The 57,671-nt window shown below is 68.1% G+C and carries 15 protein-coding genes and 2 pseudogenes (1 of these 17 running past the window's edge); 7 read left to right on the forward strand and 10 right to left on the reverse strand.

The window, feature by feature from the left end; genetic code table 11:
• The 5 genes and pseudogenes from OZ403_RS18835 to OZ403_RS18855 all read left to right on the forward strand — a co-directional run.
• A protein-coding gene (locus tag OZ403_RS18835; protein WP_268784761.1) for a non-ribosomal peptide synthetase/type I polyketide synthase crosses the window boundary here: on the forward strand, positions 1–2,417 show its 3' portion. It extends 10,729 nt beyond the left edge of the window; 2,417 of the gene's 13,146 nt are visible here — the last part of the coding sequence; its start codon lies beyond the left edge, outside the window; it ends in the stop codon at positions 2,415–2,417.
• A 71-nt stretch (positions 2,418–2,488) separates the two neighbouring features.
• Positions 2,489–2,899 (forward strand): annotated as a pseudogene (locus OZ403_RS18840) (condensation domain-containing protein); the annotation flags it as partial.
• 107 nt (positions 2,900–3,006) lie between these two features.
• Positions 3,007–34,653, forward strand: a complete 31,647-nt coding sequence (locus OZ403_RS18845) for a non-ribosomal peptide synthase/polyketide synthase (RefSeq protein ID WP_268784762.1) — start codon at positions 3,007–3,009, stop codon at positions 34,651–34,653.
• Positions 34,556–37,090 (forward strand): annotated as a pseudogene (locus OZ403_RS18850) (non-ribosomal peptide synthetase); the annotation flags it as partial. The gene OZ403_RS18845 and the pseudogene OZ403_RS18850, both read left to right, overlap by 98 nt.
• A 21-nt stretch (positions 37,091–37,111) precedes the next feature.
• Positions 37,112–38,251, forward strand: coding sequence for a thioesterase domain-containing protein (locus OZ403_RS18855; protein WP_268784886.1), 1,140 nt, complete (start codon positions 37,112–37,114; stop codon positions 38,249–38,251).
• Between the two features lie 54 nt (positions 38,252–38,305).
• Here the strand turns inward: OZ403_RS18855 and OZ403_RS18860 are convergent, their stop codons facing one another.
• On the reverse strand, positions 38,306–39,643 hold the full coding sequence (locus OZ403_RS18860; RefSeq protein WP_268784763.1) for an ELWxxDGT repeat protein: 1,338 nt from the start codon (positions 39,641–39,643) through the stop codon (positions 38,306–38,308).
• 328 nt (positions 39,644–39,971) lie between these two features.
• Positions 39,972–41,264 (reverse strand): ELWxxDGT repeat protein, encoded by a 1,293-nt coding sequence (locus OZ403_RS18865; RefSeq protein ID WP_268784764.1) that lies wholly within the window; start codon positions 41,262–41,264, stop codon positions 39,972–39,974.
• Between the two features lie 375 nt (positions 41,265–41,639).
• Here OZ403_RS18865 and OZ403_RS18870 point away from each other — a divergent pair, with 375 nt between their 5' ends.
• Entirely contained in the window at positions 41,640–43,562 is a 1,923-nt protein-coding gene (locus OZ403_RS18870; RefSeq protein WP_268784765.1) for a membrane dipeptidase, read from the forward strand.
• Positions 43,563–43,727: 165 nt separating this feature from the next.
• A complete protein-coding gene (locus OZ403_RS18875; protein ID WP_268784766.1) occupies positions 43,728–44,543 on the forward strand; it encodes a siderophore-interacting protein in 816 nt (271 codons plus the stop codon).
• On the opposite strand, the gene mxcL is transcribed toward OZ403_RS18875, so the two are convergent.
• From mxcL to OZ403_RS18915, 8 genes are all read right to left on the reverse strand, one after another.
• Positions 44,540–45,814: a myxochelin B biosynthesis transaminase MxcL gene (mxcL, locus tag OZ403_RS18880; RefSeq protein ID WP_268784767.1), complete on the reverse strand. Its 1,275-nt coding sequence runs from the start codon at positions 45,812–45,814 to the stop codon at positions 44,540–44,542. The two genes, OZ403_RS18875 and mxcL, sit on opposite strands and share 4 nt — an antisense overlap.
• A gap of 38 nt (positions 45,815–45,852) precedes the next feature.
• A complete protein-coding gene (mxcK, locus tag OZ403_RS18885; RefSeq protein ID WP_161604893.1) occupies positions 45,853–47,079 on the reverse strand; it encodes a myxochelin export MFS transporter MxcK in 1,227 nt (408 codons plus the stop codon).
• A 16-nt stretch (positions 47,080–47,095) separates the two neighbouring features.
• Positions 47,096–48,448: a class II 3-deoxy-7-phosphoheptulonate synthase gene (locus OZ403_RS18890; RefSeq protein ID WP_268784768.1), complete on the reverse strand. Its 1,353-nt coding sequence runs from the start codon at positions 48,446–48,448 to the stop codon at positions 47,096–47,098.
• Positions 48,445–52,785 (reverse strand): myxochelin non-ribosomal peptide synthetase MxcG, encoded by a 4,341-nt coding sequence (gene mxcG, locus OZ403_RS18895; protein WP_268784769.1) that lies wholly within the window; start codon positions 52,783–52,785, stop codon positions 48,445–48,447. The genes OZ403_RS18890 and mxcG overlap by 4 nt, the downstream gene beginning before the upstream one ends.
• Before the next feature lie 60 nt (positions 52,786–52,845).
• The gene (locus tag OZ403_RS18900; RefSeq protein ID WP_140798454.1) at positions 52,846–53,745 is read right to left on the reverse strand and encodes an isochorismatase family protein; all 900 of its coding nucleotides are present in this window, start codon (positions 53,743–53,745) and stop codon (positions 52,846–52,848) included.
• A 13-nt stretch (positions 53,746–53,758) separates the two neighbouring features.
• Positions 53,759–55,405, reverse strand: a complete 1,647-nt coding sequence (locus OZ403_RS18905; protein WP_268784770.1) for a (2,3-dihydroxybenzoyl)adenylate synthase — start codon at positions 55,403–55,405, stop codon at positions 53,759–53,761.
• On the reverse strand, positions 55,402–56,610 hold the full coding sequence (gene dhbC, locus OZ403_RS18910; RefSeq protein ID WP_268784771.1) for an isochorismate synthase DhbC: 1,209 nt from the start codon (positions 56,608–56,610) through the stop codon (positions 55,402–55,404). The genes OZ403_RS18905 and dhbC overlap by 4 nt, the downstream gene beginning before the upstream one ends.
• 138 nt (positions 56,611–56,748) lie before the next feature.
• Positions 56,749–57,522, reverse strand: a complete 774-nt coding sequence (locus tag OZ403_RS18915) for a 2,3-dihydro-2,3-dihydroxybenzoate dehydrogenase (RefSeq protein WP_140854908.1) — start codon at positions 57,520–57,522, stop codon at positions 56,749–56,751.
• Positions 57,523–57,671: the final 149 nt, after the last annotated feature.

Here is a 57,671-nt window from a genome sequence, read left to right on the forward strand (position 1 = left end):
ACCGGGCGCGCGTCGACGAGGTGCTGCTCACGGCGGTGGCACGCGCGGTGTCCCGCTGGACGGGCAGCCGCAATGTGCGGCTGGAGCTGGAGGGCCATGGGCGCGAGGCCCTCTTCGGTGACGTGGACCTGTCTCGCACCGTGGGGTGGTTCACCAGCACCTTCCCGCTGGAAGTGGAGTTGCCGGAGGCGGGCAGTCCAGGAGACGCGCTCAGGACGCTGCGGGATGCACGGCGGCGGTTGCCGGTGAATGGCATGGGCTATGGATTGCTGCGCTACCTGCGCGAAGACACGGCCCAGACGCTGCGCGCCTCGTCGCGCGCGGAGGTGGGGTTCAACTACCTGGGGCAGCTCGACGCGGCGGCTCGGGGGGCGGAGCGCTTCGCCCTCACGGAGGAGCCGAGCGGCGCGTGGCATGGCGCGGGAGGCCGCCGGCCGCACCGTCTCGAGGTGAATGCCGTGGTGAGCGAGGGCCGGCTGAAGGTGGCCTGGGCCTACAGCACGCGCGTCCACCAGCGGGCGACCATCGAAGTCTTGGCTGACGGCTTCCTGTCATCGCTGCGTGAGCTGATGGATGGCCGGAGTACGCCGGACGCGGCGCGCCGTTCGCCTGGGGACTTCCCGCTCGCGCGCCTCTCGTCCTCGTCCCTGGACCGCTTACTGCGGCAATTCCCGAACCTGGAGGACCTGTACCCGCTCACGTCGCTTCAGCAGGGCATGCTGTTCCATGTCGCGCTCGCGCCCCAAGGCTCGGGGGTCTTCCACGAGCAGTTGGCGTGGACGTCACGTGGGAAGGTGGATGTCGCCGCGCTGCGACGGGCGTGGGCGGTGGTCATCGCTCGCAACGCCGTTCTGCGAACGTCCTTCATCCACGAGGGACTGCCGGAGCCGCTCCAGGTGGTCCATGCCAAGGCGGACCTGCCCTGGACGGAGCACGACCTGCGTGGTGTTCCCGCCGAGGAGCAGCGCGCCCGGCTTGAGGCGCTGGTCCGTGAGGACCGTGCCCGTGGCTTCAACCTGGCGCCCGCGCCTCTGGCCCGGATGGAGGTGGTCCGCCTGGCCGAGCAGGAGTACCGCTTCCTCTGGAGCCACCACCATCTGGTGATGGACGGGTGGGGCGTGGGCGTGATGTTGAAGGAGGTCTTTGCCTGCTACGCGGCGCTGACGCAGGGGCGCGACGTTGCCTTGCCTCGTCCCGCGGCCTGGCGCGACTACATGGCCTGGTTGCAGCGGCAGGACCTGTCCCGTGCCGAGGCGTTCTGGCGCGAGGAGCTCGCGGGCTTCACCACGCCAACGCCGCTGCCTGGCGCTCGGGCCGCCGCGCCCGGGATGGAAGCCGCCGTCACGGGTGAGGAGATTCTGTGGCTCTCGGAAGAAGCCACGGCCGCGCTTCAGGCCTTCGCACGGCGCAACGCGGTGACGCTCAACACGCTGACGCAGGGCGCGTGGGCGCTGCTCCTCGGGCGCTATGCGGGCCAAGAGGACGTCGTCTTCGGAGCCACCGTCTCCGGGCGTCCCGTGGACCTGCCGGACGCCGAGTCCATGGTGGGCCTGTTCATCAACTCGCTGCCCATCCGGGTGGGCCTGTCTTCCAACGCACTGGTGGTGCCCTGGCTGCAGAAGCTCCAGGCACGGCAGCTGGAGATGCGGAAGTACGAGCACAGTCCGCTGGTCCAGGTGAAGGGCTGGAGCGACATGCCTCGGGGCCTGCCGCTTTTCGAGAGCCTGCTCATCTTCGAGAACTATCCGCTCGACACCTCGCTGGGACAGGGCGTGCCGGGGCTGGAGGTGGTGGACGTGGAGAGCCATGAGCAGGGCAACCACCCGCTCATTGCCTATGTGGTTCCCGGTGACAGGCTGCGCTTGAGCCTGGCCTACGCTCCTGAGCTGCATGGCTCGGACGTGGTTGCCGAGTTGCTGGAGCACTGGCGCATCCTGCTGGAGGCCCTGGCCTCTGGCGTGGAGCGGCTCGCCGGCGTGACGGTGCCGGGGGACGCCGAGCGGCTTCAGGCCATGGCCATGGCGCGGGTGGCCCCCGCTGGCCACGCCGCGGAGTACGTCGCCCCTGCGACGCCGGAGGAACTGGCGCTGGCGGGGATCTGGACGGAGCTGCTCGGCCGGCCGCGCATTGGCGCCCGGGACGACTTCTTCGCTCTGGGCGGACACGCCGGGATGGCCGCGCGGATTGTGGCGCGCGTGCGTGAAGCGTTGGGCGTGGAGCTGCCGCTGACGGCGGTCTTCGAATCGCCCACGCTCGCGGGCATGGCGGAAGTGGTGTCCCGGATGGCGGGCTCGATGAAGCGGCTCGCGGATGACGCCATCGCACCGGCGTCGAAGTCGCTGGACCCGGCCGCATTGGATCAACTGTCGGACGAGGAACTGGACGCGCTGTTGGACGCGACCGAGGCGGAGAGCTGAGCCATGGGAAATGAGACGGACAAGAAGCCCACGCTCACGCGCGAGGAAAGCTCGCGCTGCTCGCGAAGCGGTTGGAGAAGAAGCCCCGGCCCGCGCTGCCGCTGACGTTTTCTCAGCAGCGGATATGGTCCCTGGAACAGCGCTCACCCGGACTGCCTGCCCACCACCTGCCGCTGGTCCTGGAGCTGTCTGGCCGGCTGGACGTAGCCGTGCTGGAACGGAGCTTCCAGGAAGTGGCGCGGCGCCACGAGTCACTGCGCACGCACTTCGGCGAGGTCTCCGGCACACCGGTGCAGTTCGTCGAACCCCAGGCACGCCCGCCGTTCACGGTGGAAGGACTGGAAGACGTCCCAGATGCGGCGCGTGAAGCCGCCGTGCGCCAGCGCATCCAGCAGGAGCTGGAGACACCATTCGACCTGTCCCGCGGCCCGCTGGCTCGCGGGGTGTTGCTGCGCGTGGATCCGGAACGCCATGTGCTCCTGGTGGTGGTGCACCACCTCATCTCCGACCCTGTGTCCATGGGCGTGCTCACCCAAGAGGTCGTGGCGCCTATGACGCCTTCGCCCAGGGCCTGCCGTCGCCGCTCCCTGTGTTGTCGCGCCAATATGGGGACTACGCATCCTGGCAGCGAGGGAAGCTTCGCGGTGACGCGCTCGACGCGCACGTGGAGTTCTGGCGCAAGCGTTTGGAGGGCGCGCCGCATGAATTGGAGTTGCCCACGGACCGCCCGCGGCGCTCCGCGACCGGACGGGCAGCTCAGCGGAGGGCCTTGTTGCCCGTGTCATGGGTGGAACGCCTCGAGTCGCTGGCGCAGGCCGAAGGCGCCACGTTGTTCATGGCCGTGCTGGCGGGGCTCCAGGTCCTGCTTTCACGCTACGCCGGGCAGAAGGACCTGCTCATTGGCGCTTCGTACACGAACCGGGGCCGGCAGGAGACGAAAGGGCTCGTGGGCCTCTTCGTCGAGCCGCTGGTCCTGCGAGCGGACCTCTCCGGTCGGCCGGGCTACCGTGAGCTGCTGAGCCGCGCGAAGGCGGATACGGTGGAGGCCTTCGCGAACGCGCATGTTCCTTTCGAACCGCTGCTGAGTGCACTGGGCGTGGAGCAGGACCCGACGCGCGCACCGATGTTCCAGGTGCTCTTCGGGGAAATCGACGCGCCGCCACCGCTTCGCGAAATGCAAGGGCTCGACGTGCGCGTGCTCGACGCGGATGTGTCGCGCACCGACGTGGACCTGACCCTGATGATGTCCCGAGGCCCTGATGGCCTTGCGCTGACGGCCACGTACAACGCGGCGTTGTACGACGCGGCCACCATCGAGGGACTGCTGGGTCATCTGGAGACGCTGCTCGACGCGGCGGTGGCGTCACCCGACCGGCCCGTCGAGACGCTGGCGATGCTCGCGGCCGAGGAGCGGCACCGGTTGCTGGTGACGTGGAACGGCGCGAACGAGCCCTTGCCTCCGGACGCCTGCGCCCATGCGCTGTTCGAAGCGCAGGTCGCGCGGACACCGGACGCCATCGCCGTGGTGTCCGGCGGTGAGTCCGTGACGTATCGCGAGCTGAACGCGCGGGCGAACCACGTGGCGGCACGCCTGCGCGCGCTCGGCGTGGGCCTGGAGTCCCGGGTGGCCGTGTGCGTGGAGCGCTCGGTCGAGTTGCTGGCGGCGTTGCTGGGTGTGCTCAAGGCGGGTGGCGCCTACGTGCCGCTGGACCCGGAGTACCCAGCGGAGCGCCTGGGCTACATGCTGGAGGACTGTGGTGCTCGCGTGGTCGTGGCACGGCAGCCGTACCGCGAGAAGCTGGGCGATGCACCGGGGCGGGTGTGGTTGGACGTGGCGTCACTCACGCCGGACGTAGAGGGGATGGCGTCCGAGCCGGCCGCCGTCGTTCCACCGGAAGCCGCGGCGTACGTGCTCTACACGTCGGGCTCCACGGGACGGCCGAAGGGCGTGGTTGTGCAGCACCGCTCTCTGGTGAGCTTCATTCGCGCGGAGTGGCAGGTCTGCCCGGTGGAGCCAGGCGACCGGGTGCTCCAGTTCGCGTCCATCAGCTGGGATACGAGCGCGGAGGAGATCTATCCGTGCCTCACTCGCGGCGGCACGCTGGTGCTGCGCACGCCCGAGATGTTGGACGTCCCGGAGGTCTTCCTGGCCCGGTGTGAAGCGGCCGGCATCACCCAGCTGAACCTGCCCACGGCCTTCTGGCATGAAGTGACGGCGAGCCTGGATGAAGGCAAGGCGCGCCTGCCCTCGGGCTTGAAGTGGGTGGTTATCGGCGGCGAGCGCGCCGTCCCCGCGCGGGTGTCGCAGTGGCGGCAACGCGTGGGCCGCGCGGTGCCTCTGCTGAACACGTACGGCCTCACCGAAGTGACAGCGGTGGCCACGGCCGTGGACCTGACCACCGACACCGAGGACTCCGGGCGCGAGGTGGCCATTGGCCGGCCGCTGACGAATGTCCGTATCTACGTCCTCGACGGGGAACTGGAGCCAGTGCCCGCGGGCGTGGTGGGCGAGCTGTACGTCGGTGGCGAAGGTGTGGCGCGCGGATATCTCGGCCGGCCGGAGCTGACAGCGGAGCGGTTCGTTCCCGCGCTGCAAGGGGACGGGGCGCGGCTGTACCGCACCGGCGACAAGGCGCGATGGCGGCGGGACGGCGTACTGGAGTACCTGGGCCGGGGTGACTCACAGGTGAAGGTGCGCGGTCATCGCATCGAGCCCGGTGAGGTGGAGTCGGCGTTGCTCGGGCAACCGGGCGTGCGCGAGGCGCTGGTCGTGGTGCGCGAGGACGCACCGGGCGACAAGCGGCTGGTGGCCTACGTGGTGCCCCGCGATGAGCGCGAGCTGGCGGGCGGCGAGGTGCGCGCGGGCCTGGAGTCGCGCCTGCCGCGATTCATGGTGCCGCAGGCGATGGTGGTGCTGGAGCGGCTTCCGCTGCTTCCAAACGGGAAGGTGGACCGCAAGGCGCTGCCCGCGCCGGAGGCCGTACGGGAGTCTCGAAAGGAGGCGCACGTCGCGCCTCGGACGCCCGTGGAGCAGATGCTCGCGGGCTTCTGGGCGGAGGTGCTGCGCCTGGAGACGGTGGGGCTGCACGACAACTTCTTCGAGGTGGGCGGCCACTCGCTGCTGGCCATGCAGCTGGTCGCGCGGGTCCGTGAAGCCTTCCGGGTGGATCTGCCGCTGCGCGACGTCTTCGAGTCGGCCACGGTGGCGACGCTCGCGGAGCGGATTTCCAGGGCGGTGGCGACCGCGGGCATGCCGGCGCCTCCGCTGAAGAGGATGGAGCGCGGCGGAACAGTCCCGCTGTCATTCGCGCAACAGCGCCTGTGGTTCCTGGCGCAGCTCGACCCGGCGAATACGTCCTACAACCTCTGGGCGCCTGTTCGTGTGACGGGGGGGTTGGACGTCGGTGCGCTGGCACGGAGCTTCGAGGCGTTGGTTCGCCGGCATGAGGCGCTGCGCACCACGTTCCGCGCCGAATCTGGCTCTCCGGTACAGGTCATCGCTGCAGAGACTCAGGTGCCGCTGGAGGTGGTGGACCTGTCCGTGTTGCCAGAGGGCGAGCGCGAGGCCTCGGCGAAGGCACGGACCGAGGCGGAGGTGGGCCGTCCGTTCCAACTGGCGCAAGGGCCCTTGCTGCGTACGGTGCTGCTCAAGGTGTCCGAGCAGGAGCACGTGTTGGTGCTGGTGATGCACCACATCGTGTCGGACTACTGGTCCATGGGCATCCTCGTGCGGGAGGTGGCCGCGCTCTACGAGGCATTGTCCCAGGGGCGGCCGGAACAGTTGCCCGAGCTGTCCGTGCAGTACGCGGACTTCGCGATGTGGCAGCGAGATTGGCTCAAGGGGCAGGTGCTGGAGTCGCAGCTCGCGTACTGGCGGAAGCAGCTTGCTGGGATGCCGCGAGCGTTGGAGCTCCCCACGGACAAACTGCGACCCGCGACGCAGACGTTCCGGGGCGCGAACCTTCAGGTCCTGTGGCCGAAGGCGCTGTGGCGTGAGGTGGAGTCGCTCGGCCGACGCGAGGGCGCGACGCCCTTCATGGTGTTGCTGGCCGCGTTCCAGACGGTGCTGTCGCGCTACTCGGGCCAGGACGACGTGAGCGTGGGGGCTCCCATCGCAGGGCGTTCGCACTCGGAGACGGAGGGGTTGATTGGGTTCTTCGTCAACACGCTGGTCCTGCGGTCGAAGCTGTCGCCTGCGCTGAGCTTCCGCGCGTTGCTGGGGCAGGTCCGCGAGGTGACCCTGGGCGCCTATGCGCACCAGGACGTGTCATTCGAGAAGCTGGTGGAGGAACTCCAGCCCGAGCGCGATCTGAGCCGTAGCCCGTTGTTCCAGGTGACGCTGACACTTCAGAACACCCCCGCCGCCGAAGTCCAGCTGAGGGGCATCACCCTCAAGGGGCTGGCGACGGAGGAGAAGACGTCGAAGTTCGACCTGTCTCTGGTGATGGAGGAGGTGAAGGACGGCGTCATGGCGATGGTCAACTACAACAGCGACCTGTTCGAGACCGGGACGATGGACCGGATGCTCGGACATTTGAAGGTGCTGCTGGAGGCCGCCGTTACGGATCCGGAGAAGCGGCTGCTGGATTTGCCGCTGATGGGCAGTGAAGAGCAGCAGCGGTTGGTGAAGGAGTGGCGCGGGACGGCTTCCGCGTACCCACGCGATGCCAGTCTGAGTGTCCTCTTCGAGCAGCAGGCACAGCGGACGCCGGACGCAGTGGCGGTGGAGTACGAGGAGCAACGGCTGACGTACGCGGAGTTGAACCGGCGTGCCAACCAGCTGGCGCACCACCTGAGAAGCATGGGTGTGGGGCCTGAGGTGCGGGTGGGGTTGTGTGTGGAGCGCTCACTGGAGCTGGTGGTGAGCGTGCTGGGCATCCTGAAGGCCGGGGGCGTGTACGTGCCGCTGGATGCCAGCTACCCGCTGGAGCGTCTGGCATGGATGAAGCAGGAGGCCGGCGTCGCATTGCTGGTGGCGCAGGAGAAGCTGGCGGACGAGGTGGCCGCGGGCGGCGAGCTGGTGGTGTGCGTGGACACGGAGTGGGAGACGCAGATTGCCCATCATCCGGAAACCACGCCCAGCGCCAACGTGGGCGGTGGAAACCTGGCGTACGTGATGTTCACGTCGGGAAGCACGGGGAAGCCGAAGGGTGTGGCCGTGCCGCACCGCGCGGTGTCACGCCTGGTGCTGGAGACGGACTTCGCTCAGTTCGGGCCTGAGGAGGTGTGGTTGCAACTGGCGCCCATCTCCTTCGACGCCTCGACGTTGGAGGTGTGGGGCGCGCTGCTGCACGGCTCGCGCTTGGTGGTGTATCCGGCGGGGACGCCGACGTTGGAGGAGCTGGGGCGGAAGCTGGAGTCTTCTGGCGTGACGTCGTTGTGGCTGACGGCGGCGCTCTTCGAGCAGATGCAGGCGCGGCAGCCGAAGGCCTTGGCCAGCGTCCGCCAACTGCTCGCGGGTGGCGATGCCTTGCCGGTGTCTCGAGTGAAGGAGCGGCTGGCAGCGGGCGGTGTGCTCATCAACGGGTACGGCCCGACGGAGAATACGACGTTCTCCAGCACGTACCGGATGGAGAGGCCGGAGGAGGTGGGCGCCTCGGTGTCCATTGGCCGGCCGGTGAAGAACACGGTGGCCTATGTGCTGGACGGGGCAATGCGTCCGGTGCCTGTGGGCGTGCCGGGCGAGCTGTACGTGGGCGGAGACGGTTTGGCAGTGGGGTACGTGGGGCGTCCAGAGCTGACGGCGGAACGCTTCGTACCGAGTCCATTCGGCGAAGGAGAGCGGCTGTACCGCACGGGGGACGTGGTGCGGTGGCTGGCCAACGGGACGTTGGAGTTCCTGGGCCGAGCGGACACGCAGGTGAAGGTGCGTGGCTATCGGATTGAGCTGGGCGAAGTGGAAGCGGCGCTGGCGCAGCATAGTGACGTCAACGAAGCCGTGGTGGTGGCGCGGGAGGATGGAGGTGAAGGTAAGCGGTTGGTGGCTTACATAACGGCACAGGAAGGTGCCTCGCTGGACGCGGGTGCACTGAGAAGCCACGTGAAGCAGCGGCTGCCGGAGTACATGGTGCCGTCAGCGTACGTGGTGCTGGAGTCGTTGCCGCTGACGCCCAATGGCAAGGTGGACCGCAAGGCGCTGCCCGCCCCGGATGCCCAGGGTCCGAAGACGGCGCACTTCGAGGCGCCTCGCACGGCGACTGAGCAGAAGCTGGCGTCCATCTTCGCCGAGGTGCTGAACGTTGAGCGCGTCGGACTGGAGGGGGACTTCTTCGAACTGGGCGGACACTCGCTGCTGGCCACCCAGTTGGTGTCACGCGTCCGCGAGTCTTTCCAGGTGGAACTCCCCCTGCGGGACGTCTTCGAATCGCCGACGGTGGAGAAGCTCGCTCTTCGGCTGGAGGAACCGCAGGCGGGGGCTTCAGCCCTTCACGCACCGCCCCTGAAGCGGATCCCTCGGTTGGGGGCACTGCCGCTGTCGTTCGCTCAGCAGCGACTGTGGTTCCTCGAACAGCTGGAGCCAGGGAGTCCCGTCTACAACATCCCCTTGGCCATCCGGCTTTCGGGCGCACTGCGGGTCGATGCACTGGAGCGCGCGCTTCGTGAGTTGGTGCGGCGCCACGAAGTCCTGCGAACGACGTTCCGCACCGAGGGCGGGGCGCCCGTACAGGTTGTCTCCCAGCAGGCGGTGAACGCACTGCCGGTGGCGGACCTGTCGTCGCTCTCGTCCGAGGCGGCCGAGGCGGAGGTCCATCAGCTGCTGCGTGAGGAGTCCCTCCGCGGATTCGACCTCGCCAGTGGGCCGTTGCTGCGCACACGATTGCTGAGGCGCTCCGAGGCGGAGCATGTGCTTCTGGCGAACATGCACCACATCGTCTCGGACGGGTGGTCCATGGGCGTCATCGTCCGGGAACTCGCGGCGCTCTACGGGGCCTTCCGCGAAGGACAGCCGTCGCCGCTGCCTGAACTGGACGTGCAATACGGTGACTTCTCCGCGTGGCAGCGCGCCTGGCTGGAGAGTGGCGCGCTTCAGCGGCAACTGGACTGGTGGCGTCAACAGCTCGAAGGGGCCCCTCACGTCCTCTCGATTCCCACGGACAGGCCGCTGCCCGCGGTTCAGACTTTCCGAGGCGCGAATCTCCGGGTGAGCATCCCACCGGCGTTGACCTCAGGCGTGAAGGCACTGGCGCAGCGGCATGGTGCAACGCCGTTCATGGTGCTGCTGGCGAGCTTCCAGGTGTTGCTGGCCCGGTACTCGGGGCAGGACGACCTGGTGGTGGGAACGCCCGTCGCCGGACGTAACCGCGCGGAGACAGAAGGGCTCATCGGCTTTTTCGTCAACACCCTAGCGCTGCGGGCACGTCCGTCCGCCGATAAGCCGTTCCTCACGCTGCTTCGCGAGGTGAAGGACGCGGCGCTGGGTGGCTACGCGCATCAGGACGTTCCATTCGAACAGCTCGTGGAAGCGCTCCAGCCGGAACGCACGCTCAGCCACTCGCCGCTGTTCCAGGTGATGTTCTCCCTGCAGAACACGCCGGTGCCGGAGGCGTTCGTGCCCGGGCTCTCGATGAGCGCGATGGACACGGAGATCGGCGCCGCGAAGTTTTTCCTGACGCTGGCGTTGGAGGACCTGCCGGACGGCTTCTCCGGCGTCTTCGAGTACAACGCGGACCTCTTCGAGACGGCCACCGTTCAGCGCATGGCCGCGCACTGGCTCACGCTGTTGGAGGCTGCCGTGGCCTCCCCGAACCGCCGTTTGTCCGAGCTGCCGCTGCTCTCTCCTAAGGAGCGGCACCAGCTCCTGGTGGAGTGGAACGACACCACAGCGGAGTATCCACGCGATACGCCCGTGCACGTGCAGTTGGCGGACCTGGCGACGCGCATTCCGGAAACGGTGGCGCTCACTTGGGAGGGTGGGCAGCTTACTTTCGCGGAGCTGATGGCGCGGAGCCGCTTGTTGGCGGCGCATTTGCGGCGCTTGGGGGTGGGGCCCGAGGTCCGGGTGGGCCTCTTCGCGCGCCGATCGCCGGAGCTGGTGGTGGGACTGCTCGCCATCCTGGAGGCCGGTGGTGCCTGGGTGCCGCTGGAGCCGGATGCTCCCCGTGAGCGGCTGGCGCGCATCCTGGAGGACGCGGCGCCCGCGGTACTCCTCACCCAGCGGGCGTTGCGAGACCTGGCGCCCGCGACCTCGATGCCCGTGGTGTTGATTGAGGATGACCTTGGGTCAGTCGCCGCTGAGGTTTGGGATGCGAGCGCGGTGGCGGACAACGCCGCCTACGTCCTCTTCACCTCCGGGTCGACGGGCCGTCCGAAGGGCGTGCTCGTCTCCCACCGCGCATTGGCGCGACACACGGCGTGGTTCATCGCCACGTTGAAGCTGGGCACGGGAGACCGGGTGTTGCAGAAGGCCTCTGCTGGCTTCGACGCCTCGGTGCCCGAGTTGCTGGCCACGCTGGTCTCTGGTGCTCGGCTGGTCATCGCACCGCCTGATGCCGAGAGCGACACCGAGGTGCTGCTGGCCGCGTTGGAACGCCTGCAGGTCACGGTGCTCCAGTTGGTTCCGTCGCAGCTTCGCGTCCTGTTGGCGCACGAAGGTGTGGCGCGAGCTGCGGGCCTGAGGGTGCTGGTATCCGGGGGCGAGGCGCTGCCGGTGGAGCTCGTTCACCAGGCCCGGGCGCGGTTGCCGTCCACGACCATCATCAATGCGTACGGACCGACCGAGACCACGGTCGATGCCACGGCCTGGCTGGGAGGCGACCTGGGCGAAGGCCCCTTCGCGCCCATTGGCCGACCCATCGCGAACACCCAGGCGTACGTCCTGGATGCACAGGGCCAGCCTGTCCCAGTGGGCGTCCCGGGTGAACTCTTCGTCGGTGGAGATGGTCTGGCTCGTGGGTATGTGGGCCGACCGGACCTGACGGCGGAGCGTTTCGTGCCGGACGCCTTGGGTCGTGCGCCGGGCGCCCGGCTCTACCGCACGGGTGACCAGGTGCGGTGGCGCTCGGGAGGTTCGCTGGAGTTCCTGGGCCGTGTGGACACGCAGGTGAAGGTGCGAGGGCACCGCGTCGAACCCGGTGAGGTGGAAGCGGTGCTTGCGGAGCACCCGGCCGTCCACGTCGCCGTGGTGGTGGTGCGGAAGGACGTTTCGGATGAGACGCGGCTCGTGGCCTACGTGGTGCCAAGGGATGAGGCAGGAGCCGTGGATGCCACGGCGCTGCGGGCCTTCCTGGCGGAGCGTCTGCCTCCGGCCATGGTGCCTTCGTGGTTCGTGGTCCTGGAGGCGCTGCCGCTGCTCCCCAGCGGGAAGGTGGATCGAAAGGCGCTGCCCGCACCGGACGTTGACGTCAGCGAGCGACAGTACGTCGCACCGCGCACCCCGACGGAAGAGCTGCTGTGCGGCTTCTTCAGCCGGGTGCTGGGCGTGGAGCGCGTGGGCATCCACGACGGATTCTTCGAGCTGGGGGGCCACTCGCTCCTCGCGACGCAGCTCGTCTCGCGGGTGCGTTCTGCCTTCCGGGTGGAACTCGCGCTGCGGGAGTTGTTCGAGGCGCCCACGGTGGCGGAGCTGGCGCGTCGCATTGATCTGGCGAAGCGGTCTGGGGCGGAGATGCCGGTGCTTCGGAGCCCGGCGGCGCCTCGCGCCCGTGAGCTGCCCTTGTCGTTCGCGCAGCAGCGACTGTGGTTCCTGGATCAGCTCCAGCCGGGGAGTGCGTTCTACAACGTGTCCGCGGTGGTGAAGTTGACGGGCCCGTTGGATCCGAGCGCGCTGGAGTGGAGCTTCGAGGAACTGGTGCGCCGTCATGAGGCACTGCGGACGACCTTCCGCGCCAAGGGGGGAACCCCGGTGCAGGTCATCTCGGCCGAGCCGACGCTCGCCTTCGCTGTGGTGTCCCTGGAAGCGCTGGAGGACACCGAGGGTGATGCCGCTGCGACGCGCTGGGCTGAAGAGGAGGCCCAGCGGCCCTTCGACCTGACGAAGGGGCCGTTGCTGCGTGCCACGTTGCTACAGCTGCGGGAGCGGGAGCGGGAGCACGTGCTGGTGCTGGTGATGCACCACATCGTGTCGGACGAATGGTCCATGGGCATCCTCGTGCGCGAGGTGGCCGCGCTCTACGAGGCGCTGTCCCAGGGACACCGCTCCCCGTTGCCGGACCTGCCGCTCCAGTATGGCGATTACGCTGTCTGGCAGCACGAGTGGCTGGCAGACGACGTGTTGGAGGCGCAGCTCGGATACTGGCGACAGCAGCTCGCTGGGGCGCCGAGTGCGTTGGCGTTGCCCACGGACAAGCCTCGCCCGGCGATGCAGACGTTCCGCGGGAGCATGAAGGAGGCGCTCTGGCCCTCCGAGCTATGGGCCGCGGCGAAGGCGCTCGGGCAGAGAGAGGGCGCGACACCGTTCATGGTGCTGCTCGCGGCCTTCCAGACGGTGCTGTCGCGCTACTCGGGCCAGGACGACGTGAGCGTGGGCTCACCCATCGCGGGCCGCACGCGCGAGGAGACAGAGGGGCTGATTGGCTTCTTCGTCAACACGTTGGTGCTGCGGACGAAGGTGTCCCAGGTGTCGAGCTTCCGCGAGCTGTTGGCGCAGGTCCGCGAAGTGACATTGGGTGCGTATGCTCACCAGGACGTGCCGTTCGAGAAGCTGGTGGAGGAACTCCAGCCCGAGCGCGATCTGAGCCGCAGCCCGTTGTTCCAGGTGACGCTGACGTTGCAGAACACGCCTTTCTCCGAGGTCCAACTGCGAGAGCTGACGCTGAAGGGCGTCGACGCCGAGGAGAGGACCTCGAAGTTCGATTTGTCGCTGCTCGCGGAAGAAGTGCCGCACGGGTTTTCCGTGGCGGTGAACTACAACAGCGACCTGTTCGAGGCCGCGACGATGGAACGGCTGCTGGGGCACCTGCGCGTGCTCCTGGAAGCCGCTGTGAGCGCTCCAGAGACGCGGCTGCTCGACCTGCCGCTGATGGGCCGTGAAGAGCAGCAGCAGTTGGTGAAGGAGTGGAGCGGGACGGCTTCTGCGTACCCACGCGATGCCAGCCTGAGTGTCCTCTTCGAGCAGCAGGTGGGGCGGACGCCGGACGCGGTGGCGGTGGAGTACGAGGAGCAACGGCTGACGTACGCGGAGTTGAATCGCCGTGCCAACCAGCTGGCGCACCACCTGAGAAGCATGGGTGTGGGGCCTGAGGTGCGGGTGGGGTTGTGTGTGGAGCGCTCACTGGAGCTGGTGGTGAGCGTGCTGGGCATCCTGAAGGCGGGGGGCGTGTACGTGCCGCTGGATGCCAGCTACCCGTTGGAGCGACTGGCATGGATGAAGCAGGAGGCCGGCGTCGCATTGCTGGTGGCGCAGGAGAAGCTGGCGGACGAGGTGGCCGCGGGCGGCGAGCTGGTGGTGTGCGTGGACACGGAGTGGGAGACGCAGATTGCCCATCATCCGGAAACCACGCCCAGCGCCAACGTGGGCGGTGGAAACCTGGCGTACGTGATGTTCACGTCGGGAAGCACGGGGAAGCCGAAGGGTGTGGCCGTGCCGCACCGCGCGGTGTCTCGCCTGGTGCTGGGAACGGACTTTGCGCACTTCGGGCCTGAGGAGGTGTGGCTGCAACTAGCGCCCATTTCCTTCGACGCCTCGACGTTGGAGTTGTGGGGCGCATTGCTGCACGGCGCGAAGTTGGTGGTGTATCCGGCGGGGACGCCGTCGCTGGAGGAGCTGGGGCGGAAGCTGGAGTCTTCTGGCGTGACGTCGTTGTGGCTAACGGCAGCGCTCTTCGAGCAGATGCAGGCGCGGCAGCCGAAGGCCATGTCGAGCGTCCGCCAACTGCTCGCGGGTGGCGATGCCTTGCCGGTGTCTCGAGTGAAGGAGCGGCTGGTGTCAGGTGGCCTGCTCATCAACGGGTACGGCCCGACGGAGAACACGACGTTCTCCAGCACGTACCGGATGCAGCGGCCAGAGGAAGTAGGAGCGTCGGTGTCCATTGGCCGGCCGGTGAAGAACACGGTGGCCTACGTGCTGGACGGTGCAATGCGTCCAGTGCCTGTGGGCGTGCCGGGCGAGCTGTACGTGGGCGGAGACGGTTTGGCAGTGGGGTACGTGGGGCGTCCAGAGCTGACGGCGGAACGCTTCGTACCGAATCCATTCGGCGAAGGAGTGCGGCTGTACCGCACGGGGGACGTGGTGCGGTGGCTGGCCAACGGGACGTTGGAGTTCCTGGGCCGAGCGGACACGCAGGTGAAGGTGCGTGGCTATCGGATTGAGCTGGGCGAAGTGGAAGCGGCGCTGGCCCAGCACAGTGGTGTCAACGAAGCCGTGGTGGTGGCGCGGGAGGATGGAGGCGAAGGCAAGCGGTTGGTGGCCTACGTGACGGCACAGGAAGGTGCTTCGCTGGACACGGGTGCATTGAGAAGCCACGTGAAGCAGCGGTTGCCGGAGTACATGGTGCCGTCGGCGTATGTGGTGCTGGAGTCGTTGCCGCTGACGCCCAATGGCAAGGTGGACCGCAAGGCACTGCCCGCGCCTGATGCAGAGCGTGCCGCAGGCGATCGCTTCGTTGCACCGCGTACCCCCGCTGAACAGAAGCTGGCATCCATCTTCGCCGAGGTGCTCAACGTCGAGCGCGTCGGGCTCGACGGAGACTTCTTCGAGCTGGGCGGACATTCGCTGCTGGCCACGCAGTTGGTCTCGCGTGTTCGCGAAGCCTTCCATGTCGAGTTGCCTCTACGGGACGTCTTTGAGGCGCCCACGGTTGAGAAGCTCGCCCAGCGGCTCGAGACGGAACCGAACGGCACGCAGGTGCTTCATGTGCCGCCGCCAACGCGAATTGAACGAACCGGGCCGTTGCCACTGTCGTTCGCGCAGCAGCGGCTGTGGTTCCTCGACCAGTTGGAACCGGGCAGCTCGTCCTACAACATCCCTATCGCAGTGAAGCTGACGGGGACGGTGCGGGTGGACGCGCTGGAGCAAGCCTTCGAGGCGCTGGTGCTTCGGCATGAGTCACTGCGCACGACCTTCCAGAGCAGCGGTGGTGCGCCGGCTCAAGTCATCGCAGCGGAGTCAATGGTCGAGCTGCGACTGGTGGACCTGAGTGACCTGTCTGAGGCTGAAAGGCCCTCGGAAGCCCAACGCCTGATCGCCGAAGAGGCGGCGCTTCCGTTCAACCTGACGCGCGGCCCATTGCTGCGCACGGTATTGCTGAAGCAGTCCGAGCAGGAGCACGTGCTGGTGCTGGTGATGCACCACATCGTGTCGGACGGCTGGTCCATGGGCGTGCTCGTCCGCGAGGTCGCCGCGTTGTATGAGGCGTGCTCGCAGGGCCTGTCGTCACCGCTGCCGGAGCTTCCACTCCAGTACGCGGACTACGCGGTGTGGCAGCGCGAGTGGCTCCAGGGTGAGGTCCTGGAATCACAGCTCGCATGGTGGAAGGAGCAGCTCCAGGGGGCCTCGCAGGCACTGGAACTGCCCACGGACAAGCCGCGTCCCGCGGTGCAAACGTTCCGTGGCGCCAGCCGGGATGTCCAGTGGCCGCGAGACCTGTGGGAGTCGGTCAAGGTGCTCGCGCATCGTGAAGGCGCCACGCCGTTCATGGTGCTGCTCGCGGCGTTCCAGACGGTGCTATCGCGCTACTCGGGGCAGGATGACCTCTGCGTGGGCTCGCCCATCGCCAACCGCACCCGGGCCGAGACGGAGGGGCTGATTGGCTTCTTCGTCAACACGCTCGTCCTGCGTGCGCGACTCACCGGAAACCCCACGTTCCGGGAGCTGTTGGCGCAGGTTCGCGAACGGACGCTTGGCGCGTATGCGCATCAGGACATCCCCTTCGAGCGACTGGTGGAGGAACTCAAGCCAGACCGCGACTTGAGCCGCAGCCCGCTCTTCCAGGTGATGTTCATCCTGCAGAACACGCCCACCGTGGAGCTGCACCTGCCGGGCCTGACGCTGGCGGGAATGGATGGTGACTCGCGCACGTCGAAGTTCGATCTCACCCTGGAGCTGGCCGAGACGCCGCAGGGGTTGTCAGTCAGCGCCGTGTACAACAGCGACCTCTTCGAGCCCGAGACGATGGGCCGGCTGACGGGCCACCTGCGCGTGTTGCTGGAGGCCGCGCTCCAGACGCCGGATACTCGGTTGGGCGAGCTGCCGCTGCTGGGCGCAGGAGAGCAGCGCCGGTTGCTCGTGGAGTGGAACGACACACGCAGCGACTTCGTTCCCAACACCATCCAGGCCCTCTTCGAGGCGCAGGCCGCGAAGACGCCTGATGCGCTCGCGGTCGTCGCCGAAGACTCACGGCTGACCTACGAGGCGCTGAACCGGCGGGCCAATCAACTGGCGCACCACCTGCGTTCGCTGGGCGTCGGTCCGGATGTTCCGGTGGGCTTGTACCTGGACCGCTCCGCCAGCGCGCTGGTGGGCCTGTGGGGCATTCTCAAGGCGGGTGGTGCCTATGTGCCGCTGGACGTCACGTTCCCGGTCGAGCGCATCCGAAGTGTGCTCGCGGACGCGGGTGCCCAGGCGCTGGTCACGCAGGCGGCCCTGGCGGAGATCCTGCGCTGGGACGCGGGCGGGGTGGTCCGTCTGGATGCGGACGCGTCTTCTCTATTGGAACGGAGCGAGCGCAACCCGGAGCCCTCGGCGGCGCCGGAGAACCTTGCCTACGTCATCTTCACCTCTGGCTCCACGGGGCGGCCGAAGGGCGTGGCCATCGAGCACCGGCAGCTGGTTCATTACGTAGAAGGCGCCTCGCGCCGGCTGGAGCTGCCGGAAGGCGCTTCGTTTGCTTCCGTGTCCACGCTGGCGGCGGACCTGGGCCACACCGCTGTCTTCCCCACGCTTTGCCAAGGCGGCGCGCTGCATCTCGTGTCTCGTGAATGCGCGTCGGACCCGTCCGCCCTGGCCGCGCTCTTCGAGCGCGAGGCCGTGGACTGCCTGAAGATCGTCCCCGCTCACTTGCAGGCGCTCCTGGCCTCTGGGAATCCCGAGCGGGTGTTGCCGCGTCAGCGTCTGGTGCTGGGCGGTGATGTCTCGGATTGGGCGCTGATGGACCGGGTGCACGAACTGTCGCCGGACCTGGTGGTGTTCAACCACTACGGGCCCTCCGAGACGACTGTGGGTGTGCTCACGCTCCAGGTGGAGCGTGGGCCTCAGGGGCGTGTGTCGGCGTCGGTGCCGCTGGGGCGGCCCATTCCGAACGCGCGCGTCTACGTGCTGGATGCGTACCTGCGCCCGGTGCCCGTGGGCATTCCGGGAGAGCTGTGCATTGGTGGAAGGACCGTGGGCCGCGGCTACCTGGGCCGGGCGGACCTGACGGCCGAGCGCTTCGTGCCGGACGCGTACGCGGACGATCCGGGTGCGCGGATGTACCGGACGGGAGACCGGGCACGGCTGCTCGCGGATGGCCGGGTGGAGTTCCTGGGCCGCATGGATGACCAGCTCAAGGTTCGCGGCTACCGCGTGGAGCTGGGCGAGGTGGAAGCGGCGCTGGAGCGGCACCCCTCGGTGCGTGAGTCGGTCGTGGTGGCCCACGAGAGCGGGACGGATGGCAAGCGCCTGGTGGGCTACGCCGTGCCGAAGCCGGGCCACACCCTGGAGGTCGACACACTTCGTGACTTCCTGGGCCAGACGCTGCCTGACTACATGGTTCCGCAGGCCCTGGTGGTGCTGGAGGCGCTGCCGCTGACGCCCAACGGCAAGGTGGACCGCAAGGCGCTGCCTCCGCCTGACTTCCAGTCTGTGGATGCCGAGGCTGTTGTCGCGCCACGCACGGCCACGGAAGAACTGGTGGCGGGGCTGTTCTCCGAGGTGCTGGGGATCGACCGTGTGGGGATCCACAGTGGCTTCTTCGAGCTGGGAGGGCACTCGTTGCTGGCGACGCAGGCCATCTCCCGCCTCCGCGGCACCTTCGGTGTCGAGCTGCCCCTGAGAGACCTCTTCGAGGCACCCACGGTGGCCGCGCTCGCCGCGCGGGTGGACCGTTGGGTGCGCGCCGGAGCGGGCTTCGCTGCACCTCCGTTGAAGCCTCGGACGGGACTGACGAGCGCACTGCCGCTGTCGTTCGCGCAGCAGCGCTTGTGGTTCCTGGAGCAGCTCGCGCCGGGGAGTGCCTTCTACAACGTGCCGGCGGTGGTGAAGCTGTCGGGACCGCTCGACGTGGCCGCACTGGAACGCAGCTTCGACGCGCTGGTTCGTCGCCATGAGTCCTTGCGGACGACTTTCCGCGCCGACGGTGGGACGCCCGTGCAGGTCATCTCGCCTGTGGGACAGGTGGTGTTCACGGTCGAGGACCTGAGCGGGCTCCCTGAATCGGAGCAGGAGGCACAGCGCCGAGCGGACGTCGAGGTGCTTCGGCCGTTCGATCTGGCCAAGGGACCATTGCTACGGACCACGCTGCTTCGGCTCGGAGAGCGGGAGCACGTGTTGGTGCTGATGATGCACCACATCGTGTCGGACGGCTGGTCCATGGGTGTCCTCGTGCGAGAGGTCGCGGCGCTGTACGAGGCGTTCTCCCAGGGCCGTCCATCACCCTTGCCGGAACTGCCAGTGCAGTACCCGGACTACGCGGTGTGGCAGCGGGAGTGGCTGAAGGGCGAGGTGCTGGAGGCGCAGCTCGGGTACTGGAAGCAACGTCTGGAAGGGGTGCCCGCGGCACTGGAGCTGCCGACCGACAAGGCGAGGCCCGCCGTTCAGACGTATGGCGGAGCTTTGCGGCACGAGGTGTGGCCGAAGGCGCTCTGGCGCGACATGGAGGCGCTCGGCCGTCGTGAAGGTGCGACGCCGTTCATGGTGTTGCTGGCTGCGTACCAGGGGGTGCTGGCCAAGTACGCGGGGCAGGAGGACGTGTGCGTGGGGGCTCCCATCGCGGGGCGCACGCAAGGCGAGACGGAGGGGCTGATCGGCTTCTTCGCGAACATGCTGGTGCTGCGGACGAAGGTGTCCCCGGCATGGAGCTTCCGTGAGCTGCTCGCTCAGGTGCGGGAGGTGACGCTCGGTGCGTATGCGCACCAGGACGTGCCGTTCGAGAAGCTGGTGGAGGAGCTTCAGCCCGAGCGTGACCTGAGCCGGAGTCCGCTGTTCCAGGTGACGCTGACGCTGCAGAACACGCCCGCGACGGAGGTGGCGCTCGGGGACGGCCTCACGCTGTCTGGCGTGGAGTCGGAGGGGCGGACGTCGAAGTTCGACCTCTCCCTGGTGGTGGAGGAGGTGCCGAACGGCGTGGTGGTGGCGGCGAACTACAACACCGACCTGTTTGAAGCAGAGACGGTGCGCCGGCTGCTCCATCATCTGAGGACCCTGCTGGAGACGGCCATCGCAGGGCCGGAGAAGCGGCTGCTGGATTTGTCGCTGATGCGGAGTGAGGAGCATCAGCGGCTGGTGAAGGAGTGGAGTGGGACGGCTTCTACGTACCCACGCGACGCCAGCCTGAGTGCCCTCTTCGAGGAGCAGGTGCGGCGGACGCCGGACGCGGTGGCGGTGGAGTACGAGGACCATCGGCTGACGTACGCGGAGTTGAATCGCCGTGCCAACCAACTGGCGCACCACCTGAGAAGCATGGGTGTGGGGCCTGAGGTGCGGGTGGGGTTGTGTGTGGAGCGCTCACTGGAGCTGGTGGTGAGCGTGCTGGGCATCCTGAAGGCGGGGGGCGTGTACGTGCCGCTGGATGCCAGCTACCCGTTGGAGCGACTGGCATGGATGAAGCAGGAGGCCGGCGTCGCATTGCTGGTGGCGCAGGAGAAGCTGGCGGACGAGGTGGCCGCGGGCGGCGAGCTGGTGGTGTGCGTGGACACGGAGTGGGAGACGCAGATTGCCCATCATCCGGAAACCACGCCCAGCGCCAACGTGGGCGGTGGAAACCTGGCGTACGTGATGTTCACGTCGGGAAGCACGGGGAAGCCGAAGGGTGTGGCCGTGCCGCACCGCGCGGTGTCGCGCCTGGTGCTGGAGACGGACTTCGCTCAGTTCGGGCCTGAGGAGGTGTGGTTGCAACTGGCGCCCATCTCCTTCGACGCCTCGACGTTGGAGGTGTGGGGCGCGCTGCTGCACGGCGCGAAGTTGGTGGTGTACCCGGCGGGGACGCCGACGTTGGAGGAACTGGGCCGGAAGCTGGAGTCTTCTGGCGTGACGTCGTTGTGGCTGACGGCAGCGCTCTTCGAGCAGATGCAGGCGCGGCAGCCGAAGGCCTTGGCCAGCGTCCGCCAACTGCTCGCGGGTGGCGATGCCTTGCCGGTGTCTCGAGTGAAGGAGCGGCTGGCAGCGGGCGGTGTGCTCATCAACGGGTACGGCCCGACGGAGAATACGACGTTCTCCAGCACGTACCGGATGGAGAGGCCGGAGGAGGTGGGCGCCTCGGTGTCCATTGGCCGGCCGGTGAAGAACACGGTGGCCTATGTGCTGGACGGGGCAATGCGTCCGGTGCCTGTGGGCGTGCCGGGCGAGCTGTACGTGGGCGGAGACGGTTTGGCAGTGGGGTACGTGGGGCGTCCAGAGCTGACGGCGGAACGCTTCGTACCGAGTCCATTCGGCGAAGGAGAGCGGCTGTACCGCACGGGGGACGTGGTGCGGTGGCTGGCCAACGGGACGCTGGAGTTCCTGAGCCGAGCGGACACGCAGGTGAAGGTGCGTGGCTACCGGATTGAGTTGGGCGAAGTGGAGGCGGCGCTGGCCCAGCACGGTGGCGTCAACGAAGCAGTCGTGGTGGCGCGAGAGGCCGGGAGTGAAGGCAAGCGACTGGTGGCCTACGTGACGGCGCAGGAAGGTGCCTCGCTGGACACGGGTGCATTGAGAAGCCACGTGAAGCAGCGGCTGCCGGAGTACATGGTGCCGTCGGCGTATGTGGTGCTGGAGTCGTTGCCGCTGACGCCGAACGGCAAGGTGGACCGCAAGGCGCTGCCCGCTCCGGATGCCCAGGGTTCGAAGACGGCGCACTTCGAGGCGCCTCGCACGGCGACTGAGCAGAAGCTGGCGTCCATCTTCGCCGAGGTGCTGAACGTTGAGCGCGTCGGACTGGAGGGGGACTTCTTCGAACTGGGCGGACACTCGCTGCTGGCAACGCAGTTGGTGTCGCGAGTGAGGGAAGAACTCCAGGTAGAGCTCCCGCTGCGAGACATCTTCGAGTCCTCCACAGTTGGGAAGCTGGCCGAACGGATCGACACATCCCGCGGGACGGCAGAGGCCGCGGTTCGAGCACCACCCCTGACGCGCGCTTCTCGGAGCGATGCGCTACCGCTGTCATTCGCGCAGCAGCGACTGTGGTTCCTCGACCAGTTGGAGCCAGGCAGTCCGTTCTACAACGTCCCCTCAGTGGTGAAGCTGACTGGGCGTCTGCAAACGACCGCGTTGGAGGCCAGCTTCAGTGAACTCGTGCGGCGGCACGAGTCATTGCGCACGACGTTCCGAGTAGTTTGCGGTGAACCCGTGCAGGTCATCGCAACGGAGCCGCTTCAGCCTTTCCAGCAGCTCGACTTCAGCGAACTGGAAACGGAGCGCGAATCCACGGTGCGGCGCTGGATTGAAGAGGAGATTCAGCGCCCGTTCAACCTGGAGACAGGGCCGCTGCTGAGGGCAACGCTGCTGAAGGAGGGGGAGGCATCGCACGTGTTGGTGCTGGTGATGCACCACATCGTGTCGGACGGCTGGTCGATGGGCGTGCTGGTGAGGGAGTTGGTGGCCCTGTACGAGGCGTACTCGCAGGGGCGCGAGTCACCGCTTGCGGAGCTGGAGATGCAGTACGCGGACTACGCGGTATGGCAGCGTGAATGGCTGAAGGGCGAGGTGCTGAAAGAGCAGCTCGGGTACTGGAGGAAGCAGCTAGCGGGTGCGCCAGCGGCGCTGGAGTTGCCGACGGACAAGGCGAGGCCGGCGGTCCAGACGTACCGAGGAGAGACGCGAGGGTTGGAGTGGCCGAAGGGTTTGTGGGAGGGCGTGAAGGGGCTGGCGCAGCGGGAGAACGTGACGCCCTTCATGGTGCTGCTGGCGGCCTTCCAGGTGGTGCTGTCGAGGTACGCGAGGCAGGAGGACGTGTGCGTCGGGACGGCGATAGCGAACCGGACGAGGGCTGAGACGGAGGGGCTGATTGGCTTCTTCGTGAACACGCTGGTGCTGCGGACGAAGGTGTCTGCGGCATCGAGCTTCCGGGAGCTGCTGGCGCAGGTGCGCGAAGTGACGTTGGGTGCGTACGCGCACCAGGAAGTGCCCTTCGAGCGGTTGGTGGAGGAGCTGCAGCCCGAGCGGGACTTGAGCCGCAGCCCGCTGTTCCAGGTGATGTTGGTGCTGCAGAACGCGCCGGGAGGGGCGGTGAGCCTGCCGGGGCTGAAGCTGGAGGCGGCGGAGTCGTCCGGGAAGACGTCGAAGTTCGACGTGACGCTGGGCTTGGGAGAGTCGAGCGCGGGAGGGCTGTCGGGCGCGCTCGAGTTCAACAGCGACCTGTTCGAAGCCGAGACGATGGAGCGGCTGTTGGGGCACTTGCGGGTGTTCCTGGAGACTGCTGTGAGCGCTCCAGAGCTGTCGCTGGCTGAGCTGCCGCTGATGGGCCGTGAAGAGCAGCAGCGACTGGTGAAGGAGTGGAGCGGGACGGCGTCGACGTACCCACGCGATGCGAGCCTGAGTACGCTCTTCGAGCAGCAATCACAGCGGACGCCGGACGCGGTGGCGGTGGAGTACGAGGACCGGCGGCTGACGTACGCGGAGCTGAACCGACGCTCCAACCAGTTAGCACACCACCTGAGAAGCATGGGTGTGGGGCCCGAGGAGCGGGTGGGCTTGTGCGTGGAGCGCTCGCTGGAGCTGATGGTGAGCGTGCTGGGCATCCTGAAGGCGGGAGGCGTGTACGTCCCGCTGGATGCCAGCTACCCGCTGGAGCGGCTGACGTGGATGAAGCAGGAGGCGGGCGTCACGCTGCTGGTGGGGCAGCAGAAGTTGCTTGAGTCCATGATGCTCTCCGATACCGAGTCCATGGTGTGCGTGGACACGGCGTGGGAGACGCAGATTGCTCATCAGCCAGAAAGCAATCTGAGTTCCAGTGTGGCCGGTGGGCATCTGGCGTACGTGATGTTCACGTCGGGAAGCACAGGGAAGCCGAAGGGCGTGGGCGTGCCGCACCGAGCGGTGTCACGCTTGGTGCTGGGAACGGACTTCGCGAACTTCGGGCCGGAGGAAGTGTGGTTGCAACTGGCACCGATTTCCTTCGACGCATCGACGCTGGAGTTGTGGGGCGCACTGCTGCACGGCGCGAAGTTGGTGGTGTACCCGGCGGGGACGCCGACGTTGGAGGAGCTGGGCCGGAAGCTGGAGTCTTCTGGTGTGACGTCGTTGTGGCTGACGGCAGCGCTCTTCGAGCAGATGCAGGCGCGGCAGCCGAAGGCCTTGGCCAGTGTCCGCCAGCTGCTCGCGGGTGGCGATGCCTTGCCGGTGTCTCGAGTGAAGGAGCGACTGGCGGCAGGTGGCCTGCTCATCAACGGGTACGGCCCGACGGAGAATACGACGTTCTCCAGCACGTACCGGATGGAGAGGCCGGAGGAGGTGGGCGCTTCGGTGTCCATCGGCCGGCCGGTGAAGAACACCGTGGCTTACGTGCTGGACGGTGCAATGCGTCCGGTGCCGGTGGGGGTGCCGGGTGAGCTGTACGTAGGTGGAGACGGCTTGGCGGTGGGGTACGTGGGGCGCCCGGAGCTGACGGCGGAGCGTTTCGTACCGAATCCGTACGGCGAAGGAGAGCGGCTGTACCGCACTGGGGACGTGGTGCGGTGGCTGGGGAACGGGACGCTGGAGTTCCTGGGCCGAGCGGACACGCAGGTGAAGGTGCGTGGCTACCGGATTGAGCTGGGCGAAGTGGAAGCGGCGCTGGCCCAGCACGGTGGCGTCAACGAGGCAGTCGTGGTGGCGCGGGAGGATGGAGGCGAAGGCAAGCGACTGGTGGCGTATGTGACAGCGCGCACGGGCACGGGCCTGGAGACCAGCGCGCTGAGAAGCCACATGAAGCAGCGGCTACCGGAGTACATGGTGCCGTCAGCGTACGTGGTGCTGGAGTCTCTGCCTCTGACGCCCAACGGGAAGGTGGACCGCAAGGCGCTGCCTGCTCCGGTGACGATGCTGGGCACGCCAGGTTCAGATTATGTGGCGCCGCGCACTCCCACAGAGGAACTGCTCGCTGGGACCTTCTCGCAGGTGCTGGGCGTGGAGCGGGTGGGTTCGAAGGACAATTTCTTCGAGCTGGGCGGCCACTCGTTGTTGGCGACGCAGATGGTGTCGCGGATTCGGAGCACCTTCCGAATCGAGCTCCCGCTCCGTGACTTGTTCGAGGCTCCCACGCTGTCGGCCCTGTCCGAGCGGGTGGACCATGCCATTCGCTCGGGAGCGTCGATCACCGCTCCGCCCCTGAAGCCACGAGCGGATGGGAGCCGGGTGTTGCCTCCGTCGTTCGCGCAGCAGCGGCTATGGCTCCTGGACCAGATGGAGCGAGGGAGCGCCTCCTACAATGTGCCGGCCGTCCTTCGGGTAGAGGGGCCGCTCCAGGCTGAGGTGCTCGAGCGGAGCTTCGTGGAACTCGTGCGGCGCCACGAGTCGCTGCGGACGACGTTCAGCACTCGGGATGGAAAACCCGTTCAACTCATCGCAGCCGAACCGGTGCTGGCCTTCCGGGGCATGGGGCTGGAGTCATCGGCGGAGGCCGCGCGCACGGCGGAAGTCACTCGCTTGGTCGAACAGGAGGCACACCAGCCGTTCGATCTCGAACGTGGCCCGTTGCTACGCGTGACACTCCTGAAGCTGTCCGAGCATGACCACGTGCTGATCCTGGTGACGCACCACATCGTGTCTGATGGGTGGTCCATGGGCGTCCTCGTGCGGGATGTAACCGCACTCTACGAGGCGTTCTTGCAGGGGCGTCCCTCACTGCTACCGGAACTGCCAGTGCAGTACCCGGACTACGCAGTGTGGCAGCGGGAGTGGCTAAAGGGCGAGGTGCTGGAGTCGCAACTCGCATACTGGAAGCGGCAGCTGGAGGGGGCACCCCAATCGCTGGACCTGCCGACGGATAAACCGCGGCCCGCGGCGCAGAGCTTCCGAGGAGGCCATCTCGACCAGTCCTGGCCCCTGGCTTTGTGGGAGCGGGTGAAGGCCCTGGCACGGCGTGAAGGAGCAACGCCGTTCATGGTGCTGCTGGCGGCCTTCCAGGTGGTGCTGGCCCGCTACGCGAGACAGGACGACGTGTGCGTGGGGTCGCCCATCGCAGGGCGTACGCAAGGCGAGACGGAAGGGCTGATCGGCTTCTTCACGAACATGCTGGTGCTGCGGACGAAGGTGTCTCCGGCATCGAGCTTCCGTGAGCTGCTCGCTCAGGTGCGAGAGGTGACGCTCGGCGCGTATGCGCACCAGGACGTGCCGTTCGAGAAGCTGGTGGAGGAGCTTCAGCCCGAGCGTGACCTGAGTCGCAGTCCGCTGTTCCAGGTGACGCTGACGCTGCAGAACACGCCCGTGACGGAGGTGAAGCTTGGAGATGGCTTGAGGCTCTCCGGCGTGGAGTCGGAGGGGCGGACGTCGAAGTTCGACCTGTCTCTGGTGATGGCGGAGGTGAAGGACGGCGTCATGGCGATGGTCAACTACAACAGCGACCTGTTCGAGGCCGGGACGATGGACCGGATGCTCGGACATTTGAAGGTGCTGCTGGAGGCCGCCGTTACGGATCCGGAGAAGCGGCTGGCCGAACTGCCGCTGATGGGCAGTGAAGAGCAGCAGCGGTTGGTGAAGGAGTGGCGCGGGACGGCTTCCGCGTACCCACGCGATGCCAGTCTGAGTGTCCTCTTCGAGCAGCAGGCACAGCGGACGCCGGACGCAATGGCGGTGGAGTACGAGGAGCAACGGCTGACGTACGCGGAGTTGAATCGCCGTGGCAACCAGCTGGCGCACCACCTGAGAAGCATGGGTGTGGGGCCTGAGGTGCGGGTGGGCTTGTGCGTAGAGCGCTCGCTGGAATTGGTGGTGAGCGTGCTGGGCATCCTGAAGGCGGGGGGCGTGTACGTGCCGCTGGATGCCAGCTACCCGCTGGAGCGTCTGGCATGGATGAAGGCGGAAGCCGGCGTCGCATTGCTGGTGGCGCAGGAGAAGCTGGCGGACGAGGTGGCCTCGGGCGGCGAGCTGGTGGTGTGCGTGGACACGGAGTGGGAGACGCAGATTGCCCACCATCCCGTGAGCAATTCGAGCGCCAACGTGGGCGGTGGAAACCTGGCGTACGTGATGTTCACGTCGGGAAGCACGGGGAAGCCGAAGGGTGTGGCCGTGCCGCACCGCGCGGTGTCACGCCTGGTGCTGGGAACGGACTTCGCGCACTTCGGGCCTGAGGAGGTGTGGCTGCAACTGGCACCGATTTCCTTCGATGCATCGACGTTGGAGTTGTGGGGCGCATTGCTGCACGGCGCGAAACTGGTGGTGTACGCGGCGGGGACGCCGTCGCTGGAGGAGCTAGGCCGCAAGCTGGAGTCGTCGGGCGTGACGTCGCTGTGGCTGACAGCGGCGCTCTTCGAGCAGATGCAGGCGCGGCAGCCGAAGGCCCTGGCCAGCGTCCGCCAGTTGCTGGCGGGTGGTGACGCGCTGCCGGTATCCCGTGTGAAGGAGCGGCTGACGGCGGGCGGTGTGCTCATCAACGGATACGGCCCGACGGAGAATACGACGTTCTCCAGCACGTACCGGATGGATGCGATCGAGGAAGTAGGAGCGTCAGTGTCCATCGGCCGGCCGGTGAAGAACACCGTGGCTTACGTGCTGGACGGTGCAATGCGTCCAGTGCCGGTGGGCGTGCCGGGCGAGCTGTACGTGGGCGGAGACGGCTTGGCGGTGGGGTACGTGGGGCGCCCGGAGCTGACGGCGGAGCGCTTCGTGCCAAATCCGTACGGCGAAGGGGAGCGGCTGTACCGCACTGGCGACGTGGTGCGGTGGCTGAGCAACGGGACGTTGGAGTTCCTGGGCCGCGCGGACACGCAGGTGAAGGTGCGTGGCTATCGGATTGAGTTGGGCGAAGTGGAAGCGGCGCTGGCCCAGCACGGTGGCGTCAACGAAGCCGTGGTGGTGGCACGCGAGGATGGGAACGAAGGCAAGCGGTTGGTGGCTTACGTAACGGCGCAGGAAGGGGCCTCACTGGACGTGGGGGCACTGCGAAGCCACGTGAAGCAACGGCTGCCGGAGTACATGGTGCCGTCGGCGTACGTGGTGCTGGAGTCGCTGCCGCTGACGCCCAACGGCAAGGTGGACCGCAAGGCACTGCCCGCCCCGGATGCTCAGGGTCCGAAGACGGCACACTTTGAAGCGCCCCGCACGGCGACTGAGGAGAAGCTGGCGTCCATTTTCACAGAGGTGCTGAACGTCGGGCGCGTCAGCGTCGACGAAGACTTCTTCGAGCTGGGTGGCCACTCGCTGCTGGCAACGCAGTTGGTGTCTCGCGTGCGCGAGTCCTTCCAGGTGGAACTCCCCCTGAGGGACGTCTTCGAATCTCCGACGGTGGAGAAATTGGCCCTCCGGCTGGGCCACGCACAGGTGGGGGGCTTGGTGCCCCAGGCGCCACCGCTGAAGCGGGCACAGCGCCAGGGGGCATTGCCGCTATCGTTCGCTCAGCAGCGACTGTGGTTCCTCGACCAACTGGAGCCTGGCAGCGCTTTCTATAACGTACCGGTCTCAGTGAGGCTCACTGGCGTCCTCGACGTTGGAGCGTTGCGCCGTAGCTTTGATGAGCTGGTTCGCCGACACGAATCGTTGCGCACCACGTTCCATGCTCAGGACGGAATGCCCGTCCAGATTGTCTCCGACACTGCAACGACGCGGTTGGAAGTCTTGGTGCGCGGAACTCCGGACGACGGTGAAGGAGGGCTGGAGACAAAACGCCTCGTGGAGCAAGAGGCGCTTCGCCCGTTCAACCTGGAGACAGGGCCGCTGCTGAGGGCGACGCTGCTGAAGGAGGAGGAGGAAGCGCACGTGTTGGTGCTGGTGATGCACCACATCGTGTCGGACGGCTGGTCGATGGGCGTGCTGGTGAGGGAGTTGGTGGCCCTGTACGAGGCGTACTCGCAGGGGAACGAGTCACCGCTTGCGGAGCTGGAGGTGCAGTACGCGGACTACGCGGTATGGCAGCGTGAATGGCTGAAGGGCGAGGTGCTGGAAGAGCAGCTCGGGTACTGGAGGAAGCAGCTTGCGGGTGCGCCAGCGGCGCTGGAGTTGCCGACGGACAAGGGGAGGCCGGCGGTCCAGACGTACCGAGGAGAGACGCGAGGGTTGGAGTGGCCGAAGGGTTTGTGGGAGGGCGTGAAGGGGCTGGCGCAGCGGGAGAACGTGACGCCCTTCATGGTGCTGCTGGCGGCCTTCCAGGTGGTGCTGTCGAGGTACGCGAGGCAGGAGGACGTGTGCGTCGGGACGGCGATAGCGAACCGGACGAGGGCTGAGACGGAGGGGCTGATTGGCTTCTTCGTGAACACGCTGGTGCTGCGGACGAAGGTGTCTGCGGCATCGAGCTTCCGGGAGCTGCTGGCGCAGGTGCGCGAAGTGACGTTGGGTGCGTACGCGCACCAGGAAGTGCCCTTCGAGCGGTTGGTGGAGGAGCTGCAGCCCGAGCGGGACTTGAGCCGCAGCCCGCTGTTCCAGGTGATGTTGGTGCTGCAGAACGCGCCGGGAGGGGCGGTGAGCCTGCCGGGGCTGAAGCTGGAGGCGGCGGAGTCGTCCGGGAAGACGTCGAAGTTCGATTTGACGCTCGGGTTGAGTGAGACGGATGAGGGCCTTTCTGGAGGCCTCGAGTTCAACAGCGACCTGTTTGAAGCCGAGACGATGGAGCGGCTGCTCGGACACTTGCGGGTGTTGTTGGATGCAGCCGTCGCTCAGCCTGAGACGCGGCTGGCCGAGCTGCCGCTGATGGGCCGTGAGGAACAGCAGCGACTGGTGAAGGCGTGGAGCGGGGCGACTGCGCATTACCCACGAGAAGCGTCGTTGGCGCAGTTGTTCGATGCACAGGCGCAGCGGACGCCGGACGCGGTGGCGGTCGAGTATGAGGACCGACGGCTGACGTACGCGGAGCTGAACCGACGCGCCAACCAGCTGGCGCATCACCTGAGAAGCATGGGTGTGGGGCCTGAGGAGCGGGTGGGCTTGTGCGTGGAGCGCTCGCTGGAGTTGGTGGTGAGCGTGCTGGGCATCCTGAAGGCGGGGGGCGTTTACGTCCCGCTGGATGCCAGCTACCCGCTGGAGCGGCTGACGTGGATGAAGCAGGAAGCAGGCGTCACGCTGCTGGTGGGGCAGCAGATGCTGCTTGAGTCCATGGGGCTCAATGACACCGAGTCCAGGGTGTACGTGGACACGGAGTGGGAGACGCAGATTGCCCTCCAGCCGGAAACCACGCCCAGTGCCAACGTGGGCGGTGGAAACCTGGCGTACGTGATGTTCACGTCAGGAAGCACAGGGAAGCCGAAGGGCGTGGGCGTGCCGCACCGAGCGGTGTCACGCCTGGTACTGGAGACGGACTTCGCTCAGTTCGGGCCTGAGGAGGTGTGGCTGCAACTGGCGCCCATTTCCTTCGACGCATCGACGCTGGAGCTGTGGGGCGCATTGCTGCACGGCGCGAAGCTGGTGGTGTACCCGGCGGGGACGCCGTCGCTGGAGGAGTTGGGCTGCAAGCTGGAGTCTTCTGGCGTGACGTCGCTGTGGCTGACAGCGGCGCTCTTCGAGCAGATGCAGGCGCGGCAGCCGAAGGCCTTGTCGAGCGTCCGCCAGTTGCTGGCGGGTGGCGACGCCTTGCCGGTGTCCCGTGTGAAGGAGCGGCTGACGGCGGGCGGTGTGCTCATCAACGGATACGGCCCGACGGAGAACACGACGTTCTCCAGCACGTACCGGATGGAAGCGCTCGAGGAAGTAGGAGCGTCGGTGTCCATCGGCCGGCCGGTGAAGAACACGGTGGCCTATGTGCTGGACGCGGGGATGCGTCCGGTGCCGGTGGGGGTGCCGGGCGAGCTGTACGTGGGCGGAGACGGCTTGGCAGTGGGGTACGTGGGGCGCCCGGAGTTGACGGCGGAGCGCTTCGTACCGAATCCATTCGGCGAAGGAGAGCGGCTGTACCGCACGGGGGACGTGGTGCGGTGGCTGAGCAACGGGACGTTGGAGTTCCTGGGCCGAGCGGACACGCAGGTGAAGGTGCGCGGTTACCGCATCGAGTTGGGTGAAGTGGAAGCGGCGCTGGCCCAGCACGGTGGCGTCAACGAAGCCGTGGTGGTGGCGCTGGAGGATGGAGGCGAAGGCAAGCGACTGGTGGCGTATGTGACAGCGCGCACGGACACGGGCCTGGAGGCCAGCGCGCTGAGAAGCCACATGAAGCAGTGGCTACCGGAGTACATGGTGCCGTCGGCGTACGTGGTGCTGGAGTCGCTGCCGCTGACGCCGAACGGGAAGGTGGACCGCAAGGCGCTGCCTGCACCGGATGCACACAGCCATAAGGCAGCGCACTTCGAGGCGCCACGGACTCCGACAGAGGAGAAGCTGGCGTCCCTCTTCAGCGAGGTGCTGAACGTCGGGCGCGTCAGCGTCAACGACGACTTCTTCGAGCTGGGCGGCCACTCCTTGCTGGCAACGCAGTTGGTGTCTCGCGTGCGCGAGGCCTTCCGAGTCGAACTGCCACTCCGGACAGTTTTCGAGTCCCGGTCTGTTGAGACACTGGGGAGGCGGCTGGACGGTGCCTCGGGAGCCGCTGTTGCGCTGAGAGGACCTCCGCTGGTTCGCGCTTCACGAGGCGGCGCGCTTCCTCTGTCGTTCGCGCAGCAACGGTTGTGGTTCCTCCACCAGCTTGATCCCGACAGCACCTTCTACAACGTGCCCGTGGCGGTGAAGCTCTTGGGGGTCCTTGATGTTGCAGCGCTGGAACGGAGCTTCCATTCGCTGATTCTCCGTCATGAGGCGCTGCGCACGACCTTCCGTTCCGAGGCAGGCGTTCCCACCCAGGTCATCTCTCCCTCGGGAAGGGGCGCGCTGGAGTTCGTGGACCTGAGTGCACTCCAGGGCACGGAGAAGACCCAGGAGGTCCAGCGTCGAACGGAACTCGAAACACTTCGTCCGTTCAGCATGGAGACGGGCCCGCTGCTGAGGGCAACGCTGCTGAAGGCGGAGGAGGAAGCGCACGTGTTGGTGCTGGTGATGCACCACATCGTGTCGGACGGCTGGTCGATGGGCGTGCTGGTGAGGGAGTTGGTGGCTCTGTACGAGGCGTACTCGCAGGGGCGCGAGTCACCGCTTGCGGAGCTGGAGGTGCAGTACGCGGACTACGCGGTGTGGCAGCGTGAATGGTTGAAGGGCGAGGTGCTGGAAGAGCAACTCGGGTACTGGAGGAAGCAGCTAGCGGGTGCGCCAGCGGCGCTGGAGTTGCCGACGGACAAGGGGAGGCCGGCGGTCCAGACGTACCGAGGAGAGACGCGAGGGTTGGAGTGGCCGAAGGGGCTGTGGGAGGGCGTGAAGGGGCTGGCGCAGCGGGAGAGCGCGACGCCCTTCATGGTGCTGCTGGCGGCCTTCCAGGTGGTGCTGTCGCGCTATGCGCGCCAGGACGACGTCTCTGTGGGCTCCCCCATCGCCAATCGCACGCGATCCGAGACAGAGGGGCTGATTGGCTTCTTCGTGAACACGCTTGTGCTGCGGACACGGCTGGATGGCAATCCCAGCTTCCGTGAGCTGCTGACACAGGTGCGCGAAGTGACGCTGGGTGCATACGCGCACCAGGAAGTGCCTTTCGAGAGACTGGTGGAGGAGCTGCAGCCCGAGCGGGACCTGAGCCGCGGTCCGCTGTTCCAGGTGATGTTCGTGCTGCAAAACACTCCAGGAGGCGCGGTAAGTCTGCCCGGGTTGAAGTTGGAGGCAGCGGAGTCGGCAGGGAAGACGTCGAAGTTCGATTTGACCCTCGGCTTGGGAGAGTCGAGCGCAGGCGGACTCACGGGCGCGTTGGAGTTCAACAGCGACCTGTTCGAAGCAGAGACGATGGAGCGGCTGCTCGGACACTTGAGGGTGCTGTTGGAGGCCGCCGTCGCTGAGCCGGCGAAGCGGCTGGCCGAGCTGCCGCTGATGGGCAGTGAGGAGCAGCATCGACTGGTGAAGAAATGGAGCGGGACGGCTTCGACCTATCCGCGCGATGCGAGCCTGAGTGCCCTTTTCGAAGAGCAGGCGCAGCGGACGCCGGACGCGGTGGCGGTGGAGTACGAGGACCAGCGACTGACGTACGCGGAGTTGAATCGCCGTGCCAACCAGCTGGCGCACCACCTGAGGGGAATGGGCGTTGGGCCTGAGGTGCGGGTGGGGTTGTGCGTGGAGCGCTCACTGGAGCTGGTGGTGAGCGTGCTGGGCATCCTGAAGGCGGGGGGCGTGTACGTGCCGCTGGATGCCAGCTACCCGCTGGCGCGACTGGCATGGATGAAGCAGGAGGCCGGCGTCGCATTGCTGGTGGCGCAGGAGAAGCTCGCGGACGAAGTCGCCGCGGGCGGCGAGCTGGTGGTGTGCGTGGACACGGAGTGGGAGACGCAGATTGCCCTCCAGCCGGAAACCACGCCCAGCGCCAACGTGGGCGGTGGAAACCTGGCGTACGTGATGTTCACGTCGGGAAGCACGGGGAAGCCGAAGGGTGTGGCTGTGCCGCACCGAGCGGTGTCACGCCTGGTGCTGGGAACGGACTTCGCACACTTCGGGCCTGAGGAAGTGTGGTTGCAACTGGCACCGATTTCCTTCGACGCGTCGACGTTGGAGGTGTGGGGCGCGCTGCTGCACGGCTCGCGCTTGGTGGTGTATCCGGCAGGGACGCCGACGTTGGAGGAGCTGGGCCGGAAGCTTGAGTCTTCTGGCGTGACGTCGTTGTGGCTGACAGCGGCGCTCTTCGAGCAGATGCAGGCGCGGCAGCCGAAGGCCTTGGCCAGCGTCCGCCAGTTGCTGGCGGGTGGTGACGCGCTGCCGGTGTCCCGTGTGAAGGAGCGGCTGGCAGCGGGCGGTGTGCTCATCAACGGGTACGGCCCGACGGAGAATACGACGTTCTCCAGCACGTACCGGATGGAGAGGCCGGAGGAGGTAGGCGCTTCGGTGTCCATTGGCCGGCCGGTGAAGAACACGGCGGCCTATGTGTTGGACGGGGCAATGCGTCCGGTGCCGGTGGGGGTGCCGGGCGAGCTGTACGTAGGCGGAGACGGCTTGGCGGTGGGGTACGTGGGGCGCCCGGAGCTGACGGCGGAACGCTTCGTGCCGAGTCCATTCGGCGAGGGAGAGCGGCTGTACCGCACGGGGGACATGGTGCGGTGGCTGGCCAACGGGACGTTGGAGTTCCTGGGCCGCGCGGACACGCAGGTGAAGGTGCGTGGCTACCGCATCGAGCTGGGCGAAGTGGAAGCGGCGCTGGCGCAGCACGGTGGCGTCAACGAAACCGTGGTGGTGGCGCGGGAGGATGGGAACGAAGGCAAGCGGTTGGTGGCCTACGTGACGGCACGGGAAGGTGCCTCGCTGGACGCGGGTGCACTGAGAAGCCACGTGAAGCAACGGCTGCCGGAGTACATGGTGCCGTCAGCGTACGTGGTGCTGGAGTCGTTGCCGCTGACGCCGAACGGCAAGGTGGACCGCAAGGCACTGCCCGCCCCGGACACGGAGGGCACGGCGAGCGAGAAGTATGTGGCGCCTCGAACGGTGACCGAGAAGACGCTGGCCGCAATCTTCGTCGACGTCCTGAAGGTCGAGCGGGTCGGGCTCGACGGAGACTTCTTCGAGCTGGGCGGACACTCGTTGCTGGCAACGCAGTTGGTGTCGCGCGTGCGGGAGGAACTCCAAGTGGAGCTCCCCCTTCGAGACATCTTCGAGTGCCCCACGGTGGAGAAGCTGGCCCAGCGGCTGGATCGCACGTCGAAAACGGATGGCGGCGTGCAGCCACCGCCGTTGGTACGGGTTCCTCGCGACAGGGCACTTCCCCTGTCGTTCGCCCAGCAGCGCCTGTGGTTCCTCGCGCAGCTGGAACCGGGGAGCACCGTCTACAACGTCCCTGCATCAGTGCGGCTGTCCGGCGCCTTGAACGTTCCCGCGCTGGAGCAGAGTTTCGACGCACTGGTCCGCCGTCACGAATCGCTGCGCCACGTTCCGGACCGAGGGTGGGGCGCCGGTACAGGTCATCGACCCGCAGGGCAGCGTTCGGCTCGACATCGTGGATCTGCGCTCGTTGCCAGTGACGCGGCGGGAAGAGGAGGCTCAGCGGATCGCGCAAGAGGCGTCACAGCACCCGTTCGACCTTGAAAGCGGTCCGTTGTTGCGGCTCGCCTTGCTCGCGCTGTCGGAGCAGGACCATGTGTTGGTGCTGGTGATGCACCACATCGTCTCGGACGGTTGGTCCATGGGGCTCCTGGTTCGCGAGCTGACCGAGCTCTATGCGTCCTTCTCCCAGGGACAGCCGTCGCACCTGCCGGAGCTGCCGCTTCAGTACGCGGACTACGCGGTCTGGCAGCGCGAGTGGCTCCAGGGAGGAGTCCTGGATGCGCAGCTCGGCTACTGGAAGCAACGCCTGGACGGCGCGCCCCGGTTGCTGGAGCTGCCCACGGACAGGCCGCGTCCGGCAGTCCAGTCTCTGGAAGGGGCGTACGTGCCCTTCTCGTTGGGCCGTGAGCTGTCCGAGGCGGTACATGCACTCGCCCGCCGTGAAGGTGTCACACCGTTCATGGTGCTGCTGGCGGCGTTCCAGGCCGTGCTGGCGCGTTACTCAGGGCAGGACGACGTGAGTGTCGGTTCGCCCATCGCCGGACGCACTCGCGGGGAGACGGAGGGGCTGATCGGCTTCTTCGTGAACACGCTGGTGCTCAGGACCCGGCTGGACGGCAGCCCGTCCTTCCGCGAGCTGCTGGCTCGGGTCCGGGAGGTCACGCTTGGCGCCTACGCGCACCAGGACGTGCCTTTCGAGAAGCTCGTCGAGGCGCTGCGTCCGGAGCGCAGCCTCAGCCATTCGCCGCTGTTCCAGGTCATGCTCACCTTCGACAGCACGCCAGATGCTGGGGGAGACACGCAGGCCGGCATGGGGATGAAGCACGTCGCCGTGGAGCACCGGGTGTCGCGGTTCGACCTCTCGCTCGGCTTCGTGGAAGGCAAGGACGGCTTCTCCGGTGGACTGGAGTACAGCACCGTCCTGTTCGAGCCCGAGACGGCGGAGCGACTGCTGTCCCACCTGAAGAGGCTGCTTGAAGGTGCCATGGCGGAGCCGGACCGGTCCGTGTTCGCACTGCCCTTTCTGGACTCGGTCGAACAGCGGCGGTTGCTGGTGGAGTGGAATGACACCGGCTCCGGCGGCGTCGCGGAGACGAGCATCCACGCCCTGGTCGAACAGCAGGCGGCGGCCACGCCCGACGCCGTGGCGGTGGTGGCTGGTGACGAAGTGCTCACGTACCGCGAGCTCATGCAGCGGTCGGACCAGCTGGCGCGGAAGCTCAGCACTCTGGGCGTCGGGCCGGAGGTCCGCGTAGGCCTCTGCGCGGAGCGCAATGCGGACCTGCTGATCGCGGTGCTCGGCATCCTCAAGGCGGGTGGCGCATACGTCCCGTTGGATCCGGCATACCCGAGCCAGCGGCTGGCCTTCATGATCGAGGACTCCCAGCCTCGCGTCCTGGTGGGCCAGCGCGCGCTGCTGGACGCGCTGCCTCACGGGGACGTGGCCCGGTTGGCGCTCGACGATGCGAATGGGCTCGTGGCGGTAGCCGAGGCGGCGCCTGTGTCCAGGACCGCTCCGGACCATCTGGCCTACGTGCTGTTCACGTCGGGCAGCACGGGCCGGCCGAAGGGCGTGGCCCTGGCGCATCGCAGCGCCGTGGCCTTCCTGCGCTGGACGACGCGGGCCTTCTCGTCGGACGAGCTGGTGGGGGTCCTCGCCTCCACGTCGCTCAACTTCGACCTGTCCGTGTTCGAGATGTTCGCGCCGCTCATCCGTGGCGGGGCCGTGGTCATCGCTCGCAATGCCTTGGAGTTGCCGTCGCTCTCGGGGGCCCGGCGGGTGACGCTCGTCAACACGGTGCCCTCCGCGATGGCGGAGTTGGTACGTGCCCATGCCGTGCCGGACTCGGTGCGCACGGTGAACCTGGCGGGAGAACCGCTGGCCCAATCCCTGGTGGAAGCCATCCACCAGTCCGCACCCGGTGTGCGGCGCGTGCTCAACCTCTACGGCCCCACCGAGGACACGACGTACTCGACCTGGACCGTGGCCCCTCGCGGCGCCACGCGGGAGCCCACCGTGGGGCGGCCGATTGAGGGGACTCGCGCGTACGTGCTGGATGCGCTCGGTCAACCCGTGCCTCAGGGCGTGGCGGGCGAGCTGTACCTGGGCGGGGCTGGGCTTGCGCGAGGGTATGTCGACCGGCCCGAGTTGACCGCCGAGCGCTTCGTTCCCGACGCGTTCAGTCCGCAGCCTGGAGCGCGGCTGTACCGCACCGGAGATCGCGTGCGGTGGTTGCCCGATGGCGTGCTGCAGTACCTGGGCCGAATCGACCAGCAGGTGAAGGTGCGTGGCTTCCGAATCGAGCTGGGCGAAATCGAGGCGGTGTTGCGAAGGCATCCAGACGTGCGCGAGGCCGTGGTGCTCGTGCGCGGCGACGGGAGCGAAGGGCGCCGCCTGGTGACGTACATCGTGCCCCAGCCGGACACGGTGCCCGATGCCACGGCGCTCCGGCGCTTCGTGAAGGAAGGGCTGCCGGACTTCATGGTGCCCTCGGTGGTGATGGTGCTGGCCTCGCTGCCGCTGACGCCCAACGGCAAGGTGGACCGCAAGGCGCTCCCGGCGCCGGACGCCCTCCGTCAGGAGTCGACGCGGGCCTATGTGGCGCCTCGGGATGCGCTGGAGCTCCTGCTCGCGCGCATCTGGGAGGAGTTGCTGGGCACAGGCCCCATTGGCATCCACTCCGACTTCTTCGAGCTGGGTGGGCATTCGCTACTGGCCATGCGGATGGTGTCGCTCATCCGCGAGCGCCTGGGACGCAGCCTGCCCGTGGTTTCACTGTTCCAGGCGGGGACGCTGGCGGAGCTGGCCTCTCGGCTCCGGCAGGCACCCGGGCACGTGTCCCCGCTGGTGCCCATCCAGAGTGGCGGTTCGCAGCGGCCCGTCTTCTGCGTCCATCCCGTCAGTGGCAACGTCCTGCCGTACCTGGAACTGGCGCGGCGCCTGGGGCCTGACCAACCGTTCTACGCGTTCCAGGCCCCGGGCCTCGAAGGCGAGCGGGCTCCGCTGGGGACCGTGGAGGCGATGGCCGCCACCTATGTGGAGGCCATGCGCGGCGTCCAGGCCAGCGGGCCATACCGGCTGGCGGGGTGGTCCTTGGGAGGTGTGGTGGCCTTCGAGATGGCGCGGCAGTTGGAACAGCAGGGGGAGCAGGTGGAGCAGCTGACGCTCATTGACGCCTACGCCTTCGATCAGCGGCCAGTGGAACCCGTGGGCGCGGAGTGGATTGCCGCCCGGTTCGTGGAGTTCACGGGTCAGCTCCTGGGCCTGCCCGTCTCGGAGTTGATGGCGGACGCGCATCCCGCGGATGAGGCTTCGCTGCTGGGCCGCCTGTTGGCGCTGGGGCGGCGCACCGGCGTTCTGGCTCAGGGCGTTGGATCCGAACAACTCCACGCGCTGTACCGTGTCTACGAGAGCAACCTCCGCGCCCTCTGGGATTATCAACCGGGACGCTACGGTGGCCGCGTCACGCTGCTGCGCGCGAGCGAGACGCACGTACCCACGGGCACGGATGGCGGCTGGGGAGCGCTGGCGGCAGGAGGGGTGGAGGTGCACGAACTCTCCGGTGACCACCACTCCATCCTCAGGGCTCCAGCGGTTGACGTGCTCGCGGAGACGATGGCGCTGAAGTCGTCCCCGTAGACGTCCACCGTTCGCAGGTGATGAGGCAGACACGCTCATCACCTGCGCTGGATGTCACTTCCTGTCCGGAGGAACGGGCAGCACCCAGATCTCCCGCCCGTGCACCGCATCCTTAGCGGTGAAGTAGATGAAGTCGCCCGCGCGGAGCAGGTCCTGCGGATAGGAGGATGCGGGCCCGGGGAGGATGTCCTGGAGCAGCCGGGTGCCTCCTGGTTGTCCGTTGCTCACCCACAGCTCGTGGCCGTGGGCCGTGTCGTAGGCGTAGAGGACGACTCGGCCGTCATCCGTGGGAACGGGCGTGGGCACTCGCAGGTCCGGGGAGACGATGAGCGGTTGATACAGCAGCTTCGTGCCCTGCGTGGTGCCATCCGTCCTCCACAGCTGGACATCGAACGGGGCGGGACTCCCGTTATCATAGAAGAGCGTGAAGTAGAGCTTTGGCTCGGTTGCCGTGAACGAGGACACGAAGATGAAGAACTCGCGCGGTGAGTTCGCGTACGGGTTGGGGATGGTCGCGACACGGTTCGAGCGCGGGTGGCAAGTCGGGTCTGGATCCAGCTTGCGGAGTTCGGTCGCCGTGTAGCCAGGGGTGAACGTCGCGAAGTAGAGGCGCTTCTTGAAGACGGTGATGGGCTGCGCCTCCGAACCCTCGGGTCCAGGCCGGGTGTCCTCGACGAGCTCCGTGCCCCGGGCCGTGCCGTCACTGCGCCACAGTTCGCGTCCGTGCTCGCCGTCGTTGGCGGAGAAGTAGAGAATGCCCGCCGCGGCAGTCAGATTCCGCGGAAACGACGACCCCGTGCCCGGGAGGATGTCTTTCACCAGGCGGGTTCCCGCGGAGGTGCCGTCGCTGACCCACAACTCCGTGCCCGTCTCAGGCATGCCGAGACTCATGAAGAGGCGGTTGCCCACGCTCGCCACGTCCAGGGGACCGTTCACGGCCTCCTCTGGACCCAGGTTCTTCACGCGCACCGTGCCCGCGGAGGTGCCGTTGCTGCGCCAGAGCTCCACGTTGCCGGAGGCGATGATGGCCGGGCGGACCACCCGGAAGAAGAAGAGGGTGTCACCCACCGCGATGAAGTTCTCCAGGATGGTGTAGCCGGAATCCGGGCGGAGGTTCTTGATCAGACGCGTGCCAGCGGTCGTGCCATCGCTCACCCACAGCTCGGCGCCGTGCTCCTCGCTGAAGCCCCCCGTGAAGAAGAGCTTCTTGTCCACCACCGTCAGCCGTCCGGGCGGGTCCACCAGGTGCTTCACCGGCACGGTGCTCGCGGTCGTTCCTTCGCTGCGCCACAGGGCGCCCTTGCCTGCCTCGAAGTCAAAAGCGGAGAAGAAGAGCCGACCCCGGAAGGACGTCAGGTCCGTGGGCGTGGGGCCGCCGAATGGGCCAGGCACCGGGTCCTCGGGCGGCGGGTAGATGTCCTTCAGGAGAGAAGCCGGGCCGAGCTCGGGATGCCTGTTTTCCCATTGAGCCGAGACCGTCTCGGGTGCGTCAGTGCCCGAGAGTGATTCCTCCGTGAGGGATTCCCCGCATCCCATTGCCAACAAACAGACTCCCACCAACAAACGCCATGCACGCATGAATGTTCCCCCTCGATCTCGGGTGGCCGGCCCCTCGCCATCGGTATGCGTGGCGAAGCGCCACCGCCAGGGGGCGTCCTCGATTACGCGCGGCACCTGTTCACCAAAGCCAGACGGGGGCGAACGCCATCTCCGTGCGGGCTCAGGGTTTCGTCTGAATGCACTCGTTGGCGGGACGGAAGGGCAGGGCGTAGAGCTCGCGCCCGCTGGCTACGTCCTCGGCGGTGAAGAACACGTCCCAGCCGGAGCGGATGAAGGCGCGTGGGTCTCGCGCTGTCCCCGCGTCGAGCTTCCGGGTGCTGGACACAGTGCCGTTGCTCACCCAGGGCTCCGCGCCCTGCCCCGTCGTCGCGCCGAAGAAGAGCCAGCCCTGGATGGCAGTCAGTTCGGTGGGAGATGCGCCCTCCGTCCCGGGCACCAGGTCCGCGAAGAGCTTCGTTCCTTTCGACGTGCCATCGCTCACCCACAGCTCGCGGCCGTGCCGGCCGTCATCCGCCGCGAAGTAGAGGTGGTCTCCGAGCACGGTCAGGGACGCCGGCGCCGAGCCCTCCGCTCCAGGCCGGAGGTCCTTCACCCGCCGCGTGCCGGACACCGTGCCGTTGCTGACCCACAGTTCCTCGCCCTCCGGCGCGTCCGAGCCCGCGCTGAAATAGAGCCGGCCCTGGAACGCCACCAGGTCGTGCGGGTACCGGCCCGGAAAGAAGCGCAGGCGGCGTGTGCCCTCCGCCATGCCGTCAGTGACGTAGAGCGTGGCCTCGCCTTCGTCGGGGTCCACCAGGAAGAAGAGCCTTTCGCCCACGGACTTCATGCGGAAGATGACAGTGTCCTCGAAGACCTTGAGGAGGGGCGTGAAGGCCGCTCCGCCTTCGCTGCGCACGAGCCAGTTCTCTTCGCCCACGCTGATGACGAAGTAGAGCGAGCCGTCGTGAATGGCGAAGCGGCGAGGGAAGGAACTGTCCTCGCCTGGGACGAGGTCCGCGACCTCATGGGTGCCGGCGTCCGTGCCATCGCTGGTCCACAGCTCGTTGCCGTGCGCGCCACCCGGCGCGGCGGCGGAGAAGTAGAGCCGGCCCTGGTACGCGACCAGCGTCTGCCCATCTCCCAGACTGGCGCCAATGGGAAGCACGCGCTTCACCAGGGACGTACCTTCGGACGTGCCGTCGCTGGTCCACAGGGCGCGGCCATTCACGCCATCGTCCGCGATGAAGAAGAGCCGGTCTCCCACGCGTGTGAGGTCGGTGGGATTGGAGCCCTCCGGTCCCGGCGCGATGTCCCGGAGCAGCCGGGTTCCTTCGCCCTGCGTGCCGCTGCTCGTCCACAGCTCGGCGCCGTGTTGACCGTCATCCGCGGTGAAGAAGAGCAAGGCATCACCGTGAAGGCGTTCCTGGATGGCTGCGTCTTCGGGGCCGGGGTGGGTGTCCGCGAGCCTGCGCACGCTGTTCCCGCAGGGCTCCCATGTTCGGTGGTCCGCGGGCCGCCGTGCGGACGCTTCATCGGATGATGGGAGTGTGTCGTCCACCGGTGGTGCCTCACAGGCAGCCAGAAGGGGCAGCAGTACCGGGAACGCACGCCAGGACTTCGTCATCAGCGGCTCCGTGAGGTCGAGACCATCTTGGAGCGTCAATCTGTGAATGGTGGGGGCTTGCCCCACCTGCCCACGGGCCCTGAACGCCGTTTGTAACGTGACGCTTCACACCGGTGTGACACCTGTCCGTTTCACTTCCCAAGAAAAAGTTGGAAACATTGAAAAACAGGACACACTCCTGGTACTCCGAGAGCACCTCCCCGCGGTACCGGAAAGGTGCACTGTATGCAGCGATGTATCGGATCAGCCCCACGGCGTTTCCTGTCCCTCTCCCTCATGTCCGTCATGGCGCTGAGCCAGGGGTGCCAACCCACGGATGAAGACTTGCTTGTCGAGGAGTCCGCGACGGGCGAAGTCGCACAGCCCGTTTCGGTTCCGGGCTTCGCGGAGATGCACCACCACATGTTCGCCGAGGAGGCGTTCAGCGGTGGTTGGTTCCACGGCAAGCACAACGGCTCCCTGGTGAGCTGTGACGGTGGCTTGCCGGAGAGCGACCACGCGCGCGTTCGCATGGACCTGAGCTCCATGCTCAACGTGTGCCCCAACGCGGGCGGAATCAATCTGAGCGGCGTGCCGGTGCTGTCGCAGATGTTCGGGGTGGGCGGCGCGGTGGCGTCGGAAATCATCGGCGAGGTCGAAGGGACGGAGGGCGACACCGGTCTCCACCTGGGCCGGATGAGCGTGCCCACGCAGTGGCCGCGCTGGGACACCATCGCGCATCAGCAGGCCTGGGAGGGCTGGCTGCAGCAGGCGCATCAGGGGGGCATGTCCCTGGTCACCATCTCCCTGGTGAGCAACGAGTTCCTCTGCAGGGCGTTGCCGTACCAGAACATCAAGCGTCCATGTGACGAGATGGTGGACGTGGACGTGCAGTTGCAGATGGCGCGTGACTTCGACGCTCGCACGCCGTGGGCGGAGATCGCGCTATCGCCGGCGCACGCGCGGCAGATCATCGCCTCCGGCAAGCTGGCCATGGTGCTCTCCATCGAGTCGAGCAAGCTGTTCGGCACCAAGAACTGGCAGTCCGAGCTCAACCGCGTCTACTCGCTGGGCGTGCGCTCCATCCAGCCGGTGCACCAGCTGGACAACCGTTTCGGCGGCGCGGCGCCCCACAACGCCATCTTCCAGGTCTCGCAGTTCCTGGAGAACTGCCACGTGGACACCGACTGCGCCCTCACGGGCAACGGCTTCACGCTGGGCTTCGACGTGGACGCGAACTGCAAGAACACCAAGGGCCTGACGACCGAGGGCCGGGCGCTGGTCGCCGAGATGATGAACAAGGGCATGCTCGTCGACGTGGCGCACATGTCCGAGCGCTCCGTGGACGACACGTTCGCCATCGCCCAGAGCCGCAACTACTACCCCATGTACATCTCCCACGGTCACTTCCGTGAGGTGATGCACCCGGGGCTCGCCGCCAACGAGAAGACGACGCCCGCGTCCATCATCCGCTACCTGCGCCAGACGGGCGGCATGTTCGGCCTGCGCACCGCGCACGACGAGACGCGCGACTACACCCGCACGCCGGTCGCCAACAACTGCCAGGGCTCCACGCGCTCGCTGGCGCAGGCCTACGAGTTCGGCCGCCTGGGCCTCAAGGTGAACATGGGCTTCGGCGCGGACCTCAACGGCTTCATCCAGCAGACCCGTCCTCGGTTCGGCCCCCACGGCGCCTGCTCGGCCGGCTTCGCCGCGGAGGCGGCGTTCCAGGCCCAGCAGCAGCTCTCCGCTGGCCCGCCGCCGCTGGGCACGGACTTCGACAACTACGGCCTGGCCCACGTGGGCCTGCTGCCGGACGTGGTGCGTGACCTGAAGCAGCTCGGCGTCAACACCACGGGCCTGGAGGGCTCGTCCGAGACGTTCATCCACATGTGGGAGCGGGCCACCGGTACGCGCACCGGCATGGCGGACAGCGCGGCGAACATCGACACCAGCGGTGTGGCGGCCTACGTGCCGAAGGAGACCCGCGCGGCCCAGTATCCGACCAGCTCCACCTGCTCCAACGACAGCCACTGCGCCAGCACCCAGTACTGCGGCTGGGGGCTCAACGCCGGCAAGTGTCAGAACAAGAAGGCCAAGGGCGCCATCTGCGGCAGCGCCCGGGAGTGTCTGTCCAACAACTGCCGCTGGACCCTGACCTGCGGCTGAGGTCGTTTCCTGGCAGGTGAGCGGGGCGTATCCGCCGACACGCCAGTCGTCCCCGCGGCTGGCCGCTCGCTGAGCGGCGGCCACCGCGGGGCTCCTTCATTCGTTGCCCGACTGGGGGCTTCATGGTATCGAAAATGATAGTCAATATCGATACCTGGAGCATTCGTGACGACGACGACTGAGCGTGTCTATCGGCGGGGACCGTTCCCCGTGAAGTTCCGCCTCTTGGAGGTGAAGCGGGTGACGCGGGTGACGCCGCAGATGGTCCGCATCACCCTGGCGGGCGAGGACCTGGAGGGCTTCTACAGCCCTGGCGCGGACGACCACGTGAAGTTGCTGTTCCCGGAGGAGGGCAAGCGCATGCCTGTCATCCCCACGGTGACGCCCACGGGGTTGGTGCTGAAGGAAGGCGAGCGCAAGCCGGACGCGCGTGACTACACGCCGCGCCGGTACGACGCCGCGGCGGGCGAGCTGGACATCGACTTCGTGGTGCACGGCACGGGGCCCGCGACGACGTGGGCCAGCAAGGCGCAGGTCGGTGACCTGCTGGCCGTGGGTGGACCGCGCGGCTCCACGTTCGTGGCGCAGGACTTCAGCTGGTACCTGCTCGCGGGCGACCCGTCGGCGCTGCCCGCCATTGGCCGCATCCTGGAGGAGCTGCCGGAGGGGACGCGCGCCATCGTGTTCTGCGAAGTCCCGGATGCGTCCGAGGAGCAGCAGTTCACCACCCGCGCCAACGCGACAGTGACGTGGATTCACCGCAACGGCGTGGAGGCGGGGCACTCGGACGTGCTGCAGCAGGCCATCCGGGGGCTGGAGTTCCCCGCGGGGGACTACTTCGCCTGGGTGGCGGGTGAGGCGCACACCGTGCGCCCCATCAAGGACCACCTCATCAACGAGCGTGGCGCCAACAAGAGCTGGGTCCGGGTGACGGGCTATTGGAAGCGCGGCACCTCGGACCACCACGACGCGAAGGGCTAGGCCGCCGCCGGCTTCGCGAGGGAGCGGAGCACTTCGCCCGTCATCTCGATGGCGTAGTCAATCTGCTCCTCCGTGTGCGCCGTGCTGAGGAAGGTGACGTCGCGGCGCAGCAGGATGCCCCGGCGGGCCATGCCCGCCTGGAAGGGCTGCATCTGCTTCGCGTGCTCCGCCGGGTCCTTGGCGAACAGGAAGAAGGGAATCGCGTCGTAGCCAATCACGCGCAGCGACGAACCCGCGGCCTGCGCCTGGGCGTTGACGCCCTCGCGCAGCTTGCGGCCCAGGCGGGCCAGGTGCTGGATGTAGGCGCCATCCCGGTAGCCCTTCAGCACCGCCTCGCACACGTACAGCGACAGCAGCTCACCGCCGAAGGTGGTGGACACCTGGAGCTCGCTCAGGCGGCTCAGGTACTTCTCTGGCCCGGCGATGGCCGACAGCGGCATGCCGCCAGCGATGCTCTTGGACAGCGTGACGAAGTCCGCGCGGACGTCGAAGAACTCCTGGGCGCCGCCCAGGGCGAGCCGGAAGCCGGTGACGACCTCGTCCAGGGCGAACAGGACGTTGTTCGCGGTGCACGTGGCGCGCACCTGCCGCAGGAAGGCCGGGGTGAGGGGCCGGTTGTAGGGCACCGACAGCAACACCAGGGCGAGCTCGCTGGCGTTCTTCTCGATGGTGGCCAGCAGGGCCGGCTCGTCCGGGGGCGTGAAGAGCGGCATCCGGATGGTCAGCGCCGCCAGCGCGGCCGGGACGCCCGGCGTGTCGAACATGAAGTGGTCGTGCCAGCCGTTGTAGCCGACGGTGATGATCTTCTGCTTGCCGGTGATGTGGCGCGCCAGGCGCACGGCGGCGGACGTGGCATCCGCGCCCGTCTTGAAGAAGCGCGCCATCTCCGCGCCGGGGATGAGGTCCACCAGCGTCTGGGCGGCGGAGACCTCCACGGGCGTGGGCAGCGAGTGGAGGACACCTTCCTCCAGGTGCTCCCGGATGGCGTTCACCACGGCCGGGTCATTGTGGCCCAGCATGTTGGCGCCCAGGCCGCCGATGAAGTCGATGTACTCCTGGCCGTCCACGTCCTCCACCAGCGCGCCCTTGCCCTTGGCCAGGAACACGGGGAAGGCGCCGAGCGCGAACATCTCCGGGCGCTTCATCATGGACTGCGTGACGCCGGGGACCAGCCGCCGCGCTTCGGCGAGGAGCTGGTTGGAACGGTCGAGCTTCAGCTCGCCCTGGATGGGACGAGGCAGGGAAGGGTGCTTCTTGACGGGAGTGTCCATGGACGTTTCCTTCTGTGTGTCGAGACGGAGACTGCGATTCATCGAGGCGTGGGCGCCGCGTTGAGCGGGACGGCGCTACGGCCAAAGGTCCAGAGGATGAAGAGCGAGACGGTGGTGACGCCCACGGCGAGCCATCCGGCCAGCCCGAAGCCCACCAGCTCACCGCCAGGCGTGGTGGCCAGCATCAGGCCGCTGGCCCACGCCGCGAGCCCGGAGGCGCCGTCACTGGCGGCCATGTTCATGGCCATGTATCGCCCGCGCAGCGGTGGCGGCACCTTCGCGGAGATCAACGCGATGGTGGGGATGGGCCGCGTGGACGTCAGGGACATGAAGAGGACGAAGGCGACCATCACCACCGGCAGCGGAGAGGCGGGAAGGTGTGTGAAGCCCAGGTGCGGCACCATGGTGCCCACCAGCAGCAGCCCGAGCACCCGGGCGGGGCCGAACCGGTCCACCCAGCGGCCCACCTGACGCGCCGCGAGCAGCGTGGCGGCGCCGCCAGCCAGGTACACCCAGGGCAGGTCGGTCTGCTTCAGCCCGAGGTTCCCGACCATGAACGCGCTCAGGTACGGAATCAGCAAGAAGCTGGAGAAGGCGACGCTGAACGTCAGCAGCCAGCCCAGCGCGAAGCCCGGCGTGAAGAGCGCCGTGACGGCAGGCGCCTGACGCTCCGAACCCGTGGCGACGTGCGCATCCAGCCGCGGAAGCACGGCGAACAGCCCGAACCACAGGAGCGCCCCCAGGATGCCAATGGCCCAGAAGGGCGCGCGCCAGCCGAGCAGGTTGGCCATGCCCAGGCTCAGCGGAACACCCGCCACCGCGGACAGCCCGAGCGATGACATCACCGTGCCAATGGCCCGGCCCCGGCGCTCACCGGGGATGGTGTCCGCGATGATGGACATGATGACCGCGCCCATGAGGCCCGCGCATCCTCCAGCGATGCTCCGGGCCACCAGCAGCCACGCGTGGCTCTGCGCCGCGCCGCAGGCCAGCGTGGCCGTGATGAACCCCCCCAGGATGACCAGCAACGTGCTTCTGCGGCCAAACCTGTCGACCCACGCGAGCCCCAGCACGCCCATGGCGGCGGAAGCCAACGTGTAGGAGGACACCAACGTTCCGAACTGCGCGGCTGACAGACTGAACAGCCGCATGAACTCCGGACCCAACGGCAGGACGATCATGAAGTCCAGCAGGTGGGTGAACTGCACGCCCGCCAGCAGCAGGATGAGCAGACGCTCCTGTCGCGGTGAGAACGAGGCGGTCACGAAAGGCTCCTGCGATTCAGGCCGCACGGGCTTCGTGCGTGCGAAGGGACGGCATGGATTCGGCGACCAGGAAGGCCAACTGAAGGGCCTGGTCCGCGTTGAGCCGCGGATCGCAGTGGGTGTGGTAGCGGCTGGAGAGGTCGTCTTCCGTCACGGGCTGGGGACCGCCCAGGCATTCGGTGACGTTCTGCCCGGTCATCTCCAGGTGCAGGCCACCCGGGTGGACGCCCTCCGCTGCGGCCGCGTCCATGAAGCCACACACCTCCGTGAGGATGCGGTCGAAGGAGCGCGTCTTGTAGCCATTGCCGGCCTTGTGGGTGTTGCCATGCATCGGGTCGATGGACCAGATGACGGGACGCCCATCCCTGCGGGTGGCGGCCATGAGCCGGGGCAGCCGCTCCGCGACTAGGTCCGCGCCGAAGCGTCCGATGAGGGTGATGCGGCCCGGGATGCCCTGGGGGTTGAGGAGGTCCATCAGCCGGAGCACTTCGTCGGGCTCCATGGTGGGGCCACACTTGATGCCAATGGGGTTCTGGATGCCGCGCATGAACTCCACGTGGCCACCGTCGAGCTGGCGGGTGCGCTCGCCAATCCACAGCATGTGCGCGGACGCGTCGTACCAGCCGCCGCCGTCGGGCTCGGCGCGCGTCATGGCCTCCTCCACGTTGAGGAGCAGGGCTTCGTGGCTGGTGAAGAAGTCGATGGCATTGGAGCTGCTGCGAGGCTCCGGGCTGACTCCCAGCGCCCGCATGAACGACAGGGATTCGAGGATGCGGTCCGCCAGCAAGCGGTTGATGCCGCCTTGGGGCCAGCGCTGGGGCTCGGCGAGCTCCTCGTAGCCGCGCTGGGCGAAGGCGCGCAGCAGGTTCAGCGTGGCGGAGGACTGGTGATAGGCCTTGAGCAGCCGGCGCGGGTCTGGCGTTCGCGCTTGGGCGTCGAACTCCATGCCGTTGATGATGTCCCCGCGGTAGCTGGGCAGGGTGACGCCGTCCAGCGTCTCCATGGGGCTGGAGCGCGGCTTGGCGAACTGCCCGGCGATGCGGCCCACCTTCACCACCGGACGGTTGCCGGCGAAGGTCAGCACCATGGCCATCTGCAGCAGCAGCCGGTAGGTGTCTCGGATGTTGTCGGTGGTGAACTCCTTGAAGCTCTCCGCGCAGTCGCCGCCTTGCAGCAGGATGGCTTTGCCTTCGGCGACCATGGCGAGCCGGGAGGTGAGCCGGCGCGTCTCATCCGCGAAGACGAGTGGAGGCAGGCGGGACAGCTCGGCCTCGGTCTGGGCCAGGGCCTGCGCGTCCGGATAGTCCTCCGGCATGTACTTGACGGGCTTGTGCCGCCAGGAGTCTGGCGTCCAGGTGGGGTTCGTCACGGGAGTGCCGTTTCGGTTGGCAGGCGGGTTGCGGGCACGGGCGGCAGCAGGCCCCGCGCAATGCAGTAATCGAGGTATCGGTACAGCAGCGCACGGTCCGTGGGCGGGCAGGTGATGCCCGTTCCCTCGAGCGCTTGATGGACCCGCTCACAACGGATGGGGCCCAGACCAAACGCGGGCACGTCCGTGCCCGAGCGCAGGTCGAAAAAGGCGAGCGTGGATTGGTTCTCCCCGGTGCCAGCGCGCTCGGCCACGCGGTTGCGCCACTCACCCACGGGGCAGTGTTCCACGGGGTAGCCATAGTCACGGACCCACGCGAACAGCTCACGGAGCTTCACCTCGGGCGTGGGACACAGGTTGAACACCGTGGGTGGGCGGGCGTCGCGTGCCATGCGGACAATGGCTCCCGCCACGTAGTCCACGGGCGTCCACACCTCGGCGACGTCGAGCTGGGGCAGCGCGCCCACGGGGATGCCGGCCAGCAGGATGCGCCACACCAGGTCCTGCGGGTTGACGATGGCGCTGTCGGGCGCACCCACCACGCGGCCCAGCCGGTACACGGCCACGGGAAGGCCGCGCGCTCCGGCCTGTTCGACGAGCCGCTCGGCAATCCACTTGCTCTGCTGGTAGCCGTCGCGCAGGCCCGGGTGCGCGGGCACGAAGGCCTCCGGGACGTCGGGGCTGAGGTCCGTCTGCGGCGCCACGGCCAGAGTGGAGACGTAGTGGAAGGGCTTGGCGCGGACCGCGGCGGCCAGGCGCAGCAGCTCGCGGGTACCCCGCACATTCACGGCCTGGAGGCTGCCGTATTCGCGCACCACGCTGACCACGGCGGCGTTGTGGATGACGGCGTCACACTCCGAGGCCAGCCCGTGGAAGCGCGCCTGACTCAGGCCCAGCCAGGGCTGGGTGAGGTCCGAGGGCAGCGCCACCACGCGCTCCGTCAGGTGTTCGGGGGAGAGCTGCTGGGACGCCAGCGCGGCCTGGATGCGCTCCAGGGCGTGAGCCTCGTCGCGAGCGCGGACCAGACACACCACGCGCGCGTCCGTCTGGCGCAGGAGTTGGTGGAGCAGGTGCGCCCCGACGAAGCCGGTGGCGCCGGTGAGGACGACTTGACGCAGCCGTGGAGATTCGGCGGCCTGCACCGTGAGCTTGGGGACGATGTCCTCGGACAGCACGGCGTCGGCGAGCATGCGCTCGGTGAGGCCCCCGGCGTCAGAGGCGCCGTCGGTGCCTTGCTCCAGTGCCTGGGCCAGTCCGGCCGCCGTCGGGTAGCGGAAGACGGTGGCGACGGGAATATCGCGGCCCAGCTCGATGCTGAGCCGGTTGGCGACCTGGATGCTCTGGAGCGACTGGCCGCCCAGGTCGAAGAAGTCATCCTGCGCGGACGTCGTCGTCACGCCCAGTACCTCTTCCCAGACCTTCATCACCACGCGCTCCAGGGCCGTGGTGCCCGCCGTCGTGGTCGCGACCTCCTCGGTGGGCAGCAGGCGGCGCAGCTCGGCGCGGTCCAGCTTGCCGGTGCTGGTGCGTGGCAGCCGCTCCGCGAACACGAACGTGCCGGGCACCATGGGGGCAGGCAGGCTGTCCATCAGGTGCTGCCGCAGCTCCGCCACGGTGGGCGCGGGCTGCGTGGTGACGACGTGCGCGCACAGCCGGCGCGAGCCGCTGGGGAGCACCTGTCCGACGACGGCCGCCTCGCGCACGCACGGGTGGCCGAGCAGCGCCGTTTCGACCTCGGACGGGTCGATGCGGTGGCCGCTGATCTTGAACTCGTCGTCGACGCGGCCCACGAAGACAATCTGGCCGTCCTCGCGCAGCCGGGCCTTGTCACCCGTGCGGTAGGCGCGGGGGCTTCCCGGCAGGGCGTCGAGCGTGATGAAGCGCGTGGCCGTCAGCGCCTCGCGGCCCAGGTAGCCCCGGGCGAGCGCGCCGCCCAGCAGGTGGAGTTCGCCTTCCTCACCCGTGGGGACGATGCGGCCCTGCGCGTCGGCAATCACCGCGCGCACGCCCGGCAGGGGGCGGCCAATGGGCACGTCGTCCCCGGTGGGCGTCTCGTCGAGGCCACCGCTGAGCGTGGCGACGGTGGCCACCACGGTGGCCTCGGTGGGGCCGTAGGTGTTGAGCAGCCGGACCTGGGGACCTGCGGAGGCCCGCCAGCGGGCGACGCGCTCGGGCAGCGCGGCCTCACCGCCGATGACGACGGTGCGCAGCGAGGGCGGCAGCCGGGCCGCGCCCGTGGACACGCTGTAAGCCAGCTCGTGCCAGAAGGCCGTGGGCAGGTCCAGCAGGGTGATGCCATGGGTGGCGCAGGCTTCGAGCAGCCGGGGCACCGACTGGAGCATCTCGTCCGTGCGCAGCACCAGCGTGGCGCCGGCGCACAGGGAGACGAAGATCTCCTCCACGCTGGCATCGAAGTGCAGTGGCGCGAACTGCAGCACCCGGTCTTCGGACGTCACCTCGTAGCGGAACGTCGCGCCCGCCACGAAGTGGGCCAGGGCGTCGTGGTCAATCTGCACGCCGTTGGGCTGGCCGGTGGAGCCGGAGGTGTAGATGACGTACGCCAGCGGCGCACCCGGCTGGGGCGCCGTGGCCGGCTGCTCCGGGCCGGGGCGCCTGTGCACCGCGAGCTGCCCGGGTGCCTGCGGAGGCATGCCGGCCGTGAGGTCCTTCACGGCGCTGCTCACTGTCAGGCGTGGCGCGGCGTCATCCAGGATGGCCTTCGTCCGGGACTCGGGACCAAAGGGGTCCACGGGGAGGTATCCCGCGCCGGAGAAGAGGACACCCAGCGTGGCCACGATGGCGTCGATGCTCCGCGGCAGGGAGACGGCCACCAGCGTGTCGGGCCGCGCGCCGTCAGCCCGCAGCTGCTCCGCGAGCGCCTGGGCGGACTGGAGCAGGGCCGCGTAGGTGAGGCGGTGCTCGCCATGCTCCACCGCGACGGCATCCGGCCGCGCACGCGCCTGCTCCTTGAAGAGCTTTAGCACGGGCCGTTGCGGAATCGGCAGGGGACCGCCATCCGCGATGGAGGGCCGCGCGGGGGCAGGAGCCACCCGCACGGCCTGCTCGGGCGCGGCCAACAGTGACTCCAGCAGTTGGAGGAAGCCACGCTGGTGGGCGTCCAGGACGTCGGGGCTGTAGCAGGCGGGGTTCGCGTCGAAGTCCACGCGCAGTCCGCTGCCGTCGGAGCGGGCGTACATGCCGATGGACAGGTCCTCGACGGGGCCCGCGGAGAGGTTGTGGGCGAAGGCCGGCATCCCCGCGAAGCGCAGGGCGTAGTCGAACGGCATGATGTTGACCACGGGGCCGAAGAGCCGCCGCTGGCCGCCCACGCGCTTCAAGTCGCGGCGAAGCTGCTCGTAGCGGTAGCGCAGGTGCGGCCGCATGGCGCGCAGCTCCGCCGCTACGTCGCGGGCCATGGCGAACAAGCCCGCGTCGGGCCGCACCGGGACGCGCAGCGGCACGATGTTCATGGCCATGCACGGCACGCGGATTGCGGCTGAGCCCAGGCGCGTCATCACTGGCAGACCCAGCACGACTTCGGGCGCACCCGTGTGCTGGTGCAGCCAGGCCGCCGTCGCCGCGAGCACCAGGTCCGGCCACGTGAGCCCGGCCTGCTTCGCGGCGGCCTGCATCCGCTCCAGGTCCGCGGGCGACAGGTGCCGCGTCTGGCGCACGAACCGCGGCGACATTTGCGCGGGCTCCGCGAGCGTCACTGGCGTAGGCCCATGGGTGAAGCGCTCCACCCAGAAGGCGCGGTCCGCGGCGTGCTGCGCGCCCCCCTGGTAGGCGGCGTCCTCATCGAGGACGGCACGGAGGGAGCCGAACCCGTTCGTTGCGGGCTTGCCCGTCACCCGGGCCGTGTAGAGGTCCGCCACGCGGCGGGCCACCAGCGAGAAGCCGAAGCCGTCCAAGGCGATGTGGTGGGCCCGCTGGAACCAGAAGTAACGGTCCGGCGCCGCCTTGAACAGCGCTTCCGCGAACAGCGGGCCCTGACCCAGGTCCACCGTGCGCGTCAGGTCCTCGTGCATCCAGGCCTGGGCCTCGGTCCAGGGGGCGGGCGTGTGGCTGACGTCGGCGACGTGCAACTGCCACGACGCGCGGGGCTGCACGAACTGCACGGGGCCAGAGGCACCGGGGACGAAGCGCGCGTGGAGCGCCTCCGCCTCGTCGATGGCCTGACGCAAGGCGGACTCGAAGTGCTCCACGACGAGCGGCCCGCGGATCTCGATGCACTCGCCCGCGTTGTAGACGGCGCTCGTGAGGTCGAACTGCTGGCCGACCCAGATTCCATGCTGGGCCGCGGACAGCGGCCAACCTGCTTCGTGTGTTTCGCCCATCGCCAGGGCCTCCCGTGTGTTCATGCGTCAGGGGCGCGAGGTGACTCGCGCACCGCGGAGCTACGCGGCGTTCCGGGAAGCGGGCGTGTTGCCCAGGGAGAGCAGCGTGAACCAGTCGGCGAGCGTCGGCCGTTCGGCCAGCTCCACGAAGGTTGTCTCCGCGCCAGCGGCCCGCCATTTCTCCACCAGCGTCATCAGCCGGATGGAGTCCATTCCGCGATCGAGCAGGTTGTCGTCGTCCCCCAGCGCCTCCGGCGACTCCTGGAGCAGCTCCGCCACTTCCGCGCGCACCTGCTCGCGGGTGAGCGTGCTGGCCGTGGCGACGGGGCCCAGCGCTTCGAGCACCTGCTGCGTGGTGGTGGTGACGGCGCACAGTTGGGCCGCGTAGCTCAGCGCGAGCTGGTGGTGCGCCAGGGAGAAGTCACCCAGCGCGTCGGCAATCAGGAAGGGCCGCACGTCGCTCATGAAGGCGTCGCTGGCCGTCTGCAGGCAGCCGATGTGCGCGTAGATTCCGGAGATGAGGATCTGATCGCGGCCCAGCTTCTTCATCTGCTCCATCAGGTCCGTCTTGCGGAACGCGCTGTAGCGCCACTTGGTGAGCTGGATTTCGCCTTCGGCGGGCGTCAGCGCGTCGATGATGCGCTTCTGGTCCGGTCCGCCGTTGATGCCGCCGCCCCAGAAGTCCAGCAACAGGCCGCGCTGCTCGGGCGTCTGGCCACCCGGCTGGGCCGAGTACACGACGGGGATGCCCAGCGCCGTGCAGTGCTGGCGCAGCCTTTGGATGTTGGCGACCAGCTCCGTCACGGGCGACTGGCCCTGCGCGAAGGCCTCCACGAAGTAGCGCTGCATGTCGTGGATGAGCAGCACGGTGCGGCTGGGGTCCGGCGTCCAGGTGACCTTGTTCTTCGGCAGGTCGGCGGCGCCGGGCATGGGATAGGGAGCGATGGCGGGGAGCGCCATGGGGTGGGTCCTTTCAGCGCGTCGCGCGCGAAACCGGAGTGGGGGAGGGAGCGCTGGCGAGCACGTCGCGCAGCGCCTTCTTGCTGACCTTGCCGACGCCCGTCTTGGGGAACGCCTCGACGAACTCGACCCGGTCGGGAATCTTGAAGGCGGCCAGGCCCCGCTGGCGCAGGAAGGCCGTGAGGACGTTGGGCGCGGGCGGCGTGCCTCGCGCGATGACGAAGGCGCAGGTGCGCTCGCCCAGGAACGCGTCCGGAACGGCGACCACCGCGGCGTCGTGCACGTCGGGGTGGGCCAGCAGGTGGTTCTCCACCTCCTCGGCCGCGACCTTGTCTCCGCCCCGGTTGATCTGATCCTTGGCGCGGCCCTCCACCACCAGGTAGCCCTGGGGCGTCACGCGGACCACGTCACCGGTGTGATAGAAGCCGTCGTTAGTGAAGGCCTTCGCGTTGTGGGCCTCCGCCTTGTAGTAGCCGCGGATGGTGTACGGCCCGCGCGTCAACAACTGGCCCGTTTCGCCCGGCGCCACGTCTTCGCCGTCCTCGTCCACCACCCGGATTTCGTCGTCCGGGGAGATGGGCCGGCCCTGGGTGCTGACGATGACCTCCTCGGGGTCATCCAGGCGCGTGTAGTTGACCAGGCCCTCGGCCATGCCGAACACCTGCTGCAACGTGCAGCCCAACGTGGGCTTCACGCGCTGGGCCGCCTCGGTGCTGAGGCGCGCGCCACCGACCTGGAGCACCCGCAGACTGGCGAGCTGGTGCCGGCGCGTCTTGGCCGCGTCCATCCAGACCATGGCCAGCGGCGGCACCACCGCGGTGATGGTGACGCGCTCGCGCTCGATGAGCGGGAACACTGTGTCCGGGCTGGGGTTGGGCGCCAGCACCGCCGTGCCGCCCGCGTAGAAGGTGCCCAGCACGCCCGGCGAGCTGAGCGGAAAGTTGTGCGCCGCGGGCAGCGCGCACAGGTACACGCTCGTCTCGTCGAGCTGGCAGATGTCTACGCTGCCGCGCAGGCTGTAGATGTAGTCGTCGTGCGTGCGCGGGATGAGCTTGGGCACGCCCGTGCTTCCGCCGGAGAGCTGGAAGAAGGCCACGTCGCTGGGCGCGGGCCCCGGCGGCAGCGCCGTGGGCGCGGCGTACAGGCTGCTCAGCGCCGTGAAGGGGCCCGCGTCACCGGCGACGATGACGTGCTTCAGCGTGGGGCAGGTGGTGCGCACCTGCTCGGCCAGCGTTCGGTAGTCGAAGCCGGCCTGCTTGTCCGCGATGACGTAGGCCGCCGCCTCCGTGAAGGCGCAGAAGTAGCCAATCTCCGACGAGCGGTGCGCGGGCAGCGCGAACACCGGCAGCGCGCCCAGGCGGAAGAGGGCGAAGATGACCTCGAAGAACTCGGCCACGTTGGGCAGCTGCACCACCACGCGGTCCCGGGCCTGGATGCCCAGGGCATGGAAGCCGGCGGCCAGCTGGCTGACGCGGGCGTCCAGGTTGGCGTAGGTGAGGCGGCGCTCTCCGGCCACCAGCGCGGTCCGCTCGCCGTGACGCTGGGCGCGCTCGTGGAGGAGCTGGCCGAACGTCTCGCCGCGCCAGTAGCCGGCCTCGCGGTAGCGGGCGGCGTACGCCTCCGGCCAGGTGGGGCAGCCGGGGAGGGCGGGGGACGTCATGACTGCACCCCGGCACCGTGGCCCAGGCCCATGGCGTGGAGCATGGTGCGGAACTTGGCCTCGGTCTCCGCCAGCTCGGACTCGGGCGTGGAGCCCACCACGATGCCCGCGCCCGCGAAGATGCGCAGGGTGCGCTCACTGGCCTCCGCGCAGCGGATGGTCACCGCCCACTGTCCATCACCCGTGGCGTCGCACCAGCCCACCGTGCCGGTGTAGTAGCCGCGCTCGAAGGGCTCGATGGAGCCAATCGCCTCGTGCGCCAGCCGCGTGGGGTAGCCACACACCGCGGGCGTCGGGTGCATGGCCGCCGCCAGCGTCAGCGAGGAGATGGAAGGGTCGGCCAGCTCACCGGTGATGCGGCTGGACAGGTGCCACATGGTGGCGGTGTTCACGAGCGACGGACCGGCGGGCACGTTCAGCGTCTTGCAGTACGGCCGCAGCGCCTCCGCGACGGCGTCGATGACCACCGCGTGCTCGTGCAGGTCCTTGGGCGACTTCAGCAGCGCGGCGGCGCGCTCTTGGTCCTCCAGAGGGTCCGCGCTGCGGGCCGCGGAGCCGGCCAGGGGATTAGCGACCACCTGGAAGCCGGAGCGGGACACGAGCAGCTCGGGGCTGGCGCCAATGAGCGTGCGAAGTCCCACGTCGCTGGTCCCGTCCTGCTGGGGGAGGTCGGCGGCGAAGGTGTAGCCCGACGGGTTGCGCTGCGCGAGGTTGCGCAGCAACTGCCGCAGGTCGATGGGGGCGGCGGCGTTGAGGTGCAGCGAACGCGACAGCACCACCTTCTGGAGCGGCCCGCGCTGCATCAGCTTCAGCGCCTGCGCGACGCCGTTCAGGTACGCGGCGGGCTCCGGCACCGGCTGGACGGTGTAGCTGGCGCTGAGCGGCCGCTGCACCGGAACGTCCTTGTCGAACAACAGGGGCCCCGCGCGCTGGAGCGTCAGCGGCACCACGAGCTGCGCGGGCACCGAGCCGTCGAAGGGCACCGCGCCCACCGCCACGGGGATGTCGTGGTCGGCCTGACGCGCGTCATTCAGCACCGCCGTCACGCGCTCGGGGAGCCGCGCCAGGGCATCCGCGCCGCCCTGGTGCGGCACGGTGGCGAAGGTGCCGCGCGCCAGCAACGTGCGGCGCGGCGTGGAGAAGAAGAACGAAGAGCCAGCCTCGTAGCTCTCGAGCAACTGCGCGGCGAGTGTCTGCGGTCCCATGGGGTGTTCCTGTTCCTTCGGCTCAGCGGGCGTCGTGCACAGGGCGCCACAGGGCGGCGCCTCGGCGGCAGGTTATGAATTGGATCCTAGTAATCATTCTCAACTTCTTGGCGGGCGTGGGCCTGCGCGAGGGCGGGGTCAGGCGTCGAGCGTCGCGCCCCCGTCGACGCGGAGGTCGTGCAGGGTGATGTGGCGTGCCGCGTCCGAGACGAGGAACCGCACCGCGTTGGCGATGTCCTCGGGGGTGGCGATGCGTTGCAGCGGGATGCCCAGGCGATAGGCCTCGGGCGAGCCGGCAATCACCGCCTGTGCGCCGGAGTCATCCGCCCAGAGCGCGCGCTGCATGGCGGTGTCCGTGGAACCGGGGGACACGACGTTGCATCGGATGCCGTGCGGGGCCAGCTCCAGGCCCAGGCACTTGGTGAACATGCTGGAGGCTGCCTTGGAGGCGGCGTACGCGGCCATCTGCGTGCGGGGCACGGCGGCGGCGTTGGAGCCCACGGTGACGATGACGCCGCCGCGCCGGGGCACCATGCGCCGGGCCACGGCGCGGGACACCTGGAACACGCCCAGGGTGTTGACGGAGAAGGTGAACGCCCAGTCCTCGTCGCTGTAGGACAGGATGGGGCCCGTGCGCAGGACGCCCGCCACGTTGGCCAGCACTTCGATGGGGCCCAGCTCCCGTTCGATGCGCTCCACCAGAGCGTCGACCGCGGCGACATTGCTCACACTGGCCGGGTAGGCCACCGCGTGCTGATTCTTCTGCCGAAGCTCGGCCACGAGGGAGCCCAGGCCGTCCGCGTTGGTGTCGACCGCGGCGATGAGGGCATCACCCGCCAGCGCACGCGCCACCGCCGCGCCAATACCTTGTGCGGCACCTGTGACGAGTGCCACCCGGGTGGGCGTTCCCATGTCCCTGTTCCTCCTTCTGGATGCCTGCGCCCGCTTGTTGGGCTTGTAATTGGATAATGAGAATGATTTTCATTATCGAGTCGGCGCAGATATGTGCCACGCAGCGCCAGGGGTGTCAAGAAGGGAAGTAAGGGATTGCCGGTAACGCA

Source organism: Myxococcus sp. NMCA1 (assembly GCF_026810205.1).
Taxonomy (GTDB): Bacteria; Myxococcota; Myxococcia; order Myxococcales; family Myxococcaceae; genus Myxococcus; species Myxococcus xanthus_A.

What these genes read in the sequence shown, in the direction of transcription:
- OZ403_RS18855 (WP_268784886.1), top strand. Translation starts at nt 37,112, where the DNA reads ATGGTGCTGGCCTCGCTGCCGCTGACGCCCAACGGCAAGGTGGACCGC.
- OZ403_RS18870 (WP_268784765.1), top strand. Translation starts at nt 41,640, where the DNA reads ATGCAGCGATGTATCGGATCAGCCCCACGGCGTTTCCTGTCCCTCTCC.
- mxcL (WP_268784767.1), bottom strand. Translation starts at nt 45,814, where the DNA reads ATGGACACTCCCGTCAAGAAGCACCCTTCCCTGCCTCGTCCCATCCAG.
- mxcG (WP_268784769.1), bottom strand. Translation starts at nt 52,785, where the DNA reads ATGGGCGAAACACACGAAGCAGGTTGGCCGCTGTCCGCGGCCCAGCAT.
- OZ403_RS18900 (WP_140798454.1), bottom strand. Translation starts at nt 53,745, where the DNA reads ATGGCGCTCCCCGCCATCGCTCCCTATCCCATGCCCGGCGCCGCCGAC.
- OZ403_RS18905 (WP_268784770.1), bottom strand. Translation starts at nt 55,405, where the DNA reads ATGACGTCCCCCGCCCTCCCCGGCTGCCCCACCTGGCCGGAGGCGTAC.
- dhbC (WP_268784771.1), bottom strand. Translation starts at nt 56,610, where the DNA reads ATGGGACCGCAGACACTCGCCGCGCAGTTGCTCGAGAGCTACGAGGCT.
- OZ403_RS18915 (WP_140854908.1), bottom strand. Translation starts at nt 57,522, where the DNA reads ATGGGAACGCCCACCCGGGTGGCACTCGTCACAGGTGCCGCACAAGGT.